Genomic DNA, 55,797 nt, shown 5'->3' on the forward strand with positions numbered 1-55,797 from the left:
ATAGGCAACAGCTACCAACTGTGCTTCTCCTTTCTCGACCACACCGGACTCCGCCTATGAACCAAGATCACCCAAATACCAAAAGATCATTAGTACGACACGGTGTGGTCGGCGCCGGAGCAGTCGTCGGCGGCGCGCTTCCCGGCGGCCGGCGATCCGGACTGGTACGTCTCCGGTTTCGCCGAGGGCGCCGAGCAGCTGCACGGTAAGAGCGCGGTGGTGGACGAGAACGTCGGCAGCGGGCGCGTGGTGCTGTTCGGCTTCGACCCGAACTACCGGGCGTTCACCAACGGCACGGCGAAACTGCTGTTCAACGCCATCACCGGGCCGAAGACGGCGAACGCCCCGCGGGCTGCCGCCGCGCCGGTGGCGATGCCGGCCGCGCCGACCTCGGACCGGATGGTGATCAGCGTGCGCCCGGACGCGGCGGACGAGGTGCAACGGCTGATCGCCGAGCGCGGCGGGACGGCCGATGTCGTGCACGGCCCGAACGTCGTGCGCTTCCGCGTCGACCTCGGCGGCATGAACGCGGACGAGCACCCGTGGGGGCGCCGGCTCGCCGACGAGGCCGCCGCCCTCGGGCGCGACGTGGTGGCGATCAGCCTGCCGTAGCGGGGCACCGGGCGGGCTGGCGGTCATATCCGGCCGCAGCTCGCCCGGCGTTCACCTCCGCGACGCCTGCTCGCGGCCTAACGGACGTTCCCGCTGCGCAAGATCGCTGCGTTGTCCAGTTTGCGACAGATGGAGCGACGCATGTCAGGAAAGTTGAATCGCCGCAAGGTGCTGGGTCTCGGCGGCGCGAGCGCGGCCGCGGTGCTGCTCGGGACGGGAGCGTGGAGCAGCGCGGCGGCCGACACCCGGCTGCGGGGCGGGTACCCGTTCTCGCTGGGCGTCGCCTCCGGCGATCCGATGCCCGACGGCGTGGTGCTCTGGACGAGGCTGGCGCCGCAGCCGCTGGCCGCCGACGGCGCCGGCGGCATGCCGGACAAACCGGTGAAGGTGCGCTACGAGGTGTCCACCGACGAGCTGTTCCGCGACGTCGTGCGGCGCGGCGAGGCCACCGCGACGCCGGAGCTCGGCCACTCGGTGCACGCCGAGGTCGCCGGCCTGCAGCCGGGCCGCGAGTACTTCTACCGCTTCCGCGCCGGTGGCGAGCTCAGCCCGATCGGCCGGACCAGGACCGCGCCCGCGAACAGCGCCGCGCTGGCCTCGCTGTCGTTCGCCTTCGCCTCCTGCCAGCACTGGAGGGAGGGCTTCTTCACCGCCTACCAGCACATGGCCGCCGAAGACCTCGACTTCGTCGTGCACCTCGGCGACTACATCTACGAGTACGACCAGACGGACAACAAGCGCGGCGTCGCGCTCGGCGCCGAGTTCAAGCCGGAGACCGAGCGCCTGGAGCGCTACCGGCTGCAGTACGCGCTGTTCAAGTCCGATCCGCACCTGCAGGCCGCGCACGCGGCGTTCCCGTGGATCGTCACGATGGACGACCACGAGGTGGACAACAACTGGGCGGGCGCGATCTCCCAGGACAACACCGATCCCGCGGTGTTCCTGCAGCGCCGGGCCGCCGCCTTCCAGGCGATGTACGAGAACCTGCCGCTGCGCCGCACCGCGATGCCCAGCGGCCCGGACGTCCGCCTGCACCGCAGGCTGAAGTTCGGCGACCTGGCCGACCTGACCATGATCGACACCCGCCAGTACCGCGACGACCAGCCCTGCGGCGACGGCTCGAAGTACGACTGCACCGATCGGCTGGACCCGAGCCGCACGATCCTCGGGGAGCAGCAGCGGGAATGGCTGCTGGACGGGTTCTCCCGGAACCGGTCGCGGTGGCAGATCCTCGGCAACCAGGCGCCGATGGGCGAGACCGACCTCGACGCCGGCCCGGCGAAGAAGCTGTTCATGGACCCGTGGGACGGCTACGTGGCGGAGCGCGACGCGGTGCTGGCGGGTGCGGCCGACCGCGGGGTGCGCAACCTGGTGGTGATCACCGGCGACCGGCACCAGAACTACGCCTGGGACCTCAAGCGCGACTTCGAGGACCCGGGCTCGCCCACGGTGGCCAGCGAGTTCGTCGGCACCTCGATCACCAGCGGCGGCGACGGCGCGGACATCACCGACGAGGGCCGCACGATGCTCGCGGCGAACCCGCACATGAAGTTCTTCAACGCCCAGCGCGGCTACGTCCGCTGCACGCTGACGCCGGAGCTGTGGCGCAGCGACTACCGGGTGGTGCCGTTCATCTCGCGACCCGACGCCCCGATCTCGACCAGGGCCAGCTACGTCGTCGAGGACACCCGCCCCGGCGTCCAGTCCGCCTGACCGGTCCGGCCGGGCACCTCCCGCCGGGGAGGTGCCCGGCCGGCTAGCCGCGAGGTTTGGCGTAGGTCGCGGCGCTAGCCCAGGATTCCGCGACCTCCGACCACGGCGCGTCGCTGGACAGCAGCGCGATCGCCGCGGTCTTGAGCTCCGCCGGTTCGCCGGTGAGCAGCGACGTCAGGTCTTCCAGGCCCGGGTTGTGGCCGATCACCGCCGCGGTCATGACCGAGGGCGGGATCTCGCGGATGACGGCCAGCAGCTCGCGGGCCGAGGCCGCGTAGATCCGGTCGTCGTGCTTGAGCACCGGCTCCGCCGGGATCTCCGAGGCCGCCAGTTCCCACGTCCGCCGGGCGCGCACGGCGGGGGAGCAGAGCACGATCTCGACCGCCGCGGCGTGCTTGCGCAGCCACCGGCCGACGGCCGGCGCGTCGCGGAGGCCCCGCTCGGCCAGTGGCCGGTCGAAGTCGTCGGCGTCGTCCGGCCAGGCCGACTTCGCGTGTCGGATCAGCACCAGTTTCCGTTGCGCCTCGGTCATGTCGCGCCGCCCACCTGCTCGCCGGGATTCCTGCTCCCACGGTAGAGGCCGCGCCGACCCGCTGCCGCACCCGGCGCGCTTCCGCATCGCGGAACGCATTGAGTCGCCGGTGGTCTCAGCGCGGCGCCGATTCCGTATTGGACAGCCCCGCGACCCGGTGGAAACGTGCTGGGCATGAACTTCGCCGACCTCGATCCCGCCCTGCGCCCGCTGCTGGCCCGCTACGTCGACCAGCTGGACCGCGTCGAGCCGCTCCTGCGCGACGTCGGCGAGGTGGCAGCCGGCGAGCTGGACCGGCTGGCCGCGGTCGCCGAGGTCAACCCGCCGCGGCTGCGCCAGTACGACGCCGCGGGCGACCGCGTCGACGAGGTCGTCTACCACCCGGCGTACGCCGAGATGTCGCGGCTGGCGTTCGAGCGGTTCGGCTTCGCCGCGATGTCGCACCGCCCGGGCGTGCACGGCTGGCCGACCAAGATCCCGCACGTGGTCAAGTACGCCCTGTCGTACGTGTTCGTGCAGTCCGAGTTCGGGCTGTTCTGCCCGGTTTCGATGACCGACTCGGCGGCGCGGGTGCTGCGCAGGTTCGGCGACGAGGCGGTCTTCGAGCGCGAGATCGACGGCCTGAGCTCGCCCCGGTTCGACTCGCTGCTGACCGGCGCGATGTTCATGACGGAGAAGCAGGGCGGCAGCGACGTCGGCCAGACCGCGACGGAGGCCACCCCGAGCGGGTCGCATTGGACGTTGCGCGGCCAGAAGTGGTTCGCCTCCAACGTGAACGCGGACGTGATCCTGACGCTGGCCCGGGTTCCCGGCGGGCCGGCGGGCACCAAGGGGCTCGGGCTGTTCATGGTGCCGAGGCTTCGCCCGGACGGCAGCCGGAACAGCTACCGGATCGACCGGCTCAAGGACAAGCTCGGCACCCGCTCGATGGCCAGCGGGGAGGTGACGCTGGAGGACTGCTACGCGCTGCCGGTCGGCGACCTCTCGCGCGGCTTCGTGCAGATGGCGGAGATGGTCAACGTGTCGCGGCTGTCCAACGCGATGCGCGCGGTGGCGCTGATGCGGCGCGCGCTGCACGAGTCGATCGTCCACACGCGACAGCGGGTGGCGTTCGGCAAGCCGCTGTTCGACCAGCCGCTGATGCGGCGAACGCTGCTGCCGATGATGCTGCACACCGAGGCGGGCCTCGGGTTCGTGCTGGAAGCGGCGGCGACGCTGGACCGGGCGGACGCGGGGGACGCCGAGGCGCGCCGGCTGATCCGGGTGCTGACGCCGCTGGGCAAGCACCACCTGTGCAAGCTGGCGCGCGAGGTGACCGGCGAGGCGATGGAGATCCGGGGCGGCAACGGCTACATCGAGGACTGGGTCAACCCGCGCCTGTTGCGCGACGCGCACCTGGGCTCGATCTGGGAAGGCTCCAGCAACGTGATCGCGCTGGACGTCCTGCGCTGCATCCGCAAGGACAACGCCCATGAACTCCTGGCGGACGCGGCCCAGCAGCGCCTGGAACGCATCGCGGACGCGGACGTCGCGGCGGCGGCCGGGCAACTCCTCGTCGAGGTGGAGGGGCTGCGAACCCTGGGCAAGTCCCTGCTGTCGGAATCCGACGAGTACGCCCAGGCGATGTGCGGCGACTTCACGACGCTGGCGGCGTGCACGACGATCGCGTCGCTGTTGTTCGAGCAGGCGGACCACGAAGCCAGGAGCGGTGCGGGATACCGGAAGCTGTTGGTGGCGAAGACGTATCTCCACCACGCGATGCGCGGAACGGACCCGGTGCCAGAGGCCCTCCGCTGGCTCCCGGAACTCGCAGACGGAGGCGACGTCCCGGCCGAGGCGGCTCAGTCCTGAGCGGTATCGCGGTCGGCCACGACACGCTCGATCCAGGACATGAGCTCGCGGGGATCGGCGGTGACGCCCAGCGCTCCGAGCTCCTCGGCGCGCTTGACGCGGGACGGGGTGACCCTGCTGGTGTAGAAGATGACGGGGCCGTCGTAGATCCCGTCGGATCGCAGCGCGGCGAGGTCGTCCAGCCCCGCGTTCGGGTCGCCGTCGCGGGTGATGTCCGAGATCAGTAGGCCGGGTTTGAATCGCTGGATAACGAATTTCGTGGATTCCAGGTCGCCGATCCCTGTCTGGAAAACCCGGACGCCTCGGCTGTGTGCGCCGGCGATCAGGTCGAGCTTCGCGTCGTCCGTAAGGTCAGGTGTAAAGGAGTCGTCGATCCACAAAACACGGAGGAGTGGGGAGGACTTGTCATCTCCCGGCTGGACGAGGGTCGGCCATGCGTTCACCGCGTCGATGTTCTGGTGTAGCAGATCTCGCAGGCTTTGTGGGTCGTTCGGGCCGCGCAGGTCGCTCATCAAAGCCCACAGGTCGTTCTGTGTGGCCTGCAACCTGACGGCATCGGGACTTCTCGCTGGTCGGTTCAGCAAGAATGCATTCATGAATTCGTCGTCGGTGAGTGCGCCGGGCGATGAGAGGCCGCCGGGGCGGCCGTGCTGCAGATATCCCCGGAGTTCGTCGAAGTCTGCATCCTGGAAGAGTTCGCGGATCAGCGACACGAAATCCTTATCCGTCGCCAATCCAGGGAAGAAGACGGGCAGTTCCTGCTCGATTCTGTCCAATGAGGACAGTAGCACGTCGTGGTCCGCGCCGGCGGGCGGCGGCGCCACCTGGTGGTTGGTGAAGAACTCGTCGTCACCCGGGTGGTTGCCCGCCTTGCAGTGCTCGCGAACCGAGGTGTAGGCCAGGAATTCCGAAACGATGTCCCGGTCATCGGTGCTCGTCAGGCTCCGGTAGAACTCGGGGTAGAAGTGCTGCAGCAGGATGACGCGGACCAGCGCGGACGCGCCGAAGCGCTGCCAGTCCCGGTTCAGGTGGTATTCGAGGACGAAGCTGTTGATCAGCCGTTTGATCCGGCGCGGATTCCGCCTGGTGCGCTGGGCGATCAGCGCGGTCACGCCGTCGCCGAACAGCTCCTTCGTGCCGGACCGGTCGGCGAAGCCGTCGATCAGCCGCCGCACGCTTTCCTGGTCGGGCGCGGGCGTGCGGTAGTAGACCTGCACGATCTTCTCCAGGTGTCCCAGCGCATGCCCCGCCGAGCCGCCGGATTCCTGCATGTTGCGGGCCAGGACCGCCTGGTCGCAGCCGATGACGAACACCAGCCCCGGCACGTCCAGGTACAGCTTGATCGCCTCGCACACCGCCAGCACCACGTCGCCGGAGCAGCGGTCGAGGTCGTCGATGAACACCACGAGCTGGCGGCCGGGCGAGGTCCCGCCGTCCGCCCAGTCCTTGGCCATGTCGTGCACGACGTCGCGGATCTCGTTGCGCGACTTGGCATCGACCGACAGCTGCCGCCACAGCTCGTCCACCAGCCGGTGCACCCCGAAGAACCGGAGCACCACCTTGAGCAGCAGCCGGACCACCCGCACGGCCCGGCGCCGCTTCGCCAGCCGGTGGTAGGCCCGCCGCACGATGTTGCGGTCGAAGTTCAGCAGCACCGACTTGATCAGCACTTCCAGCGCGTCGGCGCCGGAGGTCCACGCGTTGAACCAGGCCGTCGGGGTGCCCCGCTCCTCCAGCCGCGCCCGCATCAGCCGCATCAAGCTGCTCTTGCCCATGCCCCACCCGGCGTCGATGGCAACCGTGAACGGGGTGGAGACGTGGGAGTCGGTGATGAGGTCGACCAGTGAGCGTGCCGTGGCCGCGGCGTCGAGCAGGTCGTCCTCGCCGGTTTCCACCGGCTGGTCGTTGAGCACCACGAACCGCGTGGTCACCGCCTGGGTCAACGCCACCTCCGGTTCCGCGAGACGCAGAGGAGTATCGCAGCTCGTCGGCGCGCGGAGGTGGAAAACGATCTAGCTCGCCGGTTGGTCGACGATCAGGTGCCAGGCTCGTTCGCCGTCGTACCACTGGTCCGTTGGCTGCAGGCCTGCCGCCGTCGCCACCGCCGCCGATGCGTGGTGGTCCGGGTGGATGCGGGCGAGGACCGCGCGCACCGGTTTCCGGCGGAGCCAGTCCACCAGGCCGCGCGCCGCTTCCGTCGCGATGCCCCGCTTCTGCCATTCCGTGCCCACGATCCAGGCGATCTCGGCGATCGGTCCCGGGTAGGCCGGGCTCACCGTCACCTGCACCGTGCCGACGAGGCCCGTCTCGCCGGACAGCCGGATCACCCAGTTGCACCAGGACACCTCGGGATCCGGCGAGCCGGCGAGTATCCGCTCGTAGCGGGTCCGCAGTTCCTCGGGCGTGAGCGGGGCGCCGCCGATGAAGGCGTACAGCTCCGGATCCGCCAGCACGCTCGACATCTCCGCGGCGTGGTCGATGCGCAGCGGCATCAGGTCGAGCCGCTCGGTCCGGATCACCTGCGGCCTGATGCCGCCCGCCGTGCTCATCGCAGGCCCTTGCGGAAGTGGATCAGCTCGTAGTGCCCTGCCGGGCTCCGGTGGGTCTCCACGTAGCCCATGCTCCGGTAGAGCCGCAGGTTCGCGGTGCTGTGCTCGCCGGTGAACAGCTCGATCGCCTCGACCTGCGCCGGGAGGTTCCGCTCGGCGTGCAGCAGCATGCCGGTGCCGAGGCCGTGGCCCTGCCGGTCGGGCGCGACCATCAACCGGCCCAGCTCCGCCGTCGCCCCGTGGAGCTCCACGCGAACCGACGCGACCAGCCGCCCCGCCTCGCGGCAGCCCCACGCCAGGCACGACGGCCGGGCGAGGTCGGCGCGCACGTCGTCGAGGGTCTGCAGCAGCGGCGGCAGCCGGACGTCGTCGTGGGCCTGCGCCTCGGTCACGTACGCCGCGCGTTGCAGCGTCAGCACTTCGCCGGCATCCGCGACCGTCAGGCGCTCGACTCGCCCGCTCACAACAGCTTCTTCTCGAACCAGTGTTCGGCGTAGGGGCCGTTGTTGAACGCCGGGATCTCGTCGAAGCCGTTCTTGGCGTAGAGGTTCCGGGCCTCCACGAGATCGTTGCGGGTGTCCAGGCGGATCGACCGGAACCCCAGGTCCCTCGCGTGCCGCTCGACGGCGGCCAGCAGCCCGGTGCCGACGCCGAGGCCGCGGGCCTGCGGCCGGACGTACATCCGCTTGAGCTCCGCGATGCCGGGCTCCATCGGGCGGATCCCGACGCAGCCGAACGGTTCCGCGCCGCGGGCCACCAGGAACACGCCTTCCGGCGGGTGCAGGCCGTCGTTGGGATCTTCCGCGATCGTCTCGTCGATCTCGGCCGCGGTGGCGGGGCGCCCGAAGTAGCGGCTGGCGACCTCGTCGATGTACTCGCGCAGCAGCGCGACGACCACGGGTTCGTCCACGGCGACAGGTTCGACGGTCCAGTGCTGGTTCACGTGATGCATTCTCACCGGCCTGTCCACCGGATATAGGCCGGGCCTTCGATTCCGTTCGCGAACCGGACTTTGACCGGCGTCGAAGGGCGTGCTTTGAATGGGCCGAGCACACCGGTGTGGAAAGGATCTGCGCATGCGCCTGGAAGGCATTTCGGCGGCGGTGACCGGCGGGGCGTCCGGTCTCGGGCTCGCCACCACCCAGAAGCTGGTCAAGGCGGGGGCCAAGGTCACCATCATCGACCTACCGACGTCGCAGGGCGCCGAGGTCGCGAAGGAACTCGGCGACGCCGCGCGCTTCGCAGCCGCCGACATCACCGACGAGCAGCAGTTCGCCGCCGCCCTGGACGCCGCGGACGAGGTCGGCCCGCTGCGGGCGCTGGTGCACTGCGCCGGGCGCGGGGCCCGCATCCGGCTGGTGGAGAAGGACGGCCGGCCCGGTGCGCTGGAACCCTTCGAGGACGTCATCCAGCTGAACCTGGTCGGCTCCTACAACGCGCTGCGGCTCGGCGCGGCGCGGATGGCGAAGCACGACGCCGTCGACGACGAGCGCGGCGCGATCGTGCTGACCGCGTCGGTGGCCGCGTTCGACGGGCAGATCGGGCAGATCGCCTACACCGCGTCGAAGGCGGCGATCGTCGGCATGACGCTGTGCTCGGCGCGAGACCTGGCGAGCAAGGCGATCCGGGTGTGCACCATCGCGCCGGGCATCATGGACACCCCCCTGCTGGGGCGGCTGCGCGAGGACGTGCGCAAGTCGCTGGAGGACTCGGTGCCGAACCCGAAACGCCTCGGCGAGCCCGCCGAGTTCGGCGCGCTGGCCTGCCACATCGTCGAGAACCCGTACCTCAACGGCGAAACGATCCGCCTGGACGGCGCCATCCGCATGGCCCCCCGCTGACCCATGACGACGGGCGCCGCTGGAACAGCGGCGCCCGTCGCATGCCCGCCCCGGATTCGCCAGCGGGCCGAGTCGTGCCATCGTGCCGGGAGCCGGTGCGGCGCCGGGGCCGGCCGTTGCGCTTCTTGGCGTAAATGCATGCGCCAGTCTGTTCTCACCCCCATCGGATCTGTTGCGCTGTTCGGGTTCGCAGCGTTGGCGGACAGTCGAAGTTCGGGACGGTGCCGGATCTGATCGCCTAGCATGGATCGGCGATTGTTCTGGGGGTGGTGATGCGCACGCCTAGCCCGATCCGCCGGATGCGTCCCGTCGCCAGACCGCTGATCACCGCAGTCGTGACGTCGGCGGTGGCCCTTCTCATCAACGTGGCCACCAACCAGCCTGGTGCCTTGTGGCCGTGGATGGGTGTCGTCGTGCTGACGGTGCTCGTCGGCATCTTGTCCTGGTACGAGAAGCACGAGCAGGATCATTCGAAAAGCGGTCGCACAGCGACTCCGCCCGGCAATCGGGCGGTGGCCGCGGGCCCGGTCCGGCCGGGCGAAATCGGCAGCGGAACCGTTTCGCGCGCGCGACCGCCCGCGGCCGGTGGAGTGGTGGGTGCTCGCACCGTTCAGCCGGGCCCGGTTCGCGATCGAAGTGACCGGCGTCCGGTCGTGTTCAACGCGATCCCGCTGCGCCTCGCCGATGTCACCGCCACTCTCGACGCGACGCGGCTGTGGGTGCAGCGGGTTCAGAATGCGGACGGCGGTTTGCCGACGGACGGAAAAGGATCGCGGAGTTGCACTTGGAGCACGGCGGGCCTGGTCTGGGCGATATCGGAAACCACGACGAGATGCGATGCCATCTGGCTGGAGCGCGCGTTGACGTGGGTGCTCGACAACAAGAACGAGGACGGCGGTATCCCGATCACTCGTCGTGGTGACCGCTCGATCGTGGATGCGACCGCGCAGACGCTCATCGCTTGCTGTCGGGGCCTGCGGGATTCCGGTGACGAGAACTACCTCACGGCCGTGCAGTCGCTGGCGAAGTGGCTGCTCCTCCGCCAGGAACCGGATGCCGGATGGAGCTGGGCGCCCCGGGCGGAGTGCAGTTGGACGGCCACGACGTGCTTCGGCCTCCTCGCGTTGCACGAAGTCGAGGCTCTCGCAGAGCAAGCAGACCGGATCGGCGAGTCGATCCAGGCCGGGTTGCGGTGGATCGGCACGACCCAGAACGAGGACGGTGGTTGGGGATCACGGGCGGGCGACGATTCGAGGGCGGCGGTGACCGGCCTGGTCGGCTTCACCCTCGCCCGGTTGGAGCAACGGTCCATGGCGCAGGCCGCTGCCCACCACCTCCGGGATTCGATGACCGATGCCGGTGGCTGGCCGTCGGCGGTCGACCGGCCTACCGGGCACACCGTTACGCGGTTCGGTGACGCGTACGGCGTTCTCGGACTCGCCGCGGTCGGCGATGCGGCGGACGACGACCGGATCGCGCATGCCGTCGCCAATTTGATGAAGTCGTACCGCGGCGGGCATTTCCAGTACCTGGACACGATCATGCACACCTGGCCGACCCGGGACGGACTGCTCGCGCTGGCAGCTGTGGTGCGGATGCTCGAAGAACGCGATCTGGAGTGACCAGGCACCTCCGGCATTGGAAAGGAGCTCCATGGATGACCAGCGGAAACTCGCTCGTGCCATCGTCGATGGTGGCGACCACCACGAGATCGTTGCCCATTTGACGCGTCTGCTCCGGGCTTCGGAGAGTGAGAACCTGACCGCGATGTGGCACCCGTTGGGGTTTATCAACATATCTTTGGTGTGGGATTCGACTTGGCCTGGCGGAGATCGTCCTAGGATTCACGTGTGGCATCCGGAACTGAGCCGGCCGCAATTTCCGCAGCACGTCTGCCACTCCCATGGCTGGCATTTGCGCAGCAATGTTCTGCATGGGCGATTCGTCAATGAGACCTATGAGGTGAGCAGTGATCCGCACGGCGACCACGCCCTTTTCGAGGTCTCCTACGGTGATGGGGTGTCCCGGGCCAGGTCTGTCGACGAGGCGGTGAGCGTCGAGTTGGTTCGCGCGGACGAGCTCGCGGCCGGCGCCAGCTACGAGATCGGGAGCAACACGTTCCACTGGACGCGTCAGGTGAACGACGACCTCATCGTCACCGCGATGAACGGCAGCGGCCTCGGGGGCGATGCGCCTCCGCCGCGAAATGCGCGGAAGAAACCCTGCGAACCCGAGTATTCCTACATCCGAAGTTCCTGTTCCAGTGCGGACAAGAAGCGATTGTACGGTGATATCGTTGACTGCCTTGAAATTTAGTCCGAGGTGTGCGAGTGGTTGGAGATCTCGTGGCGTACTACTTCCCTGGTGCTGACGGTGTCGAGCGCAGCTTTTCGGGTGTGACGATCCGGAATCTCATTGCCGGCCCGGAGAGAACTGTCAGCGTTGCGGCCGTGAATTTGGATGGTGTGCATCCGCCGAGCATCAGCAAGCTCAGCGACCGCGCGTATTACATCATCCACGGGGAGGTGGAGGTCACGGTCGGCTCCGAAACATTCGTCGCGAGTTCCGGAGATGCCGTTTTCGTGCCGAAGACGACGCGGCATTCGTTGGTGGGGAAGGCGGAGTACGTTGTCGTGAACGTGCCTCCATTCGATCCGTCGGCCGAGGAAGCGGCGGACTGAGGAGGACGGCACGCCCCCCCGCGTGCCGCGGAACGTGGTCGAAGAGATCTACCGGCACGGCACCCGGCGGTCGGGCGTCGGCAGGGTGAACGGAGAGCGCGTGCGATTCGACGGAAGTGTTGTGGTGGTGACGGGTTCCTCGCGGGGCATCGGCCGCGTCAGCGCGCTGAAGTTCGCGGCGGAGGGGGCGAAGGTCGTCGTCTGCTGCCATCGCAATGCGGACAGCGGGAAGCAGGTCGCCGACGAAGTCGGGCCGCAGCGCGGCATGCTCTTCGTCGGAGACCTTGCCGACGAAGATTGCGCTCAGGCCTTGGTGAGCCAGGTCGAGGACCGTTTCGGGCGAGTGGACGTGCTGGTCAACAACGTGGGGGAACTGGCCCGCCCCGCGGGGTGGGACGTCTCCGTGGCAGCGTGGGAAGCCGCGATTCGGGCGAATCTCACGACCGCGTGGCTGGTCACGCGTTTGATGGTGCCCCTGCTGCAGGCGAGTGATGGTGCGGCGATCGTGAACGTCACCTCGATCTACGGGCTGCTCGGCCAGGCGCCCGTGCTGGCCTATTCCGTGGCCAAGGGCGGTCTCGTCACCTTGACCAAGGCGTTCGCGAAGCAGTTGGCGCCGGCTGTCCGGGTCAACGGCGTTGCGCCGAGCAATGTCTGGACGGACATGACGCGGGGGGCGGATGAGGAGCTCCTGGCGAAGTTCCGCGATCAGACCCCGCTCGGCCGGATTGCCGAGCCAGGGGAGATCGCGAGCGTGATCGCTTTCCTGGCATCCGCGGAGGCCAGCTACGTCACGGGACAGGTCGTTGCCGTGGACGGTGGTTACAGCCTGAAGTAGTGGACCAGGGGCACCCGCGACCGCCGGAACCCATTGCGGGTGCCCCTGGCCTCGTTTGTCAGTCGAAGGAGACGCCGAAGACGCTGAGGAGGCTGTAGACGCCCAGCAGGCTGATCGCGATGCTGCTGATCACCAGGAGGGTGTTGAAGGCCTTCGAGCCGTGCAGGCGCTTGTCGACCTGGGTGTTGCGCAGGTACCAGGTCGCGATCACCACCGCAGGCAGGAAGATGCCGGTCATGATGCCGCCGATCTGCACCATCACCACCGGCGAGTTGACGAACAGGTAGGCCGCGCCCCACAGGATCGGCAGCGCCACCGTGAAGCCGCGGATCCACTTCTGCCGGGAGCGGGCGTCCTTCCAGTCCATGATGCCCAGCTCCGCCAGGACGTTGACGTACATCCGGGCCCAGCTGGGGATCGCGGCCCACAGGGTGGAGCCGAGCACCGCGATCGCGCCGATGAGGAACGCCACGGCCGCCCACTCGCCGATGACGTCGGTGTACATCTGCGACAGCGTCGTGATCATCTCGTTGCCCTTGAGCACCAGGCCCTGCGGGTTGAGCACCGCCGCGCCCATCAGGTAGAACGCCAGGGTGCTGAAGGTGTAGATGACCCAGGACAGGAAGACGTCCTTGTACATCACCTTGATCCAGCCCTGGGCGCGGTTCTGCCACGCCTCGCTGCCGTCGTTCGGGCCGACCCAGCGCGCGTAGCCCTTCTCCACGCACCAGTAGGTGTAGAAGGTGATCTCGTCGGCACCGACGCCGGTGATGCCGAACATCGCCACCGCGGCGCCGATGGCCCCGACCGGGATGGTGAAGGTGAGACCGCTGAGCAGGTCGCCGCCGCTGTAGCCGAACGGCGTGAACGGCAGGCCGAGCGCGATCACCACGGTGGCCACCGAGAACACCGCCACCAGCGCGAAGGCGCCGCGTTCGATCAGGTTGTAGTTGTTGGAGTACAGCAGCGCGATGCTGCCGACGACGATGATGATCGTCCACACCGTCAGCGAGGTGGCGCCGAGCGGCTCGCCGCCGACCGGGATCAGCAGGCTCATCGCGACCGCGGTGCCGCCGACGATGCCGCCGACCTGCAGCAGCTTCGACAGCGCCATGATCATCCACAGCAGGTTGATCCAGCCGACCCGGCCGATCTTCGGCGGCACCTGGTTGAACCCGGTCAGCGCGGGCTTGCCGGTGATGATCGTCCAGCGGGCGAGCTCGGCCTGCACCGCCACCTTGACGGCGGTGGACAGGATCACCATCCACAGCAGGGCGAAACCGACTTCCGCGCCGAGCGCGGTGGTGGCGATGAGCTCGCCGGAACCGACGATCGAGGCGCTGACGATCAGGCCCGGGCCGAGATAGCGGAGGCTGGACTTCCAGCCCTTGGGGGGTTCCTTGACGCCGTCCGCGGTGAGAACGTACGGATCGTCGCCGCTGGCGACCGATGTTCCCATCGGGCACTCCCTTGTGCTCGAAATTTCACATTTGTGAAGCTTTATTTGTGGATGTGAAAACTACAGTTGCGAACGGGGCCGGTCAACGGACTGGGAAGCACGGTTCGCGGAGGTTTTCGATCGCCCCACGGCGGGCATTCGGGAGGCGAGCGCGTCCGGAGGTGCCCGATGGTTTCCCGCTCGCGATGGCAGCGCCCGCTGATGCGCTGGCAGTTGTTGCTGGGCGCGGAAGGCCTGTTGCTGATCCTGCTCGGCGCGCTGGGACTGGCCGGTCGGCAGGCGGGAGCCGTCCCGGTGCTGGTGGTCTTCCACCTCAACACCGCGCACAGCGTCCTGCTGCTGATCGCCGGTGTGCTCGCGCTGGTCGCCGCACCGTGGCGGCGCGGGGCGGCGCTGTTCGCGGCGGTGCAGATGGTCGGCGGCGTGATGCTGTTCGTCTACGGCACGGCGGAAAGCACTGCGGGCGAAGGGAGAACGCCGTTGCTGTTGCACCCGGCCGAGAACTTCCTGCACGCGGGCCTGGCCGTGCTCGGCTTCATCATCCTGTGCGGCGTGGAGTCGACGCCGCGCCCGGTCCGGCCGCGCCGCATGGTCCCCCGGCATTGAGGCGGTAGGCGTTGACCACATCCGGGACGGCCCCGGCACCCGGACAGCCGCTTTGGACGGACGCCTGGCGTGCGGCCCCGCCGTTAGAGGTTTTCAGCAGAGGGGTCGATCGCCGGTTCCATCGACATTGCCAAGACGGTGTTGATCTCGTGGCGTAGTTCGTCCTCGGTGTCGAACCCGACGTTCACGTCGGCATGACCCGGCAGGCTGTACGTGAGCCGCCAGATCCCGCCGACCGACCGGGTGACCGATAGCCGCGCCTCGAAGTCTTGCGCCCCGTACCGGATCACGAAACCGTCCATTTCGGTACCTTCGTCCTTCTCGCCTCAGCATGCGGATGCGGCGGGTTGGAAGCACAGGGCATTACGACCTTGGGCCAGTGAGGTGGTGCCCCGCCGGACGCCGAGTTGATCGGGCGTCGCGTGGATCGGGGAGTGCAGCAGCGAAAGAGAGCTCTCGCCTCGAACGGTGACCGAAGGCTTCTCAGGTTGACGTGTTCGGTGGTGAGTCCGTCGAGCACTCGTTGAAGAGTTGGCGAGCCGCCTCGTTGTTGTTCAGAACGTCTGATGGTTCAGACCGTGAGAGGGGCCGGGCTGGACCTGTCCAGCCCGCCTGCGCGCAACGCTCGTTCGACGGCGGTGGAACCGCCGGCCACGATGAACTCCACGTCTCGGTGGGGCGCGTAGGCGAGGGCGGCGGTGATCAGTTCCAACCCCGCCACGCCCAGGAAGGTCACGCCACTGAGGTCCAGTACAACGGTCGACAGCTTGGTCAGCAGCCGAGGCCACAGCAGGGCGGCCACTCGTGGGGCCGTTGCGGTATCGATTTCGCCGGTCGCGGTCAGCACGACCACGTCGTGGCTGGGGTAGGTGAGGCGGAGCCGAAGAGTGGATCCGAACTTGATGGCTTCCAAGTGCAGGCCAGACGACGTTGGCACGGGCATTTCAGCGGGGGCAAGAAGAGGTCCCGGGCGTTGCAGGGCACGCGCGGTCGTTCGGATGGTCATGAAATGATCCGATCCAAGCCGAACAGGATGGTCGCTCGGCTCGCTAGAGCTGTGAGGAGAGCGGCCCTGCGTCGTGTCAACGGGTGACGTGGTGGGAGCAGCCCTGTCGATTGCAGGAGCAACCAGTTCAGCCAGCTACCCGCAACCCTACGCTTCCGGGACCGGAAAAAGCAGAAAGCGACCGTCGGGGCCCCGTCATCACTGCGCGCGGTAGCCAGGCGGCAGGTCCGCACGCGGCGCCAACCGGTCCAGGTCAGCCGGCCGAAGCCGGTAGAGCTCCACGGTCTGCCCGAAGTACTTGTCGGTCTCCCCGGCCCATTCCATGCCGTTGTCGCGGACCGTCTCCGCAGCCTGGACGTTGTCCGGCCGGACCACCGCGAAAAGCTCATCGACCTCGTGCTCGAACGCCCACCGAACCAGCGCGAACATCGCCTCACCGGTGTAACCCTGTTCCCAGAGTTCCGGATGCACGTGCCAGCCCACTTCAAGGTCCTGATTGCCCGGCGGCAGCGGCAGCAGGGACGCACCACCGATCACACGGTCGTCCTCGCGTCGCTGGATGCACCAACGTCCCACGGGCGGGATGGCTCTGACGTCCTCGGCGATCCACTGCCGCAACAACAGGCGCATGGCCACAAGGTCCGGAACCGTCTCCATGATCGGGCTCAGCCACCGCGTCACCTCGGCGCTGCCGTACACGTCGAGCGCCGCTTCTGCGTCCTCGATGCGCCAGCTCCGCAAGAGCAACCTGTTCGTGACCAGCTGCCGAGCCATGCTGCCAGGATAACCGCCCATTCCAGGGCCAGTGCAGTCTTCGCGGGCACCGCCCAGTCCGCGCGGAGCTGGGGCGCTCGCCAGAACCTGGATAACGGCAGGGAAACAAGAGGCTGTTCGCCATCGCGGACCAAGCCGCTCACGAGGGCTCACCAGGCTCGGCCGGTTCCGGTGCCGCCCGATTCCGGACGCAGCGGGAATTTCCGGCGGGTGTTCGGCGTTGGGCCCCGACCGCAACCGGATTTCCGGTGCTTGCCGACGACGGGACGGATAGGGTTTCGAACATGGTGGGTTCATTGCTGGGGACCGAAGTCCAACGGGTCGAGGACCCGGAACTGCTCCGCGGTCGGGGCACCTACGTCGGCAACCTCGAACTGACGGGCATGCTGCACCTCGGGTTCGTCCGCTCGCCGCTCGCGCACGCGCGGCTGGGCAATGTGGACGTCACCGCGGCCGCCGCCGCGCCGGGCGTCGTCGCGGCGTTCACGGCGGCCGACCTGGACGTGCCGATTCCTCCGCCGTTCATCGAGCTCAACGCGAAGTGCGCGCGGCCGCCGCTGGCCACCGACCGAGTCCGGTTCGTCGGCGAGGCCGTCGCCGTGGTCGTCGGCGAGAGCGCCGCGGCGGTTGCCGACGCGATCGAGCTGGTCGACGTCGACTACGACCCGCTGCCCGCCGTCGCCGATCCGGAGCAGGCCCTGGACCCCGCTGCGGAGCAGCAGTTCCCGGAGCTGGGTTCGAACGTGGCCGCCGGATATCGCGACGCGGCCGGGGCGGACGTGCTGGCCGAGGCGGACGTCGTGGTCCGGGCCCGCATCGAGAACCAGCGCGTCGCGGTGGTTCCGTTGGAGGGCAACGCGATCGCGGTGCAGCCGGGCGGCCCGAACGAGGAGTACGACGCCACGGTGCACGTCTCGACGCAGATGCCGCACGGCCTGCGGGACGGGGTGGCGAAGGCGTTCGGCTGGGAGCCGGAGCGGGTGCGGGTGATCTCCCCGCACGTCGGCGGCGGGTTCGGCGGCAAGGCCGGGGTGATCCCGGAGCACGCGGTGGCGGTCGCGGTCGCCAACCGCCTGGGGCGGCCGGTCCGGTGGATCGAGACGCGCTCGGAGAACATGCAGGCGATGCCGCACGGCCGGGCGCAGGTGCAGTTCGCGGAGCTGGGCCTCAAGCGCGACGGCACGATCGTCGGGTTGCGCTGCCGCGTGATCGGCGACTCCGGTGCCTACGCGGGCTGGGGCGGCATCCTGGCCATGGGCTCGACGCGCATGATGGCGCAGGGCGTCTACCAGATCCCGAAGATCAGCTACGACGCCGTCGCCGCGATGACCAACACCACGCCGACCGGCGCGTTCCGCGGCGCGGGGCGGCCGGAGGCCGCGGCGATGCTGGAGCGGATGATGGACCTGGCCGCGGCCGAACTGGACGTGGACCCGGTCGCGTTGCGGCGCAAGAACTTCCTCGTGCCGGAGTCCTTCCCGTACAAGACGGTGGTGGGCGCCAACTACGACAGCGGCGACTACGAGCTGCCCTTCGACGAGGCCTTGCGGCTGGCCGACTACGACGCGCTGCGCGCCGAGCAGGCCCGGCGCATCGCCGCCGGTGAGAAGGTGCTGCTGGGCATCGGGGTGGCCGCGTACGTGGAGATCACCGGCGGCGGCTCGGGCGAGTACGCCGAGGTCGAGGTGCACGAGAACGGCGCCCGGATCAAGGTCGGCACGTCCGCGCACGGGCAGGGGCACGCGACCTCGTTCGCCATGATCGTCTCCGACACGCTGGGCATCCCGATGGAGTCGATCGAGTTCGTGCAGTCCGACACGGCGCAGGTGCCGCGTGGTGGCGGCACCGGCGGTTCCCGGTCGCTGCAGATCGCGGGCAGCGCGGTGCAGGAGGCCGGCACCAGCGTGCTGCAGAAGGCCAAGGAGCTCGCGGCGTCCAGGTTGGAGGCATCCGTCGACGACATCCAGGTGACCGACGGCGGCGAGCTCGGCGTGGCCGGGGTGCCGAGCGCGACGATCGCGTGGGCGGAGCTCGCCCGCGCCGCCGCCGACGACGGCGACCGGCTGGCCGCGAACGTCGACTTCGCGCCCGGCGGCGCGACGTTCCCGTTCGGCGCGCACGTGTCGGTGGTCGAGGTGGACACCGAGACCGGGTTCGTCCGGCCGCTGCGACACGTCGCGGTGGACGACTGCGGCCGGGTGCTCAACCCGCTGATCGTGCGCGGCCAGCAGCACGGCGGCGCGGCGCAGGGCATCGCGCAGGCGCTGTGGGAGCAGGTCACCTTCGACGCCGACGGCAACCCGGAGACCGGCACCCTCGCCGACTACACGATCCCGTCGGCGGCGGACCTGCCGTCCTTCGAGGTGTCGAACACCGAGACCCCGAGCCCGCACAACCCGTTGGGCGCCAAGGGAATCGGCGAGTCCGCCACCATCGGCTCGACCCCGGCGGTGCAGAACGCCGTGGTGGACGCGCTCAAGCACCTCGGGGTCCGGCACGTCGACATGCCGACCACCCCGGAGCGGGTGTGGCGGGCGATCGAGGCCGGCGCGTCCGCGACGCACTGGCAGGAGCCGCCGGCAGCGTTCGAAACGCTGCCGCTGCGCCCGGACGACACCCCGGACGACGCCGACGAGGCCGTCGCCTGATCCGGTCCGAGGGGCGGGTGCTTTCGGTGGAAGGCGCCCGCCCTTCGCGTCAGGCGCGGCGGGCGCCCGGCGGCCAGATGACCGTGACCGGGAGCCCGCGGTCGCGGGCGGCCGCGACGATGTCGGCGGTGCCGCCGGGGCCGGCGGGCGGGCGGCCGTCCCAGACCGCGATCAGGTGGTTCGCCGTGTCGAGCATGCGCAGGCCGGCCGCCAGGTAGGCCTGCGGTTCCGCGGCGACGTAGTCGAGCTCGACGAGCTCGGACGCCGCCGCGCGCAGCGCGTCGAAGGTCACGAGGTGCGATTCGGGCAGCGAGTCGCGGTACTCGCTGGCCGGGAGGATCACGGCGAGCCGGCCGCCGTGGTCGAGCACGAGCCGCGCGAAGATGCTGTCCGCGCCGTCGGCGAGGCAGGTGAGCCCGACGAGTTCGGCGGCCTGGTAGCCGCCGATCTCCGCGCGCAGCCCGTCGGCCACCATTCGGGCTGTTTCCGCAGGTAGTCCTCTGTGCCCGGTGATCGCAACCCGCATCGAACGTTCCTATTCCTCGTCGTGAACGCCGGTCGGATCAGGCCTTGCGGCGCGTTCGGTAGGCGCGCATCTTGTGGCGCGCTCCGCAGATGTCCATGCTGCACCAGGTGCTGTTGTTGCCCGGTGACCTGTCGTAGTACAGCCAGCGGCAGTCGTCGGCCCGGCAGACCTTGAGTCGGCCCTGCTTGCCGCGCAGCCCGTCGACCACCAGGGTCGCGATGAGCCGGCCGACGAGCCGCTCGACGGCGGACCCGTGCGCGATCGGGATCTCCACCTGGCCGTCCTGCCACTGAGGCGCGTCGAGCAGGCGGCTCGCGTAGTCGTTCAGGTCCGCGGAGCCGGTTCCGGCGAGATGGTCGCGGATCGCCTCCCGGGCCCGCGCCAGTTCCTGACGCCCGGGCTCGTCCAGCTCGTCGGCCGCTTCAGGCCAGTCGTGCGCGCGCAGCCAGGCCTGGGTGCCTGCCACGTCCGCGAAGGCGTCCTCGTCGTGCAGGAAGCGCGCGGAGTTGCCGAACGCTTCGACTGCTTCCAGCTCGCCCGGTGCGGCCGGTCGGTCGTATGCCACGACATCAGATTACCGTCATATAGCTTCTGATGGTAACGTTACCGGCATAGGCTTTGAGGCGGTAACGAGGAGGTCGAGATGAACTGGGAGCTGCCGGAGCGGCACGAGTCGCGGCACGGAACGGTGCGCTGGGCGAGCCTGGGACAGGGCGATCCGGTGGTGCTGATGCACGGGACGCCGTTCTCCTCGTACGTCTGGCGCGATGTCGCCGTGGCGCTCAGCGCCCGGCACCAGGTGTTCGTCTGGGACATGCCGGGCTACGGGCAGTCCGAGAAGCGCGACGGTCAGGACGTCTCGCTGGCCGCCCAGCAGGAGGTGTTCACGGGCCTGCTGCGGCTCTGGGGCCTGCGCGCCCCCTCGGTGATCGCCCACGATTTCGGCGGCGCGGTGGCTCTGCGGACGGCGCTGCTGGATGGTGTCCAATATGGACGGCTGGCGCTGATCGACGCGGTGAGCGTGCGCCCGTGGGGCTCGGAGTTCTTCCGCCTGGTGCACGACGACCACGAGGTCTTCGAGGCGTTGCCGCCGAACCTGCACGAGGCGCTGGTCCGCCGCTACATCACGACGGCGGCGCACCGCGAGCTGCGCGGCGAGGTGCTCGACGCGCTGGTCGAGCCCTGGCTCGGCGAAGCGGGCCGCCCGGCGTTCTACCGGCAGATCGCCCAGGCCGACGAACGCTTCACCCGCGAGGTCGAGGACCGCTACGGGGAACTCGACTGCCCGGTCCTGATCGCCTGGGGAGACCAGGACGCGTGGCTGCCGCCGGAGCGCGCGAAGGACCTGGCGAAGCGGATCCCGCAGGTCGAGCTGGCCTGGATCGGCGAAGCCGGCCACCTGGTGCAGGAGGACAACCCGGCGAAGGTGACGGCCCTCGTCACGGATTTCCTCGGCCGCTGACCGCCAGGCACCCCGCGGCTTGCGTCGAAGCCGCGGGACGCGGCCCCACGGCGGGATTCGAGAAACCGAGGCTGGCGGCTGCCACGTTGTTGTCGGGGGCCGGTGCCAGAATCTCGCGGCATGGCGAGGAGAACGGTTCGGGCGCTGGCCGGCCTGCTGGTTCGTTCGGGCATGGTGGCGGAGGAGAAGGCCGCCGAGGTGCTGGCCGGCATCGGCAAGCGAAACGATCTGGACGAGGAGCTGGCGGAACACGACATCTTCGGTTGGCTCCCGGAATTCGGCATCGCGATCTCGGTGCACGGTGAAGACGTCGACCACGTCGAGGGCTACTACCGGTACCTGCTGGAACGGGAAGTGACCGCGTGCACGGGTGGCGCGGTGGTCGTCTCGGATCTGGTGCTGGTGCGCGACGAGGACGACTACGAGTTCCTGCACTTCCTGCGCAACGGCGAGTCCGTCTGGTGGTCGGTCGAGCACCAGTCCGATGACTACGCGGACCAGGGAGCAGTGGCGACGCAGATCATCGACCTGAACCCGGGCGGCGACGATCCGCGCGTGTTCTACCAACTCCGGCGGGAGACGGTGGAGGCATGTCAGGACGATGTGCACGTCCTGGCGTCGCCGGCGCAGGCCAGGGCGCTTCGCGACGAGTTCGGCCTCGATTTCTACGGGCCGGACGTGGAGTGGCCGCGTCGCGGGGCGGCACCGACGGCGGAGCCGGGCACGGCCGAGTGGTACATGCAGGAGGATCGCCGGCTCATGACCGAATCGGCCAAGGAATTCCTCGACCGGTGGCTGTCCGATATGGACGGTGCGCTTGACGCGTGGCGTTCCGGGTTCCTGCCGGAGGACTTCCCGTTCGACTTCTCCCTCGACTCCCTGGACGCGCTGGGGCGGCTCGTGCTCGACCGGTTCCCCGCCCGGTCGGCGGTCCGCGAAGCCGCCGGGGACCCGTTCGTCGTGGGCGCGGTTCGCTACCTCGGCGAGACGCTGATCCGGAACGGGCAGAACCACTGGGGTTACCAGGACCTGGTGGGGGACGTGGACGACTGGATGCCGAAGATCCGGCCCAACACCCCGGACGCCTTCCAGCTGATCGTGACCCCGCTGCACGAGCTCTGCGCTGCCGCCGGCGATCGCGATCCCGGCATCCTCGGCAGGTCGGCCGAGGAGCTGCACGACTCGGTCGACCGGTACGCGAAGGCGCTGCGGGCGCTCGGCTCGATGCGGTCAGAGGTGGACGTCTAGGCGCTGACCTGCGTTGATCGTGCAGGTCTTGGGGAAGCGGAGCAGCGGGCCGGATTCGTCGGCGCTCGTCCGCACGTCGACCGGGGCGCCGTCGAGGGTGGCTCGCGGCTCGGCGGCGGTCGCGTCGAGGCGGAGGGTGCGCAGCGCCAGGCGGCCGTGGTGGAGCTCGATCGTGCTGGTGCGTTCGGATTCGGTGCGCGTCTGCCGGTACCGGCCCCAGCCTTCGGCCGTCGCGAAGGCCGCCGCGAACTCCTCGGGACGGATCTTGGGGGCGAAGCCCAGGTGCCGGTTGGGGCCGTGGTGCTCGAAGCCGAGCGCGCTCAGGTAGGTGCCGAAGCTGGCCATCGAGCGCGCGTAGTGGTCGCTGCACTCGATCTCGTTGTACGGGTTGCGCCGCAGCGGGCCGTACCGGTCGTGCACGGAGCGGGCGATCGCCAGGCCCTCGCCGGCCATTCCCTCGGCGATCAGGTGCGCGGCCACCTGGTACTCGATGCCGTGCCAGGCCTCGTTGAAGTAGCTGGTCGACCAGTTGTCGCCGGCCTCGTCGCCGCCGCCGTCCGGCCACGTGCACATCACCAGCGCCGGGACGTCGGCGTCGTAGAAGATCCGCCCGCCGTCGATCGGGCTGTGCTCCCGGTATTCCATCGGCCGGGGCACGAAGTTGTGCCGCCAGATGCTGCGCAGCGCCGACCTGGTCGGCTCGGGTGGCAGCACGCGGGGCAGTCCGAGCTGGGCGGCCCAGCTCTGCCCGAGCAGCTGGTCGGCGAAGCAGCCCCGGTTGGTGTTGACCGAGCCCGGGTGCGCCGGGTCGAGCTCGTGCACGAAGTACTCGCCGTTGAACAGGTCCCGGACGATCACCTCGGTCCCGCTGGCGGCCAGTTCGGCGCAGCGCAGGGTGAACGCGTCGTCGCCGACCTCGCGAGCCATCGCCTCCCCGGCCCGCAGCGCCGCGACGTACAGCCCGGAGAGCCAGCTGTTGCGGCCGAACCAGGTGGCGTCCTGGGTGTTGGGCTGCGCGCCGTCGAGGATCCCGTCGGGCTCGGCGTCGGAGCCGATCAGGTACTCGACCGCCTGCCGGGTTCGCGGCCAGACGCGGTGCAGCCAGCCGGAATCCGGTGACATCTGGTGCTCGCGGTAGATCCGCAGGATCGTCCCGGCCTGCCCGTCGACGGCCGGGCTGCGGTCGGCCTCGCCGCGCATGCTCAGCTGCCCGGTCGCGGCGTGGAAACCGATGCCCAGGTCGACGCGTTCCCGCGTGTCCCGCTCCACGGCCGGGAACAGCCGGGCGAGCGCGTGTGCGTAGTGCCACACGTGCGTGCAGGTACCGGCGCAGCAGTAGGCGCCTTCCCAGCCGTAGAACCGGCCGTCGGCGAAGCGGTAGCAGGTCGACGTCGACAGGATCGTGGTGTTCGCGGCGACCCGTTCCAGGAACCAGTGCGGCAGCGTCGAGTCCTCGTACCAAGCGCGAGTCCACGCCCGCGTCGCGCCGAGCAGCCGCTCCTGTTCGCGCGCCAGGTGCGTGACGACGTCTTGCGCGCTGCCGAAGCGGTTCGCGTAGTGCCGCAGCAGTTCCCGGCTGCGCTCCAGGAACGCCAGCCCTTCCCGGTCCGGCACCGGGAAGTACCAGGCCAATGCGAACCGGATCGTCCGCTGCTCGCCCGGCTCCAGCGTCACGGCCGCCGCGACCACCCCGGCGCCGCGCTGCGTCAATCCATCCACTGTGGATGAGCCCAGTGCCGGTGCGAGGACGTCGCCCGGCGATTCGAAGGTCTCCGTCGCCGGGCAGACCCGCACCCGGTCGGCGCCGAGCGCGGCCAGGGCGACGCTGCCGTGGTCCGGCAGTTCCGGCAGGGCCGGTTGGGCGGGGGCGTGATCGGTGAGCCGGAGCTGGTCGACGCCGACGTGCCCCCACGGGCCGGTCTCGGCGTCGACGATCTCGATGACCGCGTCCGCGCCCTGCCACGGCCCCAGGTAGAGCACCCGGTCGGCCAGCCGGTCGCTGAACGAGCCGGTGGCGGTGCCGACGACCGCGCCGCCCACGACGACGTTGAGGCAGCACGTGCCGGGGTAGTTGCCGCCGCTGATGCGGAACCGCAGGTAGTTGCGCTCGATCCGGAACGGCTCGCTGCGCAGCGTCCCGGTCGCGCGATCCCGCGCTCCGGCGTCGGCGCCGGGGGCGCTCGCGTGCGAATCGGCCATCCGCATCCCGAACGCGCCCGCCTCGCCCTGGTAGCCGGGCCGGTCGAGGGTGCGGACCGGGCCGCTGCCGAACGCCTCGCCGGTCACCGACCAGCCCGCGTAGTCGGGCTTTTCCCAATCCTCCAACACGATGTCGGCGCGCCCCGGGTTCTCCGGTGCTCCCTCGGCGGCGGTGAACTGCACGCCGGTCGCACCGTCGAGGGCGAATTCCCGGGCGCGCAGCCGGAGCGGCCGGGTGTGCCTGCTGGTCAGGCAAACGGGATTCGCCAGGAATCCGGCGATCTCGACCTCCACCGTGATCGTCCCGGTGTTCGTCGCGGTGTAGTCGAGGAACACCGCGGGGTAGGAGCTGTCGTCGATCTCGGTCGGGACGAACGGCGAACAGGCGTTCAGCGCGATCCGCACCGGCTCGCCCGGATCGGCGTAGTCGACCTCCGCCGCCGGTGGCCGCCCGGCGAAGGTCACCTCCGGGAAGCCGCGCGCGTCGAGCCAGCGGGCGCGCACGCCGTCGCCGTCGGTGACGCGCACCGCGAAGCCGTGCTCGAAGGGCGAGCTCGGCAGCGGTGGCCGGGTGAAGTGCAGGTCGTTGATGTTGGCCGGGGCGGTCCGGTTGTCGACGTCCCAGAGCCACAGCCGCCCGTCGCCGCCAAGGTAGAGCTGACCGCAGCCGATGCCACCGACCGGCATCCCGACGAATCTCAGCTCCTCGCCGCGAAACCGGCTCGGGGCGCCGCGGTCGGACAGGTCCTCGCGTTCAGCTTCGGCGGACACGACGCAACTCCCTCTGCGCTACCGCGCGGGTGGCCGATTTCGGTGCGAAACCAGTCGATTCTAGGAATTCGCTGCGTGTTCGGGTGGTTACTCGGTACGTTGATCATCCGGTCGGACGAACGGCCGAGGATCGTTACCGACCGTGAGGATGCCCACTATGCGGGAGTCGCATCTCGGCTAGTGGTCGGCCGAGGTTTAGAGTGCGGTAGAGGCCGTTTTGAATGGGGTGGGGTGCGCTAGGGCGGGTTGTTGTTCTTGAAGCGGCGTAGCCGCTTAGCCCACCTACGCAACTTGCACCGCCGCGGGTTCTCAGGGGTCTTCTCGCGAGGACAGCCCCGACGCGTCGTATTGGTCATACGTGTGTCGGGATCCCACAGCGAGAAGGCCCCTGAGGTTCCGCCACCCGCACCGCCAAGCAGAACGAGCCTGGAAACAGGTATTCGTGTTACGAGGAAGGTTTCGACGTTATGGCGGTCGGCCAAGCCCCAGCACCAGGAGTGCGGGGTTCCGGAGCATCGGGAGATCCCACCCCGCGGAACTCGACCCGGCAGGTCGTGCTCGCCAGCCTCGTAGGCACCTCGATCGAGTTCTACGACTTCTACGTCTACGCGACCGCCGCGGTCCTGGTCTTCCCGCACCTGTTCTTCCCGGCGGGCGACCCCACCGCCGCGACCCTGCAGTCGCTGGCGACGTTCGCGATCGCCTTCGTCGCCCGCCCGGTCGGCTCCGCGCTGTTCGGGCACTTCGGCGACCGCATCGGCCGGAAGTCCACGCTCGTCGCGTCGCTGCTGACGATGGGCATCTCGACCGTGCTGATCGGCCTGCTGCCCGGCTACGAGCAGATCGGCGTCGTCGCGCCGCTGCTGCTGGCGCTGTGCCGGTTCGGCCAGGGCCTGGGCCTCGGCGGCGAGTGGGGCGGCGCCGCGCTGCTGGCCACCGAGAACGCGCCCGCGGGCAAGCGGGCCTTCTTCGGCACCTTCCCCCAGTTGGGCGCGCCGATCGGATTCTTCTTCGCCAACGGCCTGTTTCTGCTGCTGTCGGAGTTCATGGACGACGCGACGTTCCTGGCCTGGGGATGGCGCGTGCCGTTCCTGGTGTCGGCGGTGCTGGTCGTGGTCGGCCTGTGGGTGCGGCTGAGCATGCACGAAACCCCGGCGTTCGCGAAGGTCGTGGCGCGCAACGAGCGCGCGAAGGTGCCGTTCGCGCAGGTCTTCCGCAGCGACCTCAAGGCGCTGGTGCTCGGCACGTTCATCATGCTGGCCACCTACGTGCTCTTCTACCTGATGACGGTGTTCTCGCTGTCCTACGGCACGGCCAAGACCGGCCTGGGCTACGAGCGCTCGCAGTTCCTGGTCATGCTGCTGGTCGGCGTCGTGTTCTTCGGCCTGACGGTCCCGCTGGCCGGCTGGCTGGCCGACCGCTTCGGGCGGCGGCCCACGCTGATCAGCACCACCGTCGCGATCATCGTGTTCGGCCTGCTGCTGGGCCCGTGGTTCGGCGCGAACTCCGGCGTGGCCACGGTGACGTTCCTGATCGTCGGGCTCGGCCTGATGGGCATGACGTTCGGGCCGATGGGCGCGGTGCTGCCGGAGCTGTTCCCGACCGCGGTGCGCTACACCGGCGCCTCGGTGTCCTACAACCTGGCCAGCCTGCTGGGCGCCTCGGTCGCCCCGTACATCGCGACCTGGCTGGCCAGCTCCTACGGGCTGGGCTGGGTCGGCGTCTACCTGGCGGCGATGGGCGCCATCACGCTGATCGCGCTGATCATCTCCAGGGAGACCCGCGAGACCTCAATCGACGACTGAACCCACCCGCGCGAGCAGCTCGTCCAGCAACGGCAGCGAGGTCGCGTGGTTCAGACGGACGAAGCCCCGTCCGGCCGTCGAGCCGGGCGGGGCGTAGTTCGTTCCGGCGTTGACCCGGACCCGGGCGTCCCGCAACAGCACCTCCGCCGGTTCCGGGCCGAGCTCGCGTACGTCCAGCCAGGCCAGGAAACCAGCCTGCCCGCGGTGCACCCGGACCCGTGAGCGCTCGCCCGCCCACTCCTGCAGCCGGTCGCGCGTGCGGTCCAGGTAACTGCGCACCGCAGTCAGCCAGCCGCCGTCATCGCGCCACAGGGCGGTTGCGACGGCCAGCCCGGCCGTCGAGGCGCGCATCTTCTCGTGCGGCGGGATGGTGTCGAGGAGGTGTTTCGTCGACTCCTGGCACACCAGCACCGCGGACTTGAGCCCCGCGATGTTCCACCCCTTGGACGCGCTGGTCACCGTGACGGCCCGGTCGCCGACGGCGGCGAAGGGGACGAAGTCCTGATCGCTCGCGCGCAGCGGCGCGTGGACCTCGTCGCTGATCACGAAAGCCCCGTGCCGGTCGGCGAGTTCGGCGATCGTCCGCAGTTCCTCGCGCGACCAGATCCGGCCCGTCGGGTTGTGCGGGTGGCACAGCAGCACCGCCGTCGCGCCGGTGGCGAGCGCGTCGGCGACCGCGTCGAAGTCGATCCGCCAGCCCTCCTCGGTGTCGAGCAGCGGGCATTCCCGGACCGGCCGGCCGAGGTGGTCGAGCAGGCCTAGGAACGGGGGATAGGCCGGCGTCAGCAGCACGACGCCGTCGCCGGGCGCGGTCAGGCGGCGCACCGCCGCCTCCAGCCCCGCCAGCACGTCGGCGACGGGTGCGACCAGCGCGGGATCGACGCGCCAATCCTGTTCCCGCGCAACCCAATCCGCGAACGCCGCGAGGTGCTCGTCGATCACCGGGTAGCCGAAGTCGGCGCGCTCGACCAGTTCCAGCAGCACGTCGCGGGCCACCGGGCACAGCGGGTAATCCATCTCGGCGATCCAGGCGGGCAGGACGTCGGGATCGACCAGGGCCCACTTCTGCGAGCGGCGCCGCCGCAGCTCGTCGGGGCGCAGAGCATCGAATTCGGCGTGCAGTTCCGCAACCGTCATTCTCGTCATTATGCGCTGGCGGCGGCGCTCGATCGGCGAAATTCGTTGGCGCGACGCCGGGTTCGCGTGGTTAGGTGCGGTCATGTCCGACATCGCCGCTGCTGAGCGCCTGCGGGCGTGGGTTCGGGAAGACTTCGGCATCGACCTCGTGGCGATCGATCCGGTCGGCAGCGGTGCGGACGTGGCAGCCGAAGTCGGGCGCGGGACTTCCGCGGCGGGGGAGCGGTACGCAGTCAAGTGGAGCGGCGGCGGCACGACGGCGGGGCTGGCGGTGTCGGCGTGGCTCGCCGGGCGCGGAGTGCCGGGCGTCGCCGGTCCGGTGCCGACGCGTGGCGGCGGGTTGTGGAGCGAGCGCGCGGGGCGCCGGCTGTCCCTGGCGCCGTGGGCGTCCGACGAGGGCGCGCTGGATGGCGGGATGACGGCAGAGCACTGGGAGGCTTATGGAGCAATGCTCGCGCAGGTTCACAGCATGCCGGTGGCGGAGGCGCCGGAGTCGCTGCCGCGCGAGGAACACACGCACGAGCGCTGGGCATCGGCGGTGCGCGTGCTCCACGGCGAGTGCACCTCCGACGAACTTCCGGACGACCACCTCGTCCGCTCCCTGGCCGCGGAGTGGCGATCGGCGGCGGACCGCATCGCGGCGCTGCTGACGCACGCCGATGCCCTGGGGCGGAAGCTCCGCGCCCAGTACGCGCCCGAAGTGGTCTGCCACGGCGACCCGCACCTGGGGAACGTGCTGCTGCGCGGTGCGGACGTGTCCCTGATCGACTGGGACGACGCGGTCCTCGCCCCGCGCGAACGCGATCTCCTGTTCGCGATCGGCGGTGTCCTGCTGCCGTTCGCGCCGGTCAGCCGGCAGGAGCAGCAGTGGTTCTTCGCCGGGTACGGGCCGGTGGACGTCGACCCGCACCGCCTGGCGTACTACCGCTGCGTGCGCGCCTTGGAGGACCTCGCCGTCCCGGCCGCGCAGGTGCTGGAGAACCGCGCCCCGGAGGCCGAGCGAGCGGACGCGCTGTCGCTCTTCCGAGGCGTGGTGTCGTCCACCGGCCTCGTCGGGCTCGCCCTCGCCTCGGCGGGGAACGGTTCGACGGCGGTCACGAGCTAGATCTCGGCTTCACCCCAGGCTTCGACGACGACCTTGTCGCCGACGGACAGCCTGCCCGGTCGCACGACCGCGAACTTGGTGCCGAAGGCGATTCCCGCATCCGCCCGCCGGTACCGGGCGAGGGTGCGCAGCGGCTGCGGGCCGGCTCGGCGACCGGTCTCCTGGTCGACGGTCGTGACGGCGCAGCGGATCGCGAGCTTGGCGTAGCCCAGCGCCGCTTCGCCGATCGAGATCGTGCGCGCCAGGTCTTCGGTGTGCGGGTCGGCCCAGCCGCTGATCACGATGTTGGGCCGGAACCGGTTCATCGGCAGCGGCGCCGAACCGTCCTCCGCCAGCCGCTCGTTGAGCAGGTCCAGCGACGCCGTGGAGATCAGGTGCACGGGGCAGCTGTCGGCGTAGCCGGACGTCCCGGGCGTCGCGCCGTCGGTCACGCGGTCGTGCTCGGGCGCGACCCGCACCAGCCTGCTCCGCGTCCCGAGCAGGTCGGAGAACCACTCCGCGGCGGCGTCGCCCTGGTCGATGCCCAGGTACGGCACGCCGAACAGGTCGACCGGGCGGCGGGCGCCCGTGCTGTTCACGGCGACGGTCAGCGGGTCGGTTCCCGGCGCCGAGAGGCTCAGCAGGTCTCCGTCGACCTGGGGTCGGGCCAACGCGAGCCGGGGATGCCTGCGCTGGGTCCGGTAGGTGCCGTCGAGGTCGACGACCATGAACGCGCGGTCGTGTTCGAGCCCGGCCGGCGTCAGCGCGGAACCGCTCGTCGCGATTCCCGCGCATCCCTTCACCGGATAGCTGATGAGAGCGGCGATCTCGCCTGGCGCGATGAACGTGATGACGCACCTCCTCGGTCAGGAGGCGCCCTTGTGTCCCTTCGCGTCGGCGGCCAAGCGTGGCGGGCATACCCCGTCGCAGCGCCTCTCGACCGCGTCGTTGAGCAGCTTGCCGATTCGCGGCCTCGTCGTCAACGGGTTATCGCGGCAGGCGGCCGGTGCTGCGCAGCAGGTCGAGCAGGCGGTCGACGAACTCGGCCTGGGCCGGGTTGAGCTTCTCGCGGGCGGTGTCCGGATCGCACCACAGGGCCCGGTCGACCTCCGGGAAGCTCTGGCGGCGGCCCGACTTCGGCGGCCACTCCACCTCGAACTCGTTGCTGCGCAACGTGGTCGGGTCGAAGTCGCCCTCGACGGCCCAGGCGGTCACGAGCTTGCCGTTGCGCTGCTTCACCTCGCCCAGCGGCGACAGCTCGCGGTCGGTCAGCGGCATGCCGGTCTCCTCGGCGAATTCCCGGACCGCCGCCGACCGCGCGTCCTCGTCGGGCTCGTGCTCGCCCTTCGGGATGGACCAGGCACCGGCGTCCTTCTTCCGCCAGAACGGGCCGCCCGGATGCACCACGAGGACCTGCGGAGATCCGTCCTCGACCTTGAACAGCAGGATGCCGGCGCTTCGCTTGCTCACGCCACCAGTGTCGCGCACCCGGTCGGTGCCGCCGCACGGTGTCCGATATGGATGGTGGCGCGAGGTTGTCCGGTTTCGGATATGCCGGGTGCGGGGCGGGCCGCCATCCGCACCGCCACGCAGGACGAGTCCGGAAAAGGCTCTCTGGCGCAAATCCCGAAACCCGTCGATGCTGGCAGCGTGGAACGGGTCGTGTTGCACGTGGATCTCGATCAATTCATCGTCGCCGTGGAGCTGTTGCGGCATCCAGAGCTGCGCGGGCGGCCGGTGCTCGTCGGTGGCTCCGGCGACCCGAAGCAGCGCGGCGTGGTGGCCGGGGCGTCCTACGAGGCCCGCGAGTTCGGTGTTCGCTCCGGCACGCCGCTGCGCACCGCGGCGGCCCGCTGCCCGGAGGCGGTGTTCCTGCCCGCGGACCGCGAGACCTACCTCGCCGCGTCCGCCGACGTGATGGCGGCGCTGCGGGAGGTCGGCGGCGTCCTGGAGGTCGCCGGGTGGGACGAGGCGTTCATGCTGGTCGACACCGAGGACGCCGAGCTGACCGCGCGATCGGTGCAGCGGCACGTGCGGGAGCGCACCGCGCTCGCGTGCTCGGTGGGCATCGGCGACAACAAGCTCCGCGCGAAGCTGGCCTCCGGGCTGGCCAAACCGGCCGGGGTGTTCCGGTTGGACATGTCGAACTGGGTCGAGGTGATGGCGCACCGGCCGCCGGAAGCGCTGTGGGGCGTCGGCGCGAAGACGGCGAAGAAGCTCGCCGCGCGCGGCATCGCCACGGTCGGCGACCTGGCGCGGACCGCGATGGCGGACCTCGCGGGCGAATTCGGCCCCAACATCGGGCCGTGGCTCGTCGCGCTCGCGCACGGCTACGACTCGACCCCGGTCACCGACGAGCCCTACCAGGCCCGCTCGCACGGCCGGGAGGTCACCTTCCAGCAGGACCTGCGCGACGACGCCGAGATGCGCTCGGAGATCACCCGCCTCTCGCACGTCGTCGCGGACGACCTGGCGGCCGAGGACGTCCTGGCCCGCCGTGTCGTGGTGAAGGTGCGGGATTCCCGCTTCGCCACCCACACCCACGGCGTGTCCCTCCCGGCCCCGACGCGGGACGCCGAAGCCATCGACGGCGCGGCGCAGAAGGCCCTCGGCCGGTTCCCGCTGGACCGCCCGGTCCGCCTCCTCGGCGTCCGGGCCGAGATCGCCCGAGCAGCGCCGGAACCCGCTGACCGGTAGCTCCGGGTCCGCTGCACGTTCCGCCAGGTAAGGCCCGTGCGTACTTTGTGTCGCTATGGCAGCAAGAAATGCACACGGGTCCTGACCAGGCGAAACCCGGCTACTTCTGCTCGCGTTCGGCGAGGGCCTTGCGCAGCAGCGGGGTCAGGCGGAAGTCGACCATGCTGCGCATCGCCAGCGCGAAGTTGGTGCGCTCCACTCCCGGCGTCGCCAGGACCTGCCCGGCGATCCGGTACAGGTCGTCGGCGTCGACCGCGACCACCCGCACCAGCAGGTCGGTCGCGCCGGTGAGGCCGAAGACCTCGACGACCTCCGGGATCTGCGCCATCGACTCGGCGAGCTCGCCGAGCATCTGCTGGGTGACCTGCACGGTGATGAACGCGGTCAGCGGGTGGCCGAGCGAGGCCGGGTCGATGCGCCGCTCGAACGACCCGAGCCTGGGCTCCAGCTTGGCGAGCCGGGCCTGCACCGTGTTGCGGGACAGCCCGACGCGTTCGGCCAGCGCGACCACCGTCGCGCGCGGCTCCTCCCGCAGCGCCAGCAGCAGCCGGATGTCCACCTCGTCGAGCGTGTCAGCGCTGGGCACAATGCTCACCTCCGTCCGCCCGCACCGAGCCGTGCCGGTGCAGAATGCGCAAAATCGGGTCCACAACTTGTGCATTGATTGTGCTCTTGATGTTCTCCTTGAAGCAATGTGGCAACTTCCCGAGGAGGCGCGATGACCAGCGCGGCACCGGTCCAGGCGGCGACGGCCGAATCCCTGCGCGAGGTCGAGCAGCGGGTGCTGTGGCTGTCGGCCGCGATCGTCGACCACGCGAACCGGGTGCGGCCCAACGTCTCGGGGCTCAAGGTCGGCGGGCACCAGGCGTCCTGCGCCTCGATGGTGTCGATCATGACGTCGCTGTACTTCGAGCACCTGACCGCGGCGGACCGGGTCTCGGTGAAGCCGCACGCCTCGCCGGTGCTGCACGCGATCAACTACCTGCTCGGCGAGCTCGACGAGTCGCACCTGACCACGCTGCGCGAGTTCGGCGGCCTGCAGAGCTACCCGAGCCGCACCAAGGATCCCGACCCCGCGGACTACTCGACGGGCTCGGTCGGTCTCGGCGCCACCGCGCCGATCTGGGGCGCGGTGGCCCGCCGCTACGTCGACAGCCACGTCGGCGGGGCGGGCACCGGGCGGCAGTACTCGCTGCTGGGCGACGCCGAGCTGGACGAGGGCGCCTGCTGGGAAGCGATCATGGATCCGACCGTCGCCGACCTCGGCGAGATCGTCTGGATCGTCGACCTCAACCGCCAGTCCCTGGACCGGGTCGTGCCGAACATCGCGGCCAACCGCCTGCAGGGCATGTTCGCCGCCGCCGGCTGGCAGGTGCTCACATTGAAGTACGGGCGGCTGCTGGAAGAGCTGTTCGCCCGGCCGGGCGGCGAGGCGCTGCGGGCGCGCATCGACGGCATGAGCAACCCGGAGTACCAGCGGTTGCTGCGCTGCACACCGGAGCAGCTGCGCGAGCGGCTGCCCGGCGCCGACGGCGGGGAGATCGCGCGGCTGCTGTCCGAAGTGGACGACGAGGCGCTGGCCGCGGCGATCCGCAACCTCGGCGGGCACGACCTGGCGGCGCTGGACGGCGCTTTCCGGGCCATCGACGACACCCGGCCGACCGTCATCTTCGCTTACACCATCAAGGGATACGGCCTGGCCAGCGAGGGGCACCCGCAGAACCACGGCTCGCTGCTGAGCGCCGAGCAGATGCAGCAGCTCGCCGAGAACGTCGGCGCCGACCTGAACGACCCGTGGCACCGCTTCGCGGCCGGCAGCCCGGCGGGGCAGCGGTGCTCCGACGCCGCCGCGCGCCTGCGCCGCCGCGAGCGCCCGCAGGTGTCGGCGCCGGAGCTGCCGGCGGACATCGGCCGGACGCCGACCGGCACCACGACCACGCAGGCCGCGCTCGGCCGCGCGCTGCTGGACCTGACGCGCGGCGCGCCGGAGGCCGCGGCGCGGATCGTGACGCTGGCGCCGGACGTCAGCTCGTCGACGAACCTGGGCGGCTGGCTGAACAAGGTCGGCGTGTGGTCGCCGACGGAGCGGGTGGACTGGTTCGCCGACGACGCCGAGACCATCCTGCACTGGCGGGAACGCCCGGCCGGTCAGCACATCGAGCTCGGCATCGCCGAAACGAACCTGGTCGGGCTGCTCGGCGAGCTCGGCGCCACCTGGAGCCGCTGGGGCCAGCCGCTGCTGCCGATCGGCGTGGTCTACGACTGCTTCGTCGGGCGCGCGCTGGAACCGTGGTCGTTCGGGATGTACGCGGGCGGCCAGTCGATCCTGGTGGGCACGCCCTCGGGCGTCAGCCTCGCGCCGGAGGGCGGCGCGCACCAGTCCGTGATCACGCCGTCGATCGGCCTGGAGCAGCCGGGCCTGACCAGCTACGAGCCGGCGTTCGCCATCGACACCGAGTGGTGCCTGCTGGCGTCGCTGGCCCGCCTCGGCAGGCCGGACGGCGGCTCCGCCTACCTGCGCCTGTCGACCCGGCCGGTCGACCAGACGCTCGCGGCGGTGCCCGCCGACCCGGCGGCCCGCGAACGCCGTCGCCGCCTGGCGATCGGCGGCGCGTACCCTCTGCGCCGCCACGAGGCGCCGGAGGTGACGCTTGCGGCGATGGGCGCGCTGGTGCCTGAGGCGCTGGCGGCCGCCGACCGGCTCGAAGCGCAGGGCGTCGGCGCGGACGTGGTGTGCGTGACCAGCCCGGGCCTGCTGTTCGAGGCGTTGCGGGCGCGTCAGGGAGCCGGTGGCTCCGCGGGCATCCTGGACCAGGTCTTCCCGGCGCACCGGGCGACGCCGCTGGTGACCGTCCTAGATGGACACCCGCACACGCTGGCGTTCCTGACGGGGATCAACCGGGTTCGCGCGGCCCACCTCGGCGTCACGAACTTCGGCCAGTCGGGCGCCCTGGAAGACGTCTACCGCTACCACGGCCTGGACGCGGACACGATCGTCCGCACGGCCCTCGACCTCACCGACCACGCCTGACCGAGGTGCTCACGTGGGTCCGCGATTTCAATTGAGGTTTTTCCAACCTCGTTCTGCGTGGCGGTGCGGGTGGCGGCCCCCCTGCGGGAGTTACAGCGCCCGCCTGGCTGTGGGTGCCCTGACTTATGTATGCCCAATACACGGCGTCAGGGCCGTCCTCGCCGGAGGAACCCCAGAGGGGTGGGCTCCGTGAACCCGCGGCGGTGCCAGTTGCGAGGGTGGGCCCGAAAGCGCCTGACGGCGCTTGGCGACCGCACGCACTCAGGCGCAGGTCAGGCGCCGCGGCTGCGGTACCCGACCAAGATGAAAAACCCTCGTTGAAATCGAACCTTCGGCCTCAATGGAAATCGCGGCTCGACCTCGGGTGCTCGGGAATTCCCGGTCAGGTGGCGAATCCTGCTGCTATGGCCAGGAAGATCTCGGTGCAGTGGTCGATGAGGCGGGGTTCGTCGACGTCCAGGGTGCCGTCGAGCCACGCCGTCAGCGCCTGGGCCAGGCCGCCCACGATGAAGTGCGTCGTGAGTTCGAGGTGCGGGGTTCCGGTGATGCCGTAGAAGTCCTTGGCCTGGCCGCCCAGCAGCGCTGCGAACAGCCTCGATGAGTCCAGGCGGCGCTGCGCCAGCAGGGGACTGGAGAGCGAGATCGAGAACAGCAGCCGGCCGCGCCTCGGGTCGTGGGCGATCGTGCGGACGATGTTCTCCAGTCCCGTCCGGACCTTGGCCCGTTCGCCCGGCGCCGCCGCCGTGACCGCGTCGAGCGTCGTCGTGGCGAGGTCGTCGACGACGTGGTCGTACACCGCCGCCGCCAGCGCGTCGCGGTCGGCGAAGCTCTCGTAGAAGTAGCGCGTCGCCAGGCCTGCCCGCTGGCACGCCCCGCGCACCGTCAGGGTCGGGCTGTCGCCCGGCGCGCCGAGCAGGTCCAGTCCGGCCTCGATGAACTGCGCCCGGCGCTCGGCCTGGCGGTCATCGCCCTGCACTCCGCCGTAGACCCGCAGTGGAGACGTGCTCATCCGCCCATCTTGACAGATCTCCGAGATCGCTGTTCCCTATCTGGGAACGGGCGTGTTCAGAAATGGGCCTCGGTGCGGAGGGCGGCGGCGGTGGCGGTTTCGGCGACGAAGGTCAGGCGGATCGAGGACGCGGTGCTCGGTGTCGGCCTGCTGGCCGGCAACGCGAACGTGATCATGCAGCTGGCCCGCCCCGGGGTGGGGTACGGCGTGGTGGAGAGCAGGGTCGAATCCGGCCAGCTGTTCCGGCACCCGGTGAAGCGGACCCGCACGACCCTGGCCTACCTGGTGGTCGCGGCGATGGGCACCGATCAGGAGAAGGAGCTGTTCCGGCGCGGGGTGAACCGCGCGCACGCGCAGGTGCGCTCGACGGATGCCAGCCCGGTCGCCTACAACGCCTTCGATCCGGACCTGCAGCTGTGGGTCGCCGCCTGCCTGTACAAGGGCTTCGAGGACAACTACCGGATCTTCTTCGGCGAGCCCGACGCGGCGACCGTCGAGGCCTTCTACCGCGAGGGCGCGGTGCTGGGCACGACCCTGCAGGTGCGGGCGGAGGCGTGGCCGCCGGACCGGGCCGCGTTCGAGGAGTACTGGGCCGAGTCGCTGGACCGCATCTCGATCGACGACACCGTGCGCGCCTACCTCTACGACGTGACGATGCTGGCCTGGCTGCCGCGCCCGGTGGCGCTGCTCTTCGGCCGCTTCAACAGGTTCGTGACGACCGGGTTCCTGCCGGAGCGGTTCCGGGAGGAGATGCGGCTGCCGTGGAACGGCCGGGACCAGCGCCGGTTCGACGCGTTGATGTCGGCGCTGGCGGCGATCGTGCGGCGGGTGCCGCCGGTGGTGCGCCGGTTCCCGTTCAACCTCGTCCTCTGGGACCTGCGCCGTCGGATCAGGACGGGCCGCCCGCTGGTCTGACCCTCAGCAGGATCCGTCGGCGACGGTGGCCGCGAGGGTGTACGAGTACGTCGACAGCCGGCCCGCTTCGCCGACGTGGTGGCGGCGACCGTCATGCACACCGCGGCGTCGTCGGCGCTGATGGTGTAGCGCTCCACGGTCACCTGGCCCTCGTGCTCCACGGCACCACCGCAGCGCGCGTTGATCGCGGAAGCCGAGCGCCGCGACCCCGATGGCGGCGAGCAGGGTGAGCGCGGCGAAGAGCATCGGCGTTCCTCCGGGTGCGGCCTTCGCCGGTCGTCCTCGGCGGTCGCTTGCCGGTGCGACGCAGCCCGCGCGCTCGCGGTTCCCACTGATCAGCGGTCGGCCACTGTGGACTCGCGTCCGGTGCCCGGGCGGTCGGTTCGTCGGTCTTCGTTCTCCTGATCGTCACCTGCTCGGGGGTGTCCTGCGTCCATCAAACATGAAAGATTTTCTGATCAGTTGGTTGATCAGGGACGCAAGGACTGGGAACTAGACATGGCAGGGATGAGCAGGCGCGGTTTCCTCCGGGCCGCGGGCATCACCGGAACCGTCCTCGGCAGCGGCTTGCTCGGCGCCGGCCCGGCGCTCGCCAGGGGCGCCAACCCGAGGGTGGTCAACTCCGCAGGGACGACCTTGCAGCGCACGGCCGTCGCCGCGCCGGGCAGCGGCTACCGGCGCCTGGTGGCCGGTCCGGGCTGGTCGCAGGTGGTGCGCACCGACCTGGTCGAGGGCCGCGCGGGCCGGGACGATCGCCGGGTGCCGATCGCCTCCTTCGTCCAGTTCACCGACATGCACCTGGTGGACGCGCAGAGCCCGGCGCGGTTCGAGTACGTGCACCCGCTGACGGGTGGGGCGTGGCGCCCGCAGGAGACGCTCGGCGCCCTGGCCGCGGCGCACCTGGTGCAGCGGGTCAACGCCCTGCCGGGCGGGCCGGTCACCGGCCGGCCGCTGGACTTCATGATCACCACCGGCGACAGCACCGACAACCACGAGCAGGCCGAGCTCGACTGGTACTTCGGGGTGCTCAACGGCGGGCGGCTGGCGCAGAACACCGGCGACCCCGACAACTACGAAGGCGTGCAGGACTCCGGCGACCCGCTGTACTGGCACCCCGAAGGCGGCGTCGCGGACCGGTTCCGCGAGCGCGGTTTCCCGGTGCTGGACGGGTTCTTCGCGGACGCGCTCCGGCCGTTCGACAGCCCCGGGCTGCGCATCCCGTGGTACGCGGTCTTCGGCAACCACGACAACACCGTCGTCGGGACGGTGCCGGACGAGCTGATCCCGGGCCTGCACAACTGGTACACCGGCTCGTGCAAGATCATCGGCCGGGACGAGCGCGAGACCCGCGAGGTCGCGGCCCTCCTGCGCGGCGACCGGCAGCGGTCGGCGCTGGCGGTGGAAACCCGCAGCGGCATCATCCGCACCGTCACGCCTGACGAGCGCCGCCGGCCGTTCAAGACCGAGGAGTTCGTCCAGGCCCACCTGGACCCGGCCAACACCGGGCCGGGGCCGGTCGGCCACGGCTTCGACGCCGACCACACCGAGCCGTACTACACCTTCCAGATCGCGCCCGGCGTCACCGGCATCAGCCTGGACAGCACGAACACCGCAGGCTTCGCGGAAGGCTCCCTCGGGCTCGCCCAGTACCAGTGGCTGGAAGATGTGCTCACGCGCGGCAGCTCGGAGTACTACGACGCCTTCGGGCGCAAGCAGCGGCAGTCCGCGTCCGACGAGCTGTTCGTGCTGTTCAGCCACCACACCAGCGAGTCGATGACGGCGCTGCTGCCGGACTTCCGCAGGCCCGGCGAGATCCGCAAGAGCGGCAGCGCGGTGGTGCGGCTGCTCAAGCGCTTCCCCAACGTGCTGGCCTGGGTCAACGGGCATACCCACCGCAACGCGATCACGCCGCACCACGCCGACGATCCGGCGTGCGGGTTCTGGGAGATCAACACGGCGTCCCATGTGGACTTCCCGCAGCTCGCGCGCGTCATCGAGCTGGTCGACAACGGCGATGGCACGCTGTCGCTGTTCACCACGCTGATCGAGGCCGACAGCCCGTACCAGGTCGACTACGACGACCGCTCGCCGGCGGGCCTCGCCTCGCTGTACCGGGAGCTGTCGTTCAACGACCCGCACACCGACCTCGCGCAGCTCGGCGAGCCCGGCGACCGCAACACCGAGCTGTTCGTCGCCGGACGCGTGCCGACCCGCTGAGCGCGCGCCCCGAGGGCTCCTGGACCACCCTGGTGTCGTGACGCGACAGGCACCGGGAGGCTGAGATGGACGGCGGACCTGTGGTCGTGGGCGTGGACGGCTCGGCGGTCGCGCGCAACGCCGCGCGCTGGGCGGCGCGGGAGGCGGTGCGCCGGCGGGTCGGCCTGCGGATCGTCTACGCGGACGCGGCCGCGCAGTCAGGACCGGCGGAAGGGTACCGGTTGAGGGAGCACCGCCTCCGCGACGAGGTCGCCCGCTGGCTCGCGGCGAGCACGGACGCCGCGCGGGAGCAGGAACCCGAGGTGCCCATCGACGCCGCGGCCGTGCCGGGCACGGCGGAGAAGGTGCTCATCGCGGAGTCCGAGCAGGCCGGGCTCCTGGTGGTCGGGGATCGCGGCTTCGGCGGGTTCACCGGTCTGCTGGCCGGGGCGGTCGCGGTGAAGGCCGCCGCGCACGCGCGTTGCTCGGTGGCCGTCGTGCCGGACACCGGCGAGCCGCTGACCTTCCCGGTGACCGGCCCGGTGGTGGCCGGGGTGGACGATGCCCGGTCCTCGGAGCAGGTGCTGGCGCATGCCTTCGCGTTGGCGGCGTCCCGGGCGGTGCCGGTGCACGTCGTGCACGCCTGGGAGGTGGTCGGGATCGACCTCAGGTGGCTGCGGGCGCGGCTGCCCGAGGAGGAGGTCAGCGAGAACGAGCAACGGTTCGTCGCCGAGGCCGTGGCGGGCTGGGGCGAGCGGTTCCCCGACGTCGAGGTGCGGCGGTTCGTCAGCCACGGATCGCCCACCGGGGAACTGCTCGCCCATGCCGCGGAGGCCCAGCTCGTCGTGGTCGGCGCCCGCGGCCGGGGCGGCGTCGCGGGCGCCCACCTGGGCTCGACGAGCCACAAGCTGATCCACCATTCGCCCTGCCCGGTGCTCGTCGTCCGCGACCACCCGCGGTAGGAATCCCCTTTCCGCACAAGTGAGTTCCGCTCCGGTGATCGCCTCTTGACGGCGTTCCCCGGATTTTCCATGCTCGGGTGGCCAGATGTGACCTTGACGGCCATTCGACGAGGAGTGGGACATGAAGACCAAGGCTGCAGTGCTGCACGGCCCCGGCGAGGACTGGGAAATCGAGGAGATCGACCTGGGTGACCCGGTGGCCGGCGAGGTGCAGGTGCGGCTGGCGGCCTCGGGGCTGTGCCACTCCGACGAGCACTTGCGCACCGGCGCGAGCCCGGTCGCGTTCTACCCGGTGGTGGGCGGCCATGAGGGCGCCGGGGTGGTCACGAAGGTCGGGCCCGACGTCACCGGCATTGCGGAAGGCGACCACGTCGTGCTCGCGTTCATCCCCGGCTGCGGGGCGTGCCGGGCGTGCGCGCGCGGGATGCAGAACCTCTGCGACGCGGGCGGGAGCCTGCTGACGGGCAAGGCGATTTCCGATGGCACGCACCGGTTGTCGTTGCGTGGCAAGCCGATGGTGCCGATGTGCCTGCTCGGGACCTTCGCCCCGTACGTGACCGTCAACCAGGCGTCGGTGATCAAGATCGAAGACGACGTCCCGCTGGACAAGGCCGCGTTGCTGGGCTGCGGCGTGTCCACCGGCTGGGGCTCTGCGACCGAGGTCGGCAACACCCGCGCCGGCGACACCGTGGTGGTCGTGGGCGTCGGCGGCGTCGGCATCAACTCGGTGCAGGGCGCGGCGGCTGCCGGGGCGCGCTACGTGATCGCGGTCGACCCGGTGGCGTTCAAGCGGGAGAAGGCGCTGGAACTCGGCGCCACGCACGCGTTCGAGTCGATGGCCGACGCGGCGGCCGCGGTCGGCGAGCTGACCTGGGGGCAGAACGCCAACACCGTCATCCTGACCAAGGGCGAGGTCGGGGGCGACGACCTGCAGCCGGCGCTGAGCATGACGGCCAAGGGCGGCCAGGTCGTGGTCGTCGGCATGGGCCACTACCAGCAGACCGATGCCAAGGTCAGCCTTTTCGAGCTGACGCTGCTGCAGAAGCGCGTGCAGGGCGCGATCTTCGGCGGCGTCAGCCCGCGCACCCAGATCCCGCGGCTGCTGGAGCTCTACCGGCACGGCACGTTGAAGCTCGACGAGCTGGTCACCAACACCTACCGGCTGGAGGACATCAACGCCGCGTACCAGGACATGCGCGACGGCAAGAACCTGCGCGGCGTGGTCATCTACGGCGACGCCGACCACTGATCGCTGCGGCCGGGCGTCACCGCGTGGCGTCCGGCCGGGCCGCCGCACCGAATCCGGCCGCCAGCTCGCGCATCGCGGCGTCGAGCAGTTCGCTGAGGTCGGAATCCTCGCTGTCCAGCCATTTTTCGTAGGCCGCGACGGCGACGCCGAGCGTCGCGTGGGCGATGGCCTGCGGCGCGAGGCCGTCCGCGGGTTCGCCGAGGCGGTCGCCGACGAACTCCGCCACCACCTGCCGCCAGGCCTGGAAGCGCAGCGTCGAGTGGGCCTGCAGCGCGGGCACCCCGAGGATGAGCCGCATCCGGCGGCGGTGCGCCGGAACCTGCTCCGGGGCGACCCGGTTGAACTCGACGAGGCAGTGCCGGATCGCGTCCATCAGCGGGCTTTCCGGCGGCGCGGTGCGGAGATCCGCGCGCATCCGGTCGAGCTCGCCGTCGAAGTCGCCCCACGGGATGTCGTTCTTCGACGGGAAGTAGTGGAAGAACGTCCGGCGCGCGATGCCGGCCGCGCGCGCGATGTCGGTGATGGTGGTCTGCTCGAACCCCTGCTCGTCGAAGAGCTCGAACGCGACCTGCTCCAGCTCGGCGGCGGTGGTCACCCGCCGTCGACCGCCGGGTCGCGGGATTGAGCCGATCGTGTTCTGCCCCAACGGATGCGTCTCCAGGTCTTCCAAAATGCACTCGGTGCAAATACGGTTGCCGGAAGTGGCCGGTGGCCGACTTCGGTCGGCCCGCTCGACGAGGAGCATCGCATGGCTGACGAACAGCACGATTTGGGCACTGCCGCCGCCGAGCCGGCGATCGAAGAGGAACTGCTGGTCGAAGAGGTCTCGATCGACGGGATGTGCGGGGTCTACTGATGACCACCGCCGCGGAGTTCGACACGAGCCAGGGCTACCGGTTGAATCCGCAGGTCGCGTTGCGCCCCGAGCCGTTCGGGGCGCTCGCGTACCACTTCGGCAACCGCAAGCTGTCGTTCCTGAAAGTTCCCGAGCTGGTGGACCTCGTGCGAGGCCTCGGCGACCACGCCACCGTCGAGGACGCGCTGCTGGCCGTCCCGGAGGCGCGCCGAGCGTCGTTCCGGCGGGCGCTGGCCTCGCTGGCCGCCACCGACATGATCCGCCCCCGCTGAGCTTGCGGCGGTTTCGCGCGAAAACGTCGCGGCCCCGCACCGAAGGCGCCGGTTTCGCGCGAAAGCGCCGGTGCTGCCCGAACGAGTGGAGTCGAAGGTGACTGCTGTCGAACCGGCGCCCGTCCCCTCGCTGGTGGAGCAGTTCAAGGGCGGGCTGGCCGCCCCGATCTGCCTGACCTGGGAGTGGACCTACGCCTGCAACCTGGCCTGCGAGCACTGCCTCTCGTCGTCCGGGCGGCGCGATCCGCGCGAGCTGAGCACGGCCGAGATGAAGGCCGTGATCGACGAGTTGCAGCGGATGCAGGTGTTCTACGTCAACGTCGGGGGCGGCGAGCCGACCGTGCGCCCGGACTTCTGGGAGCTGCTGGACTACGCCGTCGAGCACCAGGTGGGCGTCAAGTTCTCCACCAACGGCCTGCGCATCGACCGCGAGCGCGCCGAGCAGCTGGCGGCCACCGACTACGTGGACGTGCAGATCTCCCTGGACGGCGCGACGCGCGAGGTGAACGACGCCGTGCGCGGCCCGGGCTCGTTCGACATGGCGATGCGCGCGCTGGAGAACCTGTCCGCCGCCGGGATGCGGGATTTCAAGATCTCGGTCGTGATGACCCGGCAGAACGTGTCGCAGCTGGACGACTTCAAGGCGATCGCGGACCGCTTCGGCGCCCAGCTGCGGATCACGCGGCTGCGCCCGTCGGGGCGCGGCGCGGACGTGTGGGACGAGCTGCACCCGACCGATGCGCAGCAGCACGAGATCTACTCGTGGCTGATCGAGCACGGCGAGCAGGTGCTCACCGGCGACTCCTTCTTCCACCTGAATGCGCTGGGCTCCACGCCCCTGCCGGGGCTGAACCTGTGCGGCGCGGGCCGCGTCGTGTGCCTGATCGACCCGGTGGGCGACGTCTACGCGTGCCCGTTCGCGATCCACGACGCGTTCAAGGCGGGCAACGTCCGCGAGACCGGCGGATTCGACCGGGTGTGGCGGGAATCGGAGCTGTTCACCGAGCTGCGGCAGCCGCAGTCCGGCGGCGCGTGCCGGTCGTGCTCGGCGTTCGACGCCTGCCAGGGCGGCTGCATGGCGGCGAAGTTCTTCACCGGCCTGCCGCTGGACGGCCCCGACCCGGAGTGCGTGAAGGGCCACGGGCAGACCGCACTGTCCGTTGTGGACCGTTCCGGGCTGCCGAAGGCGTCGCAGGACCACTCCCGCTCCTCGCGGAAGGTCCGGCTGGGCATGCCTTCGATGCCCGCCAAGCCGTGCGACTCCAGCCCCTTGGCGAGCCAGTTGTGAAGCTGACCGACGGCGTCCGGCTGGGCGCGGCGACCGCGCCGTCGCGGGTCCTGTTCGGGCCGCACGAGACGAATCTGGGCCGTGGTCGCGGCATTTCCGACCGGCACGTGGCTTACTACGCCGCGCGGGCGGCCGGCGGCGCGGGCGTGATCGTCACCGAGACGGCCAGCGTGCACGCCTCCGACTGGCCCTACGAGCGCGCTCCGCTCGCCGCGGAGTGCGGCGGGGGCTGGGCGGCCGTGGCCGACGCCTGCCGACCGCACGGCGCGGTGGTGCTCGCCGGGCTCGGGCATGCCGGCTCGCAGGGATCCTCGGCGTTCTCGCAGAACGCGCTGTGGGCGCCGTCCCGGGTGCCGGACGTGGCCAGCCGCGAGCTGCCGATGGAACTGGAGCAGGGCGAAATCGACGAGCTCGTCGAGGGTTTCGCCGCGGCGGCGGAATCGGCCGTGCGGGCCGGGATGCACGGCGTGGAGATCGAAGCCGGTCAGCACTCGCTGCTGCGCCAGTTCCTGTCGGGGCTCACCAACCAGCGCGCGGATGCCTACGGCGAAGATAAAACGCTGCTGCTGCGCGATGTTCTGGCCGCGGTACGGCGCGCGGTCGGCGATCGCGTGGTGGGGCTGCGGCTGTCCTGCGACGAACTGGCGCCCTGGGCGGGGATCACGCCGGAGCAGGCCGGCGGGGTCGTCGAAGCGGTGGCTGGCCGGATCGATTACCTCGTGGTGGTGCGCGGCTCCGCGATGGGGACCTCGGCGACGCGGCCCGACCTGCACACCGAGCCCGGCTTCAACACCGACCTCTGCAAGCAGATCCGCGACGTCGTGAGCGCATGTCCCGCGCAGCCGCTGGTGGTGCTGCAGGGCAGCGTCGTCGAGCCGGAGCAGGCGCAGCAGGCGCTGGACGACGGCGTCGCGGACCTCGTCGAGATGACGCGCGCCCAGATCGCCGACCCGCGACTGGTCGGGCTGGTCCGGGCCGGACATCCGGAGCGGATCCGGCCGTGCGTGCTGTGCAACCAGAAGTGCCGCGTCCGGGACAACCGGAACCCGATCGTCTCCTGCATCGGCGAGCCGTTCAGCGGGCACGAGAGCGGCGCCCCCGAGCCCGCGCCCGCGGCGCGGCGCGAGGTGCTGGTCGTCGGCGGTGGCCCGGCCGGGCTGGAAGCCGCGCGGGTGCTGGCCGAGGGCGGGTACGAGGTCGAGATCGTCGAGAAGGACGACCGGCTCGGCGGCACCGCGCTGTGGGCCGCCGAGGTCGGCGGGCGCGGTCGGCTGCGCCGGATCGTCGACTGGCTGGAAGCCGAGGTGCGGCGGCTCGGCGTGCGCGTCACGCTCGGCACCGAGGTCACCGAGGCGGACCTGATCGGCACCAGGCGGGACGTGCTGGTGGCGATCGGCTCGGTGCCGGGGCCGCGCGCGTACGAGATCCGCGGCGGCCTGGTCATCGACGTCGTCGACCTGCTCGAACACCACGCCGTGCCGGACGGTCCGGTGGTGGTGTCCGACCCGGTCGGGGACGCCGTCGGCGTCGGAGTCGCCGAGCTGCTCGCCGGGCAGGGGCGAGACGCGGTGATCGTCACGCAGGACCAGGTCGTGGGCACGCAGCTGGCCCTCACCGGCGACCTGGCGGATGCCAACGGCCGGCTACAGCGCGCCGGGGTGCGGCTGGAGAAGCGTTCGCTGCTGCGGGAGGTGCACCCCGATCACGTGGTCCTGGAGGACACCTTCACCGCCCAGCGCCGAACCATGCCCTGCGCCTCGGTCATCCACTGTGGACACAGGCTGTCCAGCCCCGATCTGGCCGGGTGGCCGCGGGCGGGCGACTGCGTGGCGCCCAGGACGATCCACGAGGCGATCCTCGAAGGCCGCCGCGCGGCGCACGAGATCACCGCGCTGGTCGGGGGAGGCGTGCGATGACCCGCTACCTGTTCTCCCCGCTGCGGATCGGCCCGGTGACCGTGCGCAACCGCATCGTGTTCTCCGCGCACCTGACGAACTACGCCGAGGACGGCCTGCCCAGCGAGCAGCACGCCGCCTACTACGCCGCCCGGGCCGCCGGCGGTGCGGGCCTGGTGATCACCGAGGAACATTCGACGCACCCCACGGACTGGCCGTACGAGAAGCTGATCCACGGCTTCCACCGGTCGGTCGTGCCCGGGTACCGGCGGATCACCGAGGCGGTCCACGCCCACGGCGTGCCGATCTTCGCCCAGCTCAACCACAACGGCGGGCAGGCGTCGTCGATGTACTCCCGCCTGCCGGTGTGGGCGCCGTCCGCGGTGCCGGACCCGATGTTCCGGGAAGTGCCCAAGGCGATCGACACCCGCGAGATCGCCGAGGTCGTCGCCGGCTACGGCACCGTCGCCGGGCACTGCGCCGAAGGCGGGTTCGACGGCGTCGAGCTGCAGTGCTCGCACTCGTCCATCGTGCGCGGTTTCCTTTCCCCCGCCACGAACAAGCGCACCGACTCCTACGGCGGATCGCTGGCCGGGCGGGCCCGCATCCTGCTGGAGATCATCGACGCGGTGCGCGAGGCGCTCGGCCCCGAGCGGGCGCTGGGCGTGCGGCTGTGCGGGGACGAGTTGATCGAGGGCGGCACCACCATCGACGAGGCGGTCGAGGTCGCGCGGATGGTGGAGGCCACCGGCAAGGTCGACTACATCAACACCTCCATCGGCGTGGCGACCTCGACGCTCTACATGATCGAGGCGTCGATGGCGATCCCGCCGGGCTACGCGCTGTTCATCTCCAACGCGATCCGCCGGGCCGTGCGCCTGCCGGTGGTCGGTGTCGGGCGGATCAAGGACCCGCTGCAGGCCGAACGGGCGCTGGAGGAGGGCCACTGCGACCTCGTCGGCGTCGTGCGCGGTCAGATCGCCGACCCGGACTTCGCGGCCAAGGCCCGCTCCGGGCACGGCGGCGACATCCGGACCTGCCTGTCCTGCAACCAGGAATGCGTCGGCCGGATGGGCCTGAACCGCTGGCTGGGCTGCATCGAGAACCCGCGGACCGGCCGCGAGGCGGTGGCGCTGCCGATGCCCCGGGCCCGCAAGCGGGTGCTGGTCGTCGGCGGCGGCCCGGCGGGCCTGCAGGCGGCGTCGACCGCGGCGGAACGCGGCCACCACGTGACCCTGTTCGAGCGGCAGCAGGGGACCGGTGGGCAGGTCGCGGTCGCCGCCACGGTGCCCAGCCGCGCGGAATTCCTCGACGTGGTCCGGAATCTGCGCGCCGAATGCGAACGCCACGGCGTCGACGTCAAGACGGGCGTCGCGGCGACGGCGGAGATGCTGCGCGACGAGCACCCGGACGTGGTCGTGCTCGCGACCGGAGCCCGCCCGCAGCCGGTGCACTGGGCCGGCGGCGTCGACCGGGTCGTCGACGTCCGCGACGTGCTGGAGGGCCGCGCGGCACCGGAAGGCGACGTGCTGGTCGTCGACGAGCTCGGCTTCCACCAGGCGTCCTCGGTCGCCGAGCTGCTGGCCGACCGGGGCTGCCGGGTGCGGATCTCCACGCCGGGCATGGTGGTCTGCCAGGATCTCGGCGTGACGCTGGACATGGAGACCTTCAACGTCCGCGCGCACGCGAAGGGCATCGAGCAGGCCACCGACGAGGTCGTGATGTCGGCGGCGGCCGAACCGGACGGAGTCGCGCTGCAGATCCTCAAGCACACCACCGGGGAAATGACCGAAGCCCGCTTCGACTGGGTCGTGTGCGCGACGCACCAGGCCCCGGAAGACGCGTTGTGGCACGAGCTCAAGGATTCCCCGTTCGCGGTGCACCGGGTCGGCGACTGCATCGCGCCGCGCCGCGCGCACGCCGCGGTCGTCGAAGGACATCGAGTGGCGGTGGGCCTGTGAACGGACGTCCGGAGATGCTCGCCGTCGTCATCGCCCGCGGCGGCGCGCTGCCCGGCGGCGCCGACGAAGCCGCGGCGGAATGCGGCGGAGCGGTCCTCGTCGTGGGCACCGGCACGCGGGAAGCGGCTCGCGCCTTCACCGCGGCCCGGCGCATCTGGGCGGCGGAAGTCCCGGTGATCGCGCCCGGCGCGCTTGCCGCGGTGCTGGCGCCGCTGATCGCCGAGGTCCCCATCGTGGTGCTACCGGCCTCGCCGGACGGGCGCGACATCGCCGCTCGCCTGGCCTTCCAGAGCGAAAGGCCCCTGCTCGCCGGCGCCACCCGGTGCACGCCGGAGCACGCCGATCTGTCCAGATTGGACGATTCGCTGGAGGTCCGGGTCGCACTCGACGAACCGGCCGTGGTCACCCTGATCCCGGGCGTGCGCGGCACGCCGCAACCGGTGCCCGCCCCGGACCCGGTCGAACTGACCGTCATCCTGCCCGAGGTGCTCGACGCCGAGGTCGTCGAGGTCCTGGAACCGGAACCCGAAACGGTCGAACTCGCCGAAGCCAAGCGGATCCTCGGCGGCGGGGCCGGGCTGGTGCGCCCCGGCGAAGACGGCGCGGCGGTAATGCGGACCCTGACCGGCGTGGCCACCGCCCTCGACGCCTCCGCCGGCGCCACCCGGGTGATCACCGACGCCGGCTGGGCGGGGCACGACCGCCAGATCGGCACCACGGGCGTCGTCGTCGACCCCGACCTCTACGTCGCCTTCGGCGTCTCCGGCGCGACGCAGCACGTCGGCGGCCTGGGCCGCCCGGCGCACGTGATCAGCGTGAACACCGACCCGTCCTGTCCGATGACCGCGCTGGCCGACCTGGGCATCGTCGCCGACGCGCCCGACGTCCTGCGCGAACTGGCGCGCCGACTGAACGGAGCCGCCGATGCCTGAACACTCCGAAGTGGACGCCGTGGTGGTCGGGGCGGGCCCGGCCGGCGCGTCCGCGGCGCTGGAGCTGGCGCGGGCCGGGCGCAGCGTGATCCTGCTGGAGCGCGGGCCGTTCCCGGGCGCGAAGAACGTCTACGGCGGCGTCGTCTACGGCCGGGTGCTCGACGAAGTCCTGCCCCGCTGGTGGGAAGAGGTGCCGGTGCAGCGCTGGGTGACCCGCCGCAGCACCATGATGATGACCCCGACCCAAGCCCTCACCGTCGACTTCCGCACCGAGGACTGGGGGAGCGCGCCGTACAACGGCATGACCACCTACCGCGCGGACTTCGACGCGTGGCTCGCGGGCAAGGCGGTGGCAGCCGGTGCGCAGCTGGTGACCTCCACGGTCGCGACCGAGCTGCTGCGCGACGCCACCGGGCGCGTGATCGGCGTCCGCACGGACCGGCCAGACGGCGACATCCGGGCACAACTCGTCATCGCCTGCGACGGCGTCAACTCGTTCCTCGCGAAGCAGGCGGGCCTGCTGCCGCGGACGGACCCCGAGCACCAGACCCTCGGGGTGAAGGAAACCCTTTCCCTGCCGCGCAGGGCGATCGAGGAGCGCTTCGGGCTCAGCGGCGACGAAGGCGCGGACTTCGAGATCCTCGGCTGCACCGGCGACATCCCCGGCGGCGGCTTCCTCTACACCAACCGCGACACCGTCAGCATCGGCGTGGTGCTGTCGCTGACCGGCCTGGCCTCCGCCGGGCGGCGCCCCGAGGAAGTCCTCGCGGACCTCAAAGCGCACCCGGCGATCGCGCCCTACCTGCGGGGCGCGGAGCTCAAGGAGTACTCCGCGCACCTGATCCCGGAAGGCGGCTATCGCAGCATGCCGCCGCTGCACGCCGACGGCCTGCTGGTCGCGGGCGACGCGGCCGCGATGTGCCTGGCGGCCGGGATCTGGCTGGAGGGCGTCAACTTCGCCATCGGCTCCGGCCTGGCCGCGGGCCGCACCGCCGCCGAAGCCATCGCGGCGGGCGATCCCACCCGGCTCGCGGGCTACCGCGAGCGACTGGAGGGCAACTTCGTGCTGACCGACCACAAGAACCTGCAGGGCGCGCCGCACCTGGTCCTCTCCGACCGGGTCCAGCGGCAGTACCCGAGGCTGCTCTGCGACTTCGCGCAGGAGGTCTTCACCGTCCGCAACCCGGAACCGAAACCCGGCCTCGGCAAGCTGTTCCGGCGCACGGCTGCCCGGCACGGCGTCCGGCTGCGGCAACTCGCCGCGGACGCCTGGGCCGGCCTCCGCGTCTTCGGCTGACGGATGTTTCGAAAGTGATTTGCGTAGCGGTGCGGATAGCGGAACCTCAGGGGCCGCCTCACTCCGGGATCCCGAGTCCAATACGCGGCGCCGGGGCGGTCCTCGTGACGCGTCCCCTGAGAACCCGCGGCGGTGCAAGCTGAGTCCCTCACCGCAAGCGGCTGCCTCCGCTTCAAAGCAGACCTGAGGAGTGACTATGCACCAGTACCCGGAAGTGTCCTTCGAGGACCGGATGAGCACCGTCGACTTCCAGGTCGGCGAGCGCCCGCACATCACCGTGGACACCGAGATCTGCCGGTCGTGCACCACCAAGGCGTGCGTGCCCGCCTGCCCGGCGAAGCTGTTCGTGCCCACCGGCGACGGCGGCATCCTGTTCAACTACGAGCAGTGCTTCGAATGCGGCACCTGCTACCAGATCTGCAACTCCGCCGGCGCCATCACCTGGACCTACCCGGACGGCGGGCACGGCGTCGTCTTCCGGAAGGGCTGACATGGGACCGCAGATCGTCGTGGCGCTGAGCTGGTCCTGGCGGCGGGTCCGGGTGGATCCGCTCACCGGGGAGCTCGACGCCGGAGACCGGGGCGGCAACGCCGCCGAACACGCGGCGCTGGAACACGGCCTCCGGCTCGCCGAGGAACTCGACGGCCGCGTCCTGGCGGTGACAGTCGGGCCCCCAGCGGCCGAGGAGGGCCTGCGCGCAGCGCTGGCGGCGGGCGCGCACGAGGCGATCCGCGTGGCGCGGGACGACCAGCTGAAGCCCGGCCACCTCGTCCACAATGGAGCAGACACGGCCAAGGCGATCGCAACGGCGGTCGCGGAACCGGATCTCGTGCTGTGCGGCGACAGATCGGACGACGGCGGCACCGGAACAACGCCCGCGTTCCTCGCAGCCCGGCTCGGTGCCGCGCAGGCACTTGGCGTCGTGAAGCTCGAATCCGAAGGCGAATCACTGCTGGCGCACCGCAGGCTCGACGGAGGAAGCCGCGAGGTCTTGCGGCTGCCCACGCCCGCGGTCGTCTCGGTCGAAGCCGCCGGTGTGCGCCTCCGCCGAGCGAGCCTGCCTGCCGTGCTGGCAGCCCAGAAGGCGACGATCCGCACGATCGCGGCCGAGCCGCAGCGGCCGCGACGCGTGGTCTCGGCCCGCCCGCTCCGCCCACGAGCGCGAGAACTGACCGCCCCGGCGGGAACGACGGCGCACGACCGGATGCTCGAACTGACGGGCGCGCTGCAAGACCGCACGCCACCGACCGTCATCGGCCCGCTGCCTGCCGCCGAAGCGGCCGACGAACTGCTGGGCTACCTGAAGCGCCACGGATACCTCACGGGGGAGACGCCATGAGCAGGGTCGCGGTGGTCACGGGCGCGGCACGCGGAATCGGCGCAGCGGTCGTGCGGCGGCTCGCCGCGGACGGCTGGCGCGTGGTCGCCGTCGACATCTGCGCGGACATCCCCGGGACCGGATACCCGCTGGGAACCCGGGAACAGCTCCGGGCGCTGGCGGAGGAGTGGCCGGAGTCCGTGCGCGACGTCGTGGCCGACGTCCGCGACGAGGCCGCGGTGCGGCGAGCCGTCGCGGTGGCGGAAGCCGAGTTCGGCGGCCTGGACGCGGCGGTGGCGGCGGCCGCCGTCATGGCGGGCGGACGGCCGCTGTGGGAGACCTCGAACGACGAGTGGGACGCCCTGTTCGACGTCGGCGTCCGCGGCGTGGCGAATCTGGCCCGCGCCGCGGTCCCGCTGCTGCTGCAACGACCCGAACCCCGATCCGGCCGGTTCGTCGCCCTGGCCTCGTCGGCGGCGCACCGAGGTCTCTACCACCTCGCCGGCTACAACGCGGCCAAGCACGCGGTGGTCGGCCTGATCCGTGGCCTCGCCACCGACCTCCGCGGCACCGGGGTGACGGCGACGGCGGTCTCGCCGGGATCGACCCGCACGGACATGCTCACCGCCACCGCGGCCTACTACGACCTGGCGGACGTGGAGGAGTTCAGCCGGCACCAGCTGGTCGAACGCCTGCTGGAGCCGGACGAGGTGGCGGCTGCGGTGTGCTGGCTGTGCGGCGAAGGTGCCTCGGCTGTCACGGGAACCGTCGTGCACGCCGACGGAGGATTCACGGCATGACGGCCAGGCTCGCGCCCGACCCCGGCCTGCGCCGCTGGGACGGCGGACGAACGCTCGCGGGCGGATCGCCGTTCCGCGTGCTGCGGCTGACCGCGGCCGGCGCGGCCATGGTCGACGGCTGGATCGCGGGCGAGCCGGTGACCGCCGGAGCGGCCCTGGCGCAGCGGCTCGTCCGGGCGGGAATGATGCACCCGAGCTACGACCAGGCCCAGCACGGGCCGAGCGACGTGACCGTGGTGATCCCGGTGCGCGACGGCGACGTGTCCGGACTGCTCGCGGCGCTCGACGCGCCCGCCATCGTCGTCGACGACGGCTCCCGGCAGCCGATCCCGGGAGCCGCGATCCGCCACGAAACCGCCCGGGGCCCGGCGGCGGCCCGCAACGCCGGATGGCGGCTGGCCCGAACGCCGCTCGTGGCGTTCCTGGACGCCGACACGATCCCTGAACCGGGCTGGCTCGCACCGCTGCTCCGCCACTTCGAAGACCCGGCGGTCGTGGCCGTGGCGCCGAGAATCCGCAGCACACCGGGAAAAACGGCGCTGGCCCGCTACGAGAGCACCCAGTCGCCACTCGACCTCGGCGACCAACCGAGCCTGGTGCAACCCGGCAGCAGGATCAGCTACGTCCCCACGGCGGCCCTGGTGGTCCGCACGTCGGCGCTGCGCGAGCTCGACGGCTTCGACGAGACGATGCGCTTCGGCGAGGACGTCGACCTGATCTGGCGCCTGACCGCCCGGGAACACCTGGTCCGCTACGAACCGGCAGCCGTCGTCGAACACGCGCCGCGCCCGCGGTGGACGGCCCTGCTGCGACAGCGATTCGACTACGGAACCTCGGCAGGCCCCCTGGCGCAGCGGCACGGCGACGCGGTCGCCCCGGTGCGGGCATCGCTGTGGAGCGCGGTGGCGTGGGCGTTGATCCTCGTGGGCAGGTCGGGAGCCGGACTGGCCGTGATAGGCGCGGCGGCGGCCCTGCTGACCCGCAAGCTCGGCAAGCTGGGCATCCCGGCCCGCGAAGCGATTAGCCTGGCAGCACAGGGAAATCTCGGCGCGGGCCGCATCTTCGCCGACGCGATCGGGCGAGCCTGGGCGCCGGTGGCGGTCCCGCTGCTGCTGCTCAGCCGCCGCGGCCGAGCGGTGCTGGCGCTGGTGCTGCTCAGGAACCTGCTGGACTGGGCGCGCAAGAAGCCCTCGCTCGACCCGATCCGCTGGTGCCTGGCGCGCACGGCCGACGACGTGGCGTACGGCTGCGGTGTCGCGCGCGGCGCCCTGCGCTCCCGCAGCCCCGCGTCGCTGATGCCGTTCCTGACTGATCGCGGCGGCCGCAGCAGCGTCCAGGTGTCGCGATGACGGCCCTGGCGGACCTGACCTGGCCAGAGATCGCCTCGATCGCCGGTCGGAGCATCCTCGCGGTCCCGGTCGGCGCGACGGAACAACACGGCCCGCACCTGCCGTTCACCGTCGACACCGAGATCGCGGAGGCACTCTGCGCCCGCCTGGCGGAGCAGATCGAGGTCGTGGTGGCACCGGCGGTGACCTACGGCTCCAGCGGCGAGCACGCGGGCTTCCCGGGCACGCTGTCGATCGGCCAGGAAGCGGTCGAGCACCTGCTGGTGGAACTGGTCCGCTCGGCGGACGCGTTCGCGGGAGTGGTGCTGGTGTCGGCCCACGGCGGCAATGCCGAACCGGTCCGCAGAGCGGTGGGGAAGCTCCGAGCGGAAGGCCGCCACGTGCTGGCGTGGGCGCCGACGGGACGGCCGGACGACACCCACGCGGGCCGAACCGAGACCTCGGTGATGCTGGCGGTGCGCCCGCAAGCGGTGCACCTGGCCAGAGCGGAGCGGGGCAACACCACGCCACTGCCGAACCTGATCGACACGCTCCGCACCGGAGGGCTCCGCGCGGCCACGACCAACGGTGTCCTGGGCGACCCGGCAGGGGCGACGGGGGAGGAGGGAGCCCGAATCCTGGCGGCCTGGACGACGTCGCTCACGGCGGCGGTGACGGCCTGGCAAAGCCATGACCAGGGAAAATGGCAACCGGAGGGCCCCGATGATCGCCCATCCGGAGGTGCGGTAAGCTAACGACACGCCCCAAGAGGGGCAAAAAATTGAAGAACGGGCTGTAGCGCAGCTTGGTAGCGCACTTGACTGGGGGTCAAGGGGTCGCAGGTTCAAATCCTGTCAGCCCGACCGTGGAGAGAGCCCGCTGATCGGCACGTAAGTGCAGGTCAGCGGGCCTTTTTGTGTTGTGATGTGGATCTTTTGTTGATCGTCCATTGTGGTTGGTGATCTGGTTTTTGGGAGGATTTTGGGAGTCGCGATGTTGTGCGGGGTGGGAGGGGGTCGCGTCCCGGCGGGCTCAAGTTGACCGGGTGCGATCCGTCTTTTTGTGGTTTGTGGATCACGAGTTTTCTGTTATCGCAGGTCAGATTGGGTTCGCTGGTTGCGGCTGGGTTGGTTGCTCTCGAGTGGGAGCGGGGTTGTGTGACGGCGTTGCCGGCGCTGGTGGTGGTGGGTTTTTTCCGCTGGTCAAGGGGTCGCGGTGGGGCGTGCTGATGGCTGGTCGCGCGGTGTTTTCAGGCGTGTTGTGGGGTAAATGAGGTGGGGGTGTTCGGTGGTGTTGCTGAGGTCTCCCAGCGGTGTTAGAGCCTGTTCCTGAACTCAGGTGAGGCGTTTGCTGGTGGTGTGGATCATGGCCCAGCGGACCATGGCCTCGTGGTGTTCGGGAAGGCGTTCGTAGTCGCGGACGCAGCGTCGGCGTTGGTTGATCCAGGCCAGACTGCGTTCGACGACCCATCGTCGGTGCAGGACGACGAATCCGACCTGGCCTGCGAGTTTGGCGACGATCTCGATGCTGATGCCGAACAGGGTTCTCGCCCAGTCGATCAACGTGCCGGTGTAGCCGGAGTCGGCCCATAGGTGCCGCACGCTCGGGCAGTGATACTTCAGCCTCGCGAGCAGGTGGCGGGCGGCGGTGCGGTCCCGGACGTCGGCGCCAGTGACCAGCACGCAAACCAGCAGTCCGACGGTGTCGACGGCGATATGGCGCTTGCGGCCGTTGATCTTCTTGCCCGCGTCGAACCCGCGGCTGTCCGCTCCGACGGTTTCGGCGGCTTTGACCGAGGCCGAGTCGATGATGCCCGCGCTCGGCGCGGCCCGGCGGCCTTCGTTCAGCCGAGCTCGGTCTCGCAGGGCGTCGAGCAGGTCCTGGCTGACGCCTGCGTCCTCCCAGGCGACGAAGTAGTTGTACACAGTGGACCACGGCGGGAAATCCGTCGGCAGGGCACGCCATTTGATGCCGTTGTCGACCACATACAGGATCGCGTCCACGAGCTCGCGGCGGCAGTGCTTCGCTCGGCGGCCACCCCGCCCTGCCGGCCAACCCGGGGCAGTCATCTGCGACGACACCAACAACACGCCCGACACGATCGATACCGGCAAGGTCGTCTGCGACATCGGCGTCGCTCCGGTCCGCCCCGCCGAGTTCGTTCACTTCACGATCACCCAGATCGCCGGCGCGCCGTAGTCCAGGGCCCGGAGGAACCCCGGCCGTGCGGGCGCGCCAACGCGGTACCGGTCCAGTGGCGTGCCGACCTGTCCACCGGGACCGGGCCTGTGTCTGGGCCGTCTGCTACATCGTGGATCAGGAGCGCAGTCGGTTGCGGATCGCTTGGCGTTGGTTCGCGCAGGTGAGTGTTCAGGCGGTCCAGCACGCCTTCGAGCTCCTCAAGACGTCTGCGAAGTTGCTTGGTGCGAGCAGGGTCGGTTTCGGTCG

Annotated in this window: 52 protein-coding genes and 1 tRNA gene; 33 read left to right on the forward strand and 20 right to left on the reverse strand. The window is 70.7% G+C overall.

What is annotated here, in order from left to right; translation table 11 throughout:
* Positions 1-102: 102 nt before the first annotated feature.
* A complete protein-coding gene (locus BLW84_RS37435; protein WP_093275678.1) occupies positions 103-612 on the forward strand; it encodes a hypothetical protein in 510 nt (169 codons plus the stop codon).
* 141 nt (positions 613-753) lie between these two features.
* The gene (locus BLW84_RS37440; RefSeq protein ID WP_093275681.1) at positions 754-2,325 is read left to right on the forward strand and encodes an alkaline phosphatase D family protein; all 1,572 of its coding nucleotides are present in this window, start codon (positions 754-756) and stop codon (positions 2,323-2,325) included.
* A gap of 43 nt (positions 2,326-2,368) precedes the next feature.
* On the opposite strand, the gene BLW84_RS37445 is transcribed toward BLW84_RS37440, so the two are convergent.
* Positions 2,369-2,857 carry a SixA phosphatase family protein gene (locus BLW84_RS37445; protein WP_093275683.1) on the reverse strand — a complete coding sequence of 163 codons (489 nt, stop codon included), beginning with the start codon at positions 2,855-2,857 and terminating at the stop codon, positions 2,369-2,371.
* 174 nt (positions 2,858-3,031) lie between these two features.
* On the opposite strand from BLW84_RS37445, the gene BLW84_RS37450 reads away from it, so the two are divergent.
* Positions 3,032-4,708, forward strand: a complete 1,677-nt coding sequence (locus BLW84_RS37450; protein WP_093275686.1) for an acyl-CoA dehydrogenase family protein — start codon at positions 3,032-3,034, stop codon at positions 4,706-4,708.
* Here BLW84_RS37450 and BLW84_RS37455 read toward each other — a convergent pair.
* The 4 genes from BLW84_RS37455 to BLW84_RS37470 form a co-directional block, all read right to left on the reverse strand.
* Positions 4,699-6,657 carry a KAP family P-loop NTPase fold protein gene (locus tag BLW84_RS37455; protein WP_177226902.1) on the reverse strand — a complete coding sequence of 653 codons (1,959 nt, stop codon included), beginning with the start codon at positions 6,655-6,657 and terminating at the stop codon, positions 4,699-4,701. The genes BLW84_RS37450 and BLW84_RS37455 overlap by 10 nt on opposite strands.
* 63 nt (positions 6,658-6,720) lie before the next feature.
* Positions 6,721-7,257, reverse strand: a complete 537-nt coding sequence (locus BLW84_RS37460) for a GNAT family N-acetyltransferase (RefSeq protein ID WP_093275691.1) — start codon at positions 7,255-7,257, stop codon at positions 6,721-6,723.
* Positions 7,254-7,721: a GNAT family N-acetyltransferase gene (locus BLW84_RS37465; RefSeq protein WP_093275693.1), complete on the reverse strand. Its 468-nt coding sequence runs from the start codon at positions 7,719-7,721 to the stop codon at positions 7,254-7,256. The genes BLW84_RS37460 and BLW84_RS37465 overlap by 4 nt, the downstream gene beginning before the upstream one ends.
* Entirely contained in the window at positions 7,718-8,209 is a 492-nt protein-coding gene (locus tag BLW84_RS37470) for a GNAT family N-acetyltransferase (RefSeq protein ID WP_093275696.1), read from the reverse strand. The genes BLW84_RS37465 and BLW84_RS37470 overlap by 4 nt, the downstream gene beginning before the upstream one ends.
* A 124-nt stretch (positions 8,210-8,333) precedes the next feature.
* Between BLW84_RS37470 and BLW84_RS37475 the strand changes: the two genes are divergently transcribed.
* From BLW84_RS37475 to BLW84_RS37495, 5 genes are all read left to right on the forward strand, one after another.
* Complete coding sequence (locus tag BLW84_RS37475; protein WP_093275699.1) at positions 8,334-9,098, forward strand: SDR family NAD(P)-dependent oxidoreductase; 765 nt, start codon at positions 8,334-8,336, stop codon at positions 9,096-9,098.
* 272 nt (positions 9,099-9,370) lie between these two features.
* The gene (locus BLW84_RS37480) at positions 9,371-10,720 is read left to right on the forward strand and encodes a prenyltransferase/squalene oxidase repeat-containing protein (RefSeq protein ID WP_143061237.1); all 1,350 of its coding nucleotides are present in this window, start codon (positions 9,371-9,373) and stop codon (positions 10,718-10,720) included.
* A 31-nt stretch (positions 10,721-10,751) separates the two neighbouring features.
* On the forward strand, positions 10,752-11,414 hold the full coding sequence (locus BLW84_RS46775) for a hypothetical protein (RefSeq protein WP_143061238.1): 663 nt from the start codon (positions 10,752-10,754) through the stop codon (positions 11,412-11,414).
* Positions 11,415-11,443: 29 nt separating this feature from the next.
* Positions 11,444-11,779 (forward strand): cupin domain-containing protein, encoded by a 336-nt coding sequence (locus BLW84_RS37490; RefSeq protein WP_177226903.1) that lies wholly within the window; start codon positions 11,444-11,446, stop codon positions 11,777-11,779.
* 22 nt (positions 11,780-11,801) lie between these two features.
* Complete coding sequence (locus BLW84_RS37495; RefSeq protein WP_177226904.1) at positions 11,802-12,617, forward strand: SDR family NAD(P)-dependent oxidoreductase; 816 nt, start codon at positions 11,802-11,804, stop codon at positions 12,615-12,617.
* Between the two features lie 58 nt (positions 12,618-12,675).
* Here the strand turns inward: BLW84_RS37495 and BLW84_RS37500 are convergent, their stop codons facing one another.
* Positions 12,676-14,076, reverse strand: a complete 1,401-nt coding sequence (locus BLW84_RS37500; RefSeq protein WP_093275715.1) for an Nramp family divalent metal transporter — start codon at positions 14,074-14,076, stop codon at positions 12,676-12,678.
* A gap of 168 nt (positions 14,077-14,244) precedes the next feature.
* Here BLW84_RS37500 and BLW84_RS37505 point away from each other — a divergent pair, with 168 nt between their 5' ends.
* The gene (locus tag BLW84_RS37505) at positions 14,245-14,682 is read left to right on the forward strand and encodes a DUF4383 domain-containing protein (RefSeq protein WP_093275718.1); all 438 of its coding nucleotides are present in this window, start codon (positions 14,245-14,247) and stop codon (positions 14,680-14,682) included.
* Between the two features lie 83 nt (positions 14,683-14,765).
* Here the strand turns inward: BLW84_RS37505 and BLW84_RS37510 are convergent, their stop codons facing one another.
* From BLW84_RS37510 to BLW84_RS37520, 3 genes are all read right to left on the reverse strand, one after another.
* The gene (locus BLW84_RS37510) at positions 14,766-14,984 is read right to left on the reverse strand and encodes a hypothetical protein (RefSeq protein ID WP_093275720.1); all 219 of its coding nucleotides are present in this window, start codon (positions 14,982-14,984) and stop codon (positions 14,766-14,768) included.
* A gap of 269 nt (positions 14,985-15,253) precedes the next feature.
* Positions 15,254-15,619 (reverse strand): STAS domain-containing protein, encoded by a 366-nt coding sequence (locus tag BLW84_RS37515; protein WP_177226905.1) that lies wholly within the window; start codon positions 15,617-15,619, stop codon positions 15,254-15,256.
* 267 nt (positions 15,620-15,886) lie between these two features.
* Positions 15,887-16,462 (reverse strand): GNAT family N-acetyltransferase, encoded by a 576-nt coding sequence (locus tag BLW84_RS37520; protein ID WP_093275726.1) that lies wholly within the window; start codon positions 16,460-16,462, stop codon positions 15,887-15,889.
* A gap of 284 nt (positions 16,463-16,746) precedes the next feature.
* On the opposite strand from BLW84_RS37520, the gene BLW84_RS37525 reads away from it, so the two are divergent.
* A complete protein-coding gene (locus BLW84_RS37525) occupies positions 16,747-19,110 on the forward strand; it encodes a xanthine dehydrogenase family protein molybdopterin-binding subunit (RefSeq protein WP_093275730.1) in 2,364 nt (787 codons plus the stop codon).
* A gap of 49 nt (positions 19,111-19,159) precedes the next feature.
* Here BLW84_RS37525 and BLW84_RS37530 read toward each other — a convergent pair whose 3' ends face one another.
* Together BLW84_RS37530 and BLW84_RS37535 are read right to left on the reverse strand one after the other, a co-directional pair.
* On the reverse strand, positions 19,160-19,636 hold the full coding sequence (locus tag BLW84_RS37530) for a hypothetical protein (protein ID WP_093275736.1): 477 nt from the start codon (positions 19,634-19,636) through the stop codon (positions 19,160-19,162).
* 37 nt (positions 19,637-19,673) lie between these two features.
* The gene (locus BLW84_RS37535) at positions 19,674-20,201 is read right to left on the reverse strand and encodes a CGNR zinc finger domain-containing protein (RefSeq protein WP_093275739.1); all 528 of its coding nucleotides are present in this window, start codon (positions 20,199-20,201) and stop codon (positions 19,674-19,676) included.
* Positions 20,202-20,279: 78 nt separating this feature from the next.
* Between BLW84_RS37535 and BLW84_RS37540 the strand changes: the two genes are divergently transcribed.
* Together BLW84_RS37540 and BLW84_RS37545 are read left to right on the forward strand one after the other, a co-directional pair.
* Positions 20,280-21,098 carry an alpha/beta fold hydrolase gene (locus BLW84_RS37540; RefSeq protein ID WP_093275741.1) on the forward strand — a complete coding sequence of 273 codons (819 nt, stop codon included), beginning with the start codon at positions 20,280-20,282 and terminating at the stop codon, positions 21,096-21,098.
* A 120-nt stretch (positions 21,099-21,218) separates the two neighbouring features.
* Positions 21,219-22,346: a hypothetical protein gene (locus BLW84_RS37545; RefSeq protein ID WP_143061239.1), complete on the forward strand. Its 1,128-nt coding sequence runs from the start codon at positions 21,219-21,221 to the stop codon at positions 22,344-22,346.
* On the opposite strand, the gene BLW84_RS37550 is transcribed toward BLW84_RS37545, so the two are convergent.
* Positions 22,329-25,316 carry a GH116 family glycosyl hydrolase gene (locus BLW84_RS37550; RefSeq protein ID WP_093275747.1) on the reverse strand — a complete coding sequence of 996 codons (2,988 nt, stop codon included), beginning with the start codon at positions 25,314-25,316 and terminating at the stop codon, positions 22,329-22,331. The genes BLW84_RS37545 and BLW84_RS37550 overlap by 18 nt on opposite strands.
* 467 nt (positions 25,317-25,783) lie before the next feature.
* On the opposite strand from BLW84_RS37550, the gene BLW84_RS37555 reads away from it, so the two are divergent.
* On the forward strand, positions 25,784-27,121 hold the full coding sequence (locus BLW84_RS37555) for an MFS transporter (protein ID WP_093275750.1): 1,338 nt from the start codon (positions 25,784-25,786) through the stop codon (positions 27,119-27,121).
* On the opposite strand, the gene BLW84_RS37560 is transcribed toward BLW84_RS37555, so the two are convergent.
* A complete protein-coding gene (locus BLW84_RS37560) occupies positions 27,107-28,258 on the reverse strand; it encodes a MalY/PatB family protein (protein WP_177226906.1) in 1,152 nt (383 codons plus the stop codon). The genes BLW84_RS37555 and BLW84_RS37560 overlap by 15 nt on opposite strands.
* Positions 28,259-28,340: 82 nt before the next feature.
* On the opposite strand from BLW84_RS37560, the gene BLW84_RS37565 reads away from it, so the two are divergent.
* Positions 28,341-29,363: a phosphotransferase enzyme family protein gene (locus tag BLW84_RS37565; RefSeq protein WP_093275814.1), complete on the forward strand. Its 1,023-nt coding sequence runs from the start codon at positions 28,341-28,343 to the stop codon at positions 29,361-29,363.
* On the opposite strand, the gene BLW84_RS37570 is transcribed toward BLW84_RS37565, so the two are convergent.
* Together BLW84_RS37570 and BLW84_RS37575 are read right to left on the reverse strand one after the other, a co-directional pair.
* Entirely contained in the window at positions 29,360-30,184 is an 825-nt protein-coding gene (locus tag BLW84_RS37570) for an MOSC domain-containing protein (RefSeq protein ID WP_177226913.1), read from the reverse strand. The genes BLW84_RS37565 and BLW84_RS37570 overlap by 4 nt on opposite strands.
* Positions 30,185-30,329: 145 nt before the next feature.
* Positions 30,330-30,812, reverse strand: a complete 483-nt coding sequence (locus tag BLW84_RS37575; RefSeq protein WP_093275758.1) for an NUDIX hydrolase — start codon at positions 30,810-30,812, stop codon at positions 30,330-30,332.
* Positions 30,813-30,992: 180 nt separating this feature from the next.
* On the opposite strand from BLW84_RS37575, the gene BLW84_RS37580 reads away from it, so the two are divergent.
* Positions 30,993-32,039 (forward strand): DNA polymerase IV, encoded by a 1,047-nt coding sequence (locus BLW84_RS37580; RefSeq protein ID WP_093275817.1) that lies wholly within the window; start codon positions 30,993-30,995, stop codon positions 32,037-32,039.
* A gap of 100 nt (positions 32,040-32,139) precedes the next feature.
* On the opposite strand, the gene BLW84_RS37585 is transcribed toward BLW84_RS37580, so the two are convergent.
* Positions 32,140-32,625 carry an Lrp/AsnC family transcriptional regulator gene (locus BLW84_RS37585; RefSeq protein ID WP_093275760.1) on the reverse strand — a complete coding sequence of 162 codons (486 nt, stop codon included), beginning with the start codon at positions 32,623-32,625 and terminating at the stop codon, positions 32,140-32,142.
* A 132-nt stretch (positions 32,626-32,757) separates the two neighbouring features.
* Between BLW84_RS37585 and BLW84_RS37590 the strand changes: the two genes are divergently transcribed.
* A complete protein-coding gene (locus BLW84_RS37590) occupies positions 32,758-35,070 on the forward strand; it encodes a transketolase-like TK C-terminal-containing protein (RefSeq protein ID WP_093275762.1) in 2,313 nt (770 codons plus the stop codon).
* Between the two features lie 382 nt (positions 35,071-35,452).
* Here BLW84_RS37590 and BLW84_RS37595 read toward each other — a convergent pair whose 3' ends face one another.
* Positions 35,453-36,079 (reverse strand): TetR/AcrR family transcriptional regulator, encoded by a 627-nt coding sequence (locus BLW84_RS37595; RefSeq protein ID WP_093275764.1) that lies wholly within the window; start codon positions 36,077-36,079, stop codon positions 35,453-35,455.
* A gap of 90 nt (positions 36,080-36,169) precedes the next feature.
* On the opposite strand from BLW84_RS37595, the gene BLW84_RS37600 reads away from it, so the two are divergent.
* The gene (locus BLW84_RS37600) at positions 36,170-36,994 is read left to right on the forward strand and encodes an oxygenase MpaB family protein (protein ID WP_245761661.1); all 825 of its coding nucleotides are present in this window, start codon (positions 36,170-36,172) and stop codon (positions 36,992-36,994) included.
* Positions 36,995-36,997: 3 nt separating this feature from the next.
* On the opposite strand, the gene BLW84_RS46780 is transcribed toward BLW84_RS37600, so the two are convergent.
* A complete protein-coding gene (locus BLW84_RS46780; RefSeq protein WP_143061240.1) occupies positions 36,998-37,240 on the reverse strand; it encodes a hypothetical protein in 243 nt (80 codons plus the stop codon).
* Between the two features lie 252 nt (positions 37,241-37,492).
* Between BLW84_RS46780 and BLW84_RS37605 the strand changes: the two genes are divergently transcribed.
* From BLW84_RS37605 to BLW84_RS37615, 3 genes are all read left to right on the forward strand, one after another.
* Entirely contained in the window at positions 37,493-39,211 is a 1,719-nt protein-coding gene (locus BLW84_RS37605) for a TIGR03767 family metallophosphoesterase (protein WP_093275766.1), read from the forward strand.
* A 65-nt stretch (positions 39,212-39,276) separates the two neighbouring features.
* Complete coding sequence (locus BLW84_RS37610; RefSeq protein WP_093275768.1) at positions 39,277-40,152, forward strand: universal stress protein; 876 nt, start codon at positions 39,277-39,279, stop codon at positions 40,150-40,152.
* A 121-nt stretch (positions 40,153-40,273) separates the two neighbouring features.
* Complete coding sequence (locus tag BLW84_RS37615) at positions 40,274-41,401, forward strand: NDMA-dependent alcohol dehydrogenase (RefSeq protein ID WP_093275769.1); 1,128 nt, start codon at positions 40,274-40,276, stop codon at positions 41,399-41,401.
* A gap of 16 nt (positions 41,402-41,417) precedes the next feature.
* Here BLW84_RS37615 and mftR read toward each other — a convergent pair whose 3' ends face one another.
* Entirely contained in the window at positions 41,418-41,996 is a 579-nt protein-coding gene (gene mftR / locus BLW84_RS37620; RefSeq protein ID WP_093275771.1) for a mycofactocin system transcriptional regulator, read from the reverse strand.
* 153 nt (positions 41,997-42,149) lie between these two features.
* On the opposite strand from mftR, the gene mftA reads away from it, so the two are divergent.
* From mftA to BLW84_RS37685, 13 genes are all read left to right on the forward strand, one after another.
* The gene (gene mftA, locus BLW84_RS37625) at positions 42,150-42,257 is read left to right on the forward strand and encodes a mycofactocin precursor MftA (RefSeq protein ID WP_093275773.1); all 108 of its coding nucleotides are present in this window, start codon (positions 42,150-42,152) and stop codon (positions 42,255-42,257) included.
* Positions 42,257-42,529 (forward strand): mycofactocin biosynthesis chaperone MftB, encoded by a 273-nt coding sequence (gene mftB, locus BLW84_RS37630; RefSeq protein ID WP_093275776.1) that lies wholly within the window; start codon positions 42,257-42,259, stop codon positions 42,527-42,529. The genes mftA and mftB overlap by 1 nt, the downstream gene beginning before the upstream one ends.
* 97 nt (positions 42,530-42,626) lie before the next feature.
* Positions 42,627-43,817, forward strand: a complete 1,191-nt coding sequence (gene mftC, locus BLW84_RS37635; protein WP_093275821.1) for a mycofactocin radical SAM maturase — start codon at positions 42,627-42,629, stop codon at positions 43,815-43,817.
* Entirely contained in the window at positions 43,814-45,733 is a 1,920-nt protein-coding gene (locus BLW84_RS37640) for a mycofactocin system FadH/OYE family oxidoreductase 1 (protein WP_093275777.1), read from the forward strand. The genes mftC and BLW84_RS37640 overlap by 4 nt, the downstream gene beginning before the upstream one ends.
* Complete coding sequence (locus tag BLW84_RS37645) at positions 45,730-47,673, forward strand: mycofactocin system FadH/OYE family oxidoreductase 2 (RefSeq protein ID WP_093275780.1); 1,944 nt, start codon at positions 45,730-45,732, stop codon at positions 47,671-47,673. Before BLW84_RS37640 ends, BLW84_RS37645 begins: the two co-directional genes overlap by 4 nt.
* Entirely contained in the window at positions 47,670-48,605 is a 936-nt protein-coding gene (locus BLW84_RS37650) for a mycofactocin-associated electron transfer flavoprotein alpha subunit (protein WP_093275782.1), read from the forward strand. Before BLW84_RS37645 ends, BLW84_RS37650 begins: the two co-directional genes overlap by 4 nt.
* On the forward strand, positions 48,598-49,902 hold the full coding sequence (locus BLW84_RS37655; protein WP_093275785.1) for an FAD-dependent oxidoreductase: 1,305 nt from the start codon (positions 48,598-48,600) through the stop codon (positions 49,900-49,902). The genes BLW84_RS37650 and BLW84_RS37655 overlap by 8 nt, the downstream gene beginning before the upstream one ends.
* 196 nt (positions 49,903-50,098) lie before the next feature.
* The gene (locus BLW84_RS37660; protein WP_177226909.1) at positions 50,099-50,392 is read left to right on the forward strand and encodes a ferredoxin family protein; all 294 of its coding nucleotides are present in this window, start codon (positions 50,099-50,101) and stop codon (positions 50,390-50,392) included.
* Position 50,393: 1 nt separating this feature from the next.
* Positions 50,394-51,242, forward strand: coding sequence for a mycofactocin-associated electron transfer flavoprotein beta subunit (locus tag BLW84_RS37665; RefSeq protein ID WP_093275789.1), 849 nt, complete (start codon positions 50,394-50,396; stop codon positions 51,240-51,242).
* Positions 51,239-52,021, forward strand: coding sequence for a mycofactocin-coupled SDR family oxidoreductase (locus BLW84_RS37670; protein WP_093275791.1), 783 nt, complete (start codon positions 51,239-51,241; stop codon positions 52,019-52,021). Before BLW84_RS37665 ends, BLW84_RS37670 begins: the two co-directional genes overlap by 4 nt.
* Positions 52,018-53,370, forward strand: a complete 1,353-nt coding sequence (gene mftF, locus BLW84_RS37675; RefSeq protein WP_093275793.1) for a mycofactocin biosynthesis glycosyltransferase MftF — start codon at positions 52,018-52,020, stop codon at positions 53,368-53,370. The genes BLW84_RS37670 and mftF overlap by 4 nt, the downstream gene beginning before the upstream one ends.
* Complete coding sequence (mftE, locus tag BLW84_RS37680) at positions 53,367-54,104, forward strand: mycofactocin biosynthesis peptidyl-dipeptidase MftE (RefSeq protein ID WP_093275795.1); 738 nt, start codon at positions 53,367-53,369, stop codon at positions 54,102-54,104. The genes mftF and mftE overlap by 4 nt, the downstream gene beginning before the upstream one ends.
* A gap of 34 nt (positions 54,105-54,138) precedes the next feature.
* Positions 54,139-54,212 (forward strand) — tRNA-Pro (locus tag BLW84_RS37685).
* A gap of 471 nt (positions 54,213-54,683) precedes the next feature.
* Here the strand turns inward: BLW84_RS37685 and BLW84_RS37690 are convergent.
* A complete protein-coding gene (locus BLW84_RS37690) occupies positions 54,684-55,478 on the reverse strand; it encodes an IS5 family transposase (protein WP_218157624.1) in 795 nt (264 codons plus the stop codon).
* Between the last annotated feature and the right edge of the window lie 319 nt (positions 55,479-55,797).

Origin of the sequence: Saccharopolyspora shandongensis (assembly GCF_900106995.1) — a bacterium.
GTDB classification, from domain to species: domain Bacteria; phylum Actinomycetota; class Actinomycetes; order Mycobacteriales; family Pseudonocardiaceae; genus Saccharopolyspora; species Saccharopolyspora shandongensis.

What these genes read in the sequence shown, in the direction of transcription:
- BLW84_RS37440 (WP_093275681.1), top strand. Translation starts at nt 754, where the DNA reads ATGTCAGGAAAGTTGAATCGCCGCAAGGTGCTGGGTCTCGGCGGCGCG.
- BLW84_RS37445 (WP_093275683.1), bottom strand. Translation starts at nt 2,857, where the DNA reads ATGACCGAGGCGCAACGGAAACTGGTGCTGATCCGACACGCGAAGTCG.
- BLW84_RS37450 (WP_093275686.1), top strand. Translation starts at nt 3,032, where the DNA reads ATGAACTTCGCCGACCTCGATCCCGCCCTGCGCCCGCTGCTGGCCCGC.
- BLW84_RS37460 (WP_093275691.1), bottom strand. Translation starts at nt 7,257, where the DNA reads ATGAGCACGGCGGGCGGCATCAGGCCGCAGGTGATCCGGACCGAGCGG.
- BLW84_RS37470 (WP_093275696.1), bottom strand. Translation starts at nt 8,209, where the DNA reads ATGCATCACGTGAACCAGCACTGGACCGTCGAACCTGTCGCCGTGGAC.
- BLW84_RS37475 (WP_093275699.1), top strand. Translation starts at nt 8,334, where the DNA reads ATGCGCCTGGAAGGCATTTCGGCGGCGGTGACCGGCGGGGCGTCCGGT.
- BLW84_RS37480 (WP_143061237.1), top strand. Translation starts at nt 9,371, where the DNA reads ATGCGCACGCCTAGCCCGATCCGCCGGATGCGTCCCGTCGCCAGACCG.
- BLW84_RS46775 (WP_143061238.1), top strand. Translation starts at nt 10,752, where the DNA reads ATGGATGACCAGCGGAAACTCGCTCGTGCCATCGTCGATGGTGGCGAC.
- BLW84_RS37500 (WP_093275715.1), bottom strand. Translation starts at nt 14,076, where the DNA reads ATGGGAACATCGGTCGCCAGCGGCGACGATCCGTACGTTCTCACCGCG.
- BLW84_RS37505 (WP_093275718.1), top strand. Translation starts at nt 14,245, where the DNA reads ATGGTTTCCCGCTCGCGATGGCAGCGCCCGCTGATGCGCTGGCAGTTG.
- BLW84_RS37510 (WP_093275720.1), bottom strand. Translation starts at nt 14,984, where the DNA reads ATGGACGGTTTCGTGATCCGGTACGGGGCGCAAGACTTCGAGGCGCGG.
- BLW84_RS37520 (WP_093275726.1), bottom strand. Translation starts at nt 16,462, where the DNA reads ATGGCTCGGCAGCTGGTCACGAACAGGTTGCTCTTGCGGAGCTGGCGC.
- BLW84_RS37525 (WP_093275730.1), top strand. Translation starts at nt 16,747, where the DNA reads ATGGTGGGTTCATTGCTGGGGACCGAAGTCCAACGGGTCGAGGACCCG.
- BLW84_RS37530 (WP_093275736.1), bottom strand. Translation starts at nt 19,636, where the DNA reads ATGCGGGTTGCGATCACCGGGCACAGAGGACTACCTGCGGAAACAGCC.
- BLW84_RS37540 (WP_093275741.1), top strand. Translation starts at nt 20,280, where the DNA reads ATGAACTGGGAGCTGCCGGAGCGGCACGAGTCGCGGCACGGAACGGTG.
- BLW84_RS37545 (WP_143061239.1), top strand. Translation starts at nt 21,219, where the DNA reads ATGGCGAGGAGAACGGTTCGGGCGCTGGCCGGCCTGCTGGTTCGTTCG.
- BLW84_RS37555 (WP_093275750.1), top strand. Translation starts at nt 25,784, where the DNA reads ATGGCGGTCGGCCAAGCCCCAGCACCAGGAGTGCGGGGTTCCGGAGCA.
- BLW84_RS37560 (WP_177226906.1), bottom strand. Translation starts at nt 28,258, where the DNA reads ATGACGGTTGCGGAACTGCACGCCGAATTCGATGCTCTGCGCCCCGAC.
- BLW84_RS37565 (WP_093275814.1), top strand. Translation starts at nt 28,341, where the DNA reads ATGTCCGACATCGCCGCTGCTGAGCGCCTGCGGGCGTGGGTTCGGGAA.
- BLW84_RS37590 (WP_093275762.1), top strand. Translation starts at nt 32,758, where the DNA reads ATGACCAGCGCGGCACCGGTCCAGGCGGCGACGGCCGAATCCCTGCGC.
- BLW84_RS37595 (WP_093275764.1), bottom strand. Translation starts at nt 36,079, where the DNA reads ATGAGCACGTCTCCACTGCGGGTCTACGGCGGAGTGCAGGGCGATGAC.
- BLW84_RS46780 (WP_143061240.1), bottom strand. Translation starts at nt 37,240, where the DNA reads ATGCTCTTCGCCGCGCTCACCCTGCTCGCCGCCATCGGGGTCGCGGCG.
- BLW84_RS37605 (WP_093275766.1), top strand. Translation starts at nt 37,493, where the DNA reads ATGGCAGGGATGAGCAGGCGCGGTTTCCTCCGGGCCGCGGGCATCACC.
- BLW84_RS37610 (WP_093275768.1), top strand. Translation starts at nt 39,277, where the DNA reads ATGGACGGCGGACCTGTGGTCGTGGGCGTGGACGGCTCGGCGGTCGCG.
- BLW84_RS37615 (WP_093275769.1), top strand. Translation starts at nt 40,274, where the DNA reads ATGAAGACCAAGGCTGCAGTGCTGCACGGCCCCGGCGAGGACTGGGAA.
- mftA (WP_093275773.1), top strand. Translation starts at nt 42,150, where the DNA reads ATGGCTGACGAACAGCACGATTTGGGCACTGCCGCCGCCGAGCCGGCG.
- mftB (WP_093275776.1), top strand. Translation starts at nt 42,257, where the DNA reads ATGACCACCGCCGCGGAGTTCGACACGAGCCAGGGCTACCGGTTGAAT.
- BLW84_RS37645 (WP_093275780.1), top strand. Translation starts at nt 45,730, where the DNA reads ATGACCCGCTACCTGTTCTCCCCGCTGCGGATCGGCCCGGTGACCGTG.
- BLW84_RS37655 (WP_093275785.1), top strand. Translation starts at nt 48,598, where the DNA reads ATGCCTGAACACTCCGAAGTGGACGCCGTGGTGGTCGGGGCGGGCCCG.
- BLW84_RS37660 (WP_177226909.1), top strand. Translation starts at nt 50,099, where the DNA reads ATGCACCAGTACCCGGAAGTGTCCTTCGAGGACCGGATGAGCACCGTC.
- BLW84_RS37665 (WP_093275789.1), top strand. Translation starts at nt 50,394, where the DNA reads ATGGGACCGCAGATCGTCGTGGCGCTGAGCTGGTCCTGGCGGCGGGTC.
- BLW84_RS37670 (WP_093275791.1), top strand. Translation starts at nt 51,239, where the DNA reads ATGAGCAGGGTCGCGGTGGTCACGGGCGCGGCACGCGGAATCGGCGCA.
- mftF (WP_093275793.1), top strand. Translation starts at nt 52,018, where the DNA reads ATGACGGCCAGGCTCGCGCCCGACCCCGGCCTGCGCCGCTGGGACGGC.
- mftE (WP_093275795.1), top strand. Translation starts at nt 53,367, where the DNA reads ATGACGGCCCTGGCGGACCTGACCTGGCCAGAGATCGCCTCGATCGCC.
- BLW84_RS37690 (WP_218157624.1), bottom strand. Translation starts at nt 55,478, where the DNA reads ATGTCGCAGACGACCTTGCCGGTATCGATCGTGTCGGGCGTGTTGTTG.